The following is a 57,671-nucleotide window of genomic DNA, read 5'->3' on the forward strand; positions in this document are numbered from 1 at the left end:
GGACTTATCTTCTTTGGAATCGGTAACGGAGGGGAAGCCTTAGGATTATCGAATCTTTGGGAGCATGGCGGTTTATTTACAGGTGGCTGGAAGGGCTTCTTCTTTGCTCTTTCACTGGTGGTTGCCGCTTATCAAGGTGTAGAATTAATTGGGATTACAGCTGGTGAAGCAAAAGATCCTCAAGAAACGATAACGAAAGCGATTCAAAGTACCATTTGGCGTATTTTAATCTTCTATATCGGTGCGATTTTCATTATTGTAACCGTTTACCCTTGGGATCAATTAAGCGCGATTGGCAGTCCATTTGTTGCGACTTTTGCGAAGGTTGGTATCACGGCAGCAGCTGGAATCATTAACTTTGTTGTAATCACGGCTGCTATGTCTGGCTGCAACAGTGGTATTTACAGTGCTGGACGCATGCTTTACACATTAGGGATGAATGGACAAGCACCAAAATTCTTTGCTAAAGTATCTAATAGCGGTGTTCCTTTATTCGGTACGTTCGGAGTGATAGTCGGGTTAGCAATTGGGGTTGTTTTAAGTTATATTGCACCAGAAAATTTATTTGTGCATGTATACAGTGCGAGTGTACTTCCTGGAATGATTCCATGGTTTGTCATTCTGATCAGTCAAATTAAATTCAGGAAAATCAAAAAAGCTGAAATGCACAATCATCCATTCAAGATGCCTTTTGCACCTGTTACAAACTACCTGACCATCGCTTTCTTGGTCATGGTATTGATCGGTATGTGGTTTAATGATGACACACGTATATCACTTATGGTTGGAATAGGTTTTCTTGCTATCGTTGTAATTAGTTATTTCGCTTTTGGAATAGACAAGCGTGTACAAGCCAATGCTCAGGCAGAGGCTCAGGAAGATAAAGTGGGTTAATCTATCATTCACTTTGGGTTTTACAAAGGGTTGCTGCGGCAGCCCTTTTCCAATGAAACCAAAAGGGCAGTTCAGTTTTAACAAGAGATGATAAAATGGAATAAAATGATTGCTTACTTGTGAAGGGTGAACTTTTTATGTTCGGACTTAAAAATCATAAGAAAAGGGGAAGTTGACAATGACAACTTCAAAGAAGAATTTGAGGACTTGCGAAAAGGGACACAAATACTATAAATCCAGCGACTGTCCGACCTGCCCTGTATGTGAGCAGGAACGAAAACCTGACACCGGATTTCTTTCAGTGCTCTCGGCACCAGCCAGACGTGCATTGGAATACAATGGGGTAACCTCTTTACAACAGCTCTCAACATATAGTGAAAAAGAGATTTTGAAATTTCACGGTATGGGACCAGCTTCTTTACCTAAACTTAGGGCTGCTTTGGAGACAGGCGGGTTATCATTCAAAGATTAATCACTTTACGTGGATAAGGGATCAGGAACATCTTTTTTATGGTCATCATCCTTGTTAAACTGATAGTAACTCTAAAAAGTGAGGTAACGAAAAATCATGAGTTCCTATACTCCCTATTTTGAATTCAATCGAGAAAAGTGGGCATCTCTGCGAAACCATACTCCTCTTCCTTTAACAGAAGAAGAATTGGATAACTTAAAAGGAATAAATGAAGAAATATCCATTGTGGAAGTAGAAGAGGTTTATTTGCCCTTGACTCGTTTGATCAATTTACATGTTGAAGCATCTCAGCAGCTTAATACAGCCACCACTTCATTTCTAAAAACTGATGCTAAAAAAGTACCATATATCATTGGAATTGCAGGAAGTGTTGCTGTAGGAAAGAGTACGACAGCAAGGTTGCTTCAGACTTTATTATCTAGATGGGATAATCACAGAAACGTAGGTCTTGTCACTACCGACGGTTTTTTGTACCCAAATGATCTTTTAGAAGAAAAAGGACTCATGAAAAGAAAAGGGTTTCCTGAAAGTTATGATACTCAAAAATTAATTAATCTTATCGGAGATCTAAAAGCAGGAAAAAATAAAGTGGAAGTTCCAATCTACTCACATTTGAAGTATGACATTTTGCCAAATGAAGTGCAGACTATCTGTAATCCGGATATTTTAATCGTGGAAGGTGTTAATGTTCTTCAAGTTGACAAGGAAAACCAAGTATTCGTCAGTGACTTTTTTGATTTCTCACTCTATGTAGATGCAGACGTAAACGACATAGAACGATGGTATGTTGAAAGGTTCCTTTTACTTCAAAAGACCGCATTTCAAAGTCCGGAATCCTATTTTCACCGTTATATTAACTTGTCTAAGGAACAGGCCATTAAACAAGCGACTCAAATTTGGGAAGAAATTAATTTGAAAAATTTAAATGAAAATATACTGCCGACTAAAGGACGGGCAAAACTCGTCTTGAAAAAAGGATCAGAACACAAAGTTGAAAATATCTTTTTGCGAAAATAATAAAATGAATGCAAGGATTGTGTATTAGAATAATATTTTTTTGTAATAGCAATAAAGTAAGGAATTTTATTTATAAGGGACTATGCAATAAGTCTTAAAATTAGCAATATTATCAATGGTCTTACCTTATATTGGTTTAATTATCAGTAATTATTGGTATTGTTATAATATCTAATAATTGGGTGAAATTTATGATACAAGTTAAAAAGGTAGGAGTTTAACATTTTCAGGAAGGTCCTTATTTTTTAGGGAAATGGTTACAGATCCTTCTAATTTCACTTCTGATTTTGTCAATAAATGTGTATTTTCTTCGCTTTTTCCGATGTGTCAATATTATTTCACTAACAGATTTTTCCTTCGATGAGGAGAAGTTGCTGAAAAAATCTTTTAATGCGACTATCGGGGCGGTTAAGTTTAAGCTAATTTCTTCACAAAATCAATATTTTAGCAAAAAAAGTAATAGTAGAATATTTTAATCTATGAAATAATAATAATAGACTATGATATAGTTATAAGGAGACAGAAAAGGTGTGTTCCTTGTTCGTGCCTGGCTTTTTGTGACACCTAAGCAGGAGCGCCTACATCTTTTTTGAAAATATAGGGGATAAGGAAGGTTATAATGAGCAACATACAGAAACAAACAGACGTTATCTTAATTGGCGGCGGAGTCATGAGCGCGACTTTGGGATCATTACTGAAAGAGTTAGCACCGGAATGGGAAATCAAAGTATTTGAGAAGCTTGCAAACGCAGGAGAAGAAAGCTCTAACGAATGGAATAATGCGGGTACGGGTCATTCTGCACTGTGCGAGCTTAACTATACATCCGAAAAATCTGACGGATCTATAGATATAAGCAAAGCAATTAAAATTAATGAACAGTTCCAAGTTTCATTGCAGTTTTGGTCGTATCTTGTAAACTGTAAGTTGATTGATAATCCGCAAGACTTTATCATGCCATTGCCTCATATGAGTATGGTACAAGGGGATAAAAATGTAGCGTTCTTAAAGAAACGTTTTGAAGCGCTGTCAAAAAATCCTCTGTTCCAAGGTATGGAGTTTTCCGATGACCCAGCAAAACTGATGGAATGGATTCCACTTATTATGCAAGACCGTCCATCAAATGATTCTATAGCGGCAACAAAAATTGATTACGGTACAGACGTTAACTTTGGTGCTTTGACACGCATGTTGTTTGACCACTTAAAGACTAAAAACGTCGATATCAAATATAAACATAGTGTTGATAATGTTAAACGGGCTAGCGATGGCACATGGGAATTAAAAGTGCGTAATGTCGATACTGGCAGCGTAGAACGCCATAATGCTAAATTCGTCTTTATCGGAGGCGGGGGCGGAAGCTTGCATCTGCTGCAAAAATCCGGTATTCCTGAAGGGAAGCATATCGGCGGATTCCCAGTTAGCGGATACTTCATGGTATGTAATAATCCGGAAGTTGTTGCGCAGCATCATGGAAAAGTATACGGAAAAGCTAAAGTTGGTGCTCCACCAATGTCTGTTCCGCATCTTGATACACGTTTTATCGACAATAAAAAATCGTTGCTATTTGGACCATTTGCGGGCTTCTCTCCGAAGTTCTTAAAAACAGGTTCAATGTTCGATTTAATAACTTCCGTAAAACCGAATAATGTTTTAACTATGTTGGCCGCAGGCGCAAAAGAGATGCCATTGACAAAATACCTGATCCAGCAAGTTATGTTATCGAAGGAACAGCGCATGGAAGAGTTACGAGAGTTCATCCCGAACGCTAAGAGCGAGGATTGGGAATTAGTAGTAGCTGGCCAACGTGTACAAGTCATCAAGGATACTGCTGAAGGCGGCAAAGGTACACTTCAATTTGGTACGGAAGTTGTCAGTGCATCCGATGGCTCGATTGCAGCATTGCTAGGTGCTTCTCCAGGGGCTTCTACTGCTGTTCATGTTATGCTTGAGGTAATTAATAAATGCTTCCCGCAACGTATGAAAGAGTGGGAACCGAAAATTAAAGAAATGATTCCTTCTTATGGAGAGTCACTAATGGAAAATACAGAGCTTCTGCACGAAGTTCAAACTTCAACATCAGAGACGCTTGGTCTAAGCAAAAAAAAAGAGTTAGTTTATAGTTAATTTTTGGATACTGAAGCAATATTGAAATTAAAAACAACAGAACCTTTAATCTATCATTGATTGAAGGTTCTTTTTTTGTTTTAAAGCCTATTCAATTAAGAATGCTTATTTTTAGGCAAACTCGAAGAAAATTGAGATTATTGCTTGTACAATTTGGACGTTGATTGGAACGTAGGGCAGGCGGTCCGGGAGCCTCCTCGGCTTTTTGCGCCTGCGGGGTCTCCCCTAGACGCGCTTTACACCCGCTCCAATCGACTTATTTTTAACTTTTAGATATAACCCTTTTGTCTACAAACTGAGGGATGCTATTATAGCATCCCTAAAGATTTCTGCTTCTAATGTGTGCATTTGAATTTATTTGGGAAATGGTCTCTTTATCGCAAATAATGAAAAGCTGTGCATCATCAGGAATTCGTGCATCTAATTTTTGGTTTATGTTCAGATCACCACGATCCGCTACCAGTGTGGCTCCTTTGTTAAGAAGATCTATAAACGCATCACGATAGGTTAGCCATTCATCTTGTTTAGGAATCTCATACATAGTTTCCTCATATTTCGTGCTCATAAGTTCTGAATACATGTGGGTGACTCCATGAGAAAATAATGATCGTACTGCTGCGTGGGAAATCATTTCTTGCGTAGGAATAAACTCATCCACCTTTACACGCTCGAATAAACGAATATGCTTTTGATTGATCACCTCGGCTGTGACATGGATGGACGTATTTGTTTTTTCTTCAATGGCCGTTATGGCAGTGGCAACTAATAATGTCTTTCCATCGACAAGTAACGGATCCTTTGTAGCATAATTATCTTGTGTTATTTGGTCAGCAAAAATGATAACGCCTTTTGCTTTAGGCAGATTTGCACGGAGTAATGTTTCTTCATCGGTGGCATCCCCTCGTACATAAAACAGACGCTCCTCCATCATAGGAGCTTTTTCCAAGTTATCAATGATTACAATATCAATGGTTTCATCAGATTTTAAAATTTCTTGGAGTGCTGATTTTGACTTATCACTCCAACCAATCAAAATGATATGATTTTTACCTGTATATTTCATTTTTCCACCAACTTTACGTTTTTCGATAAGATATACAGATTTAATGATTTTTCCAATAAAAAGACTAACAAGCCCAATACCCGTGATGTAAAGACCAATGGTAAATGCTTTTCCAAGATCGGTGACCGGTGCATAGTCCCCAAAACCAACCGTAGCAAGCGTTGTAAGAACCCAGTAAACTGAGGTTAAATATGATTCGAACGTCTGTGGCTCAATAGAAAAAGCAACATACGCAGCAACTAATATGTATAAAATGGCAAATGGTATAAAGATTCTACCTCTTAATTTAATCAGGTAATATATTATTTTTTTTACCTTAATTCTCATCATATCCATCCTAGTTTTCAAGTCATCATCGATTAAATTTATATTTCCCCAATTAAACAATTAAATAAACGTAAGTGTAAAAAAACTATTTTTTACAAGTAGGGAGTAAGAAGCAAAAGAGAACTGTTTAAAATAACGTTCAGGGCTCTTTTTCTTATGCAAAAAAAGGGGCGGATCGTTGAGAATTCCATTGAGTTTCATCTGCCCAAGTTTAATAGACCATACAATCAGTTTAAGTTTCAAAACCAAGCATTTTGCTATTAAATTTCGCTCTAATTTAATATAGATTATAAAATGAACAATAGAAGATGAATTTTTGTAAATAAATTATAAAATAATCATCAAAAAATAAAATTATTATTAGAATTTTCAGTATACAATGAATGTTAAATAACGAGGAGGTCTATCAAAATGAAAGCGGATACAATAAATGGAATAACGACTTTATGAAGGAACAGGATTGCATACAAAAGACAGTACTTCCCATATTAATGAACGACCGGAATATAGCTGAGCACCCAGATGGCGGTGTAAGGCGGGATTGGAAAGCGGCACAAAACTGGAAGTGTTTTGCTTCGAATCCTCAATAAGAGCTGGAAGAGGGTGAAACTCTGGGGAATCCTAACAATGCACGAGGATCGGATATGGGTATTATATAATAGGGGGAATAATTATGGGATCACCAAATGTGGCGACAAATACGAAACAAGAGAAGCCGCAAATTCAATCAACTACTAATATACTGAAGTTTATAGTATATAGTTTAATAGGAAGTTTTATGTTTTTTATTCCTATTACCATAAATGGTGTTTCAAGCATACCAATTGATCATATAGTAACATGGATCAAAGTAACCTTGCCGTCAGCCGTTCCTATTTATGCTCTTATTGTCATTCTATTAGGAGCTGTTTATCCATTTATTTCAAAAAGTTGGAGCAAGGATAAGGTATCAATAGTTTTTTCCTTTTTAAAAGTAATAGGAGCTGTTGTTGCGATCTTAATATATTTCAAGATTGGGCCCGAATGGTTAATGGCCCCAAGTATGGGTCCTTTCCTTTTCGAAAAACTTGTCATACCTGTAGGGCTTGTCGTTCCTTTTGGTGCTCTATTTTTGGCGCTTCTCATTGGATACGGGCTTCTCGAATTTTTGGGTGTACTGATGCAGCCAATCATGAGGCCGATATTTAAAACGCCGGGGCGTTCAGCAGTTGATATGGTCGCCGATTTAGCAGGAAGCTACTCCATTGGTATGCTTATTACGAATCGACTATATAAAGAAGGAAAATACACGCTTAAAGAAGCCGCTATTATTGCAACTGGTTTTTCAACCGTTTCAGCAACGTTCATGATCGTTGTAGCAAAAACTCTCGGGCTTATGGACATATGGTCTCTTTTCTTTTGGGTTTCTTTAGGGATAACATACCTTGTCACTGCCATTACCGTACGTATTTGGCCATTAAATAAAATGAGTGACGATTATTATTCGGATAATGCCGATCCAGAAGAGGTTATCAAAGAAGGACTTCTCAAAAATGCCTGGTATAGTGCGATGGTTGGAGCAAACAATTCCGTAAGTCTTGGCAGAAATTTATGGGATAACTTAAAGGACGGTTTTCTTATGACAATGAGCATTCTGCCGTCCATTTTATCGGTTGGTCTCATTAGCCTTGTATTAGCGGAGTATACTCCAGTATTTAATTTACTTGGCTATCTTTTTTACCCATTTACTTGGGCATTGCAAATACCTGAACCATTTTTGGCTGCAAAAGCTTCAGCTATAGGAATTGCAGAAATGTTCCTGCCGGCGCTTCTCGTAGTAGAAGCACCTCTGGTAACTAAGTTCATTATTGCCGTGGTATCTGTATCATCCATATTGTTCTTTTCAGCGACGATCCCTTGTATCCTATCAACCGAAATCCCAATCAGCATTACGAAGTTGATTGTAATCTGGTTTGAACGGACGCTCATCACGTTAATTATTACTGCACCTATCGCAATATTGCTGCTTTAGTACAAATCAACGAATCTTAATTCGATCACAAATCGAACGGGGAGTTCGTATTAGAAGGTCAACCAGTAAAAATTACTGGTTGACCTTCTTTAATAGAATCTTTTATAGTCAGGAGGCATGGTAGGACGTACGGGTGCGTGGGGCATTTGAAGGCTTGTTGGGACGTAGTATAAATTATTTGGAGCAGCATCACCACAGAAAAGGATTTTGAGTTTATATGTTTCTAACAAAACATATTTATATCTTTCAAGAATTTCGACATTATATTGACAATAATATAGTTACTCATTAGAATTGAAAATGATTCTCAATATGGTACTGGAGGCACCAATGTTATGTCAAAAAGAAGAAAAAGCAAACAAGTGTTATTTATATCCGCAATCGTTTTAATTTTATCAACGCTTTTACTTGGATGTACAAATGAATCAAAAGAAAATTCAACTTCAAATAAAGACAGTAAAGACATGCTTACTTTGGCTTGGCCAAGGGATATAGGTGAAATGAATCCGCATGTTTATAATCCTTCTCAATTATTCGCTACATCAATGATATATGAACCTTTGGTTAGCTACCAAGATGGAGGAGAGCTGAAGCCGCATTTGGCTGAATCTTGGGAAATTTCCAAGGATGGGAAGGAATATACGTTCAACCTCCGTCAAGATGTGAAATTTTCTGACGGTACGAGCTTTAATGCTGAAATTGTGAAAAAGAACTTTGATACTATATTGAAAAATGTTGATTTACATAGTTGGTTGGGCTTTATTCCGAAAGTGGATCAAACGGAAGTAATTGACCAAAACACGTTTAAACTAACATTAAAGGAGCCATATTATCCTACTATTCAAGAGTTAGCCGTTGTTCGTCCAGTCCGTTTCTTAGGTGATGCTGGGTTCCCTAAAGATGGTGACACTTCTAAAGGTGTTACAAAACCAATCGGTACAGGCCCGTGGATTTTGGAAGAATATAAAGCAGATGAATATGCTATTTTCAAACGCAATGAAAATTATTGGGGTGAACTCCCTAAAGTAAAGAAAATCAAAGTCAAGATCATTCCTGATGCTGAAACCCGAGTTCTTGCTTTTGAAAAAGGTGACCTAGACCTTATTTATGGTGAAGGCGTTATCAGTCTAGATGCTTTCAAACAATTAGAAACAACAGGAACCTATGAGACTAGTATTTCTGATCCGGTTGCGACAAGACAACTAGTTATGAATACGAAGAAAGAACAACTTTCAGATTTACGTGTTCGTCAAGCGTTACAATATGGATTTAATAAAAAAGCAATGGTTGACGGAGTTACTTCTGGGTTGGAAGAGAAGGCAGATTTCATTTTACCGACAAACTTCCCGTATACTTCAGACATTGATGTAACAGCGATTGATTATAATGTCGAAAAAGCAAAAGCTTTATTAGATGAAGCGGGATGGAAGCTTCCAAAAGGAAAAAACGTTCGTGAGAAGGACGGAAAACCGCTTGAAATCGAGTTAATGTACGACTCTGCAGAATCGATTCAAAAAGCAATGGCCGAAACATTACAATCTGAGTGGGCGGCACTAGGTGTTAAATTAAATATCGTTGGAGTTGAGCTTACGGTACAAATTGAAAGATTTAAAGCTAATGATTTTGAATTGAATTTCTTTAGTAACTATGGCGCTCCATATGATCCACATACTTTCGTAAACATCGTTGGTTCAGAAGGATTTGGTTTTAACGAAGCCATTTCATCTTATCCGAACAGAGATAAGTTGTTAAAACAAATTGCAGATGTTCCTGGAACAACAGATGAAAAAGAACGCAAAGAACTTTACTCAACTATTTTGGAATCACTGCAAGACCAAGGAGCGATTGTGCCTATTTCTTATATTAAGAAAATAGCTGTTTACCAAAAAGATGTATCTAATTTTACATTCCCTGCTAACCGGGATGAACATCCATTCACAGGAATTAGCATCGAGAAGTAAGTTACAGGAGGGTTTTCATGGGCACTTATATCTTGAAACGAATTATGGCCATTATTCCCATCTTTCTTTTGGCCACTCTTCTAACGTTTGGAATGATTCACCTTTCACCCGTGGACCCAGCTGAGGCATATTTATCTGCAGCACATATCCAATCTACAGATGAGATATTGGCTCAGAAAAGACATGAGTTTGGCTTAGATCAACCCCTCCATGTTCAATATGTAAACTCTATTATTAAGATATGCCAATTTGATTTTGGCATATCTTATCTTTCGAATAAACCTGTTTGGGACGAGGTTACATATCGAATGCCAGCGACCATTCAGTTAGCATTAGGTAGCATCATATTAGCTATCCTGGTCAGTGTCCCTCTTGGATTTTTGGCAGGCATAAAGAAAAACAGTGTTATTGACCATTTTAGTCGCCTTCTCTCTTTTTTCGGGGCATCCATCCCCTCTTTTTGGCTTGGTTATTTATTGATTTTTTTCTTTTCTGTTAAACTCGACCTGTTCCCTGTTGAAGGAATCGGGACTTGGCAACATCTGGTTCTCCCTTCCGTTACTTTAGCTTTGCCATTAATAGCCTTGTATACTCGATTGTTACGTGCTAGCGTTCTTGAAAATTTACAGGAACCTTATATCCTTTTTGCTCGCACAAGAGGGATTCATGAAAAAGTCATTATGGGAAAACATGTATTGAGAATAGCCATATCTCCTATGATTACTGGTCTAGGGATGAATTTAGGAAAGCTGCTGACTGGAACCATTATCGTCGAAGCGGTCTTTTCCTGGCCAGGATTTGGTCGTTATTTTATCGAAGCTATTTTTAATCGGGATGTTCCGGTCATTCAATGCTATGTGCTTTTAGCAGCGGGACTATTCATTTTTAGCAACTTGATTGTTGACCTTATTCAAATGTGTATCGACCCACGCATCTCCAAAAAAGGAGGGCAACGTCAATGATAACAAGTCTTCGTATTATGATGAAAAGTCAGAAAGTGATTGTCCTTTGTTCGATAATATTGAGCTTTCTATTTATCATTACCATCTTGGCTCCTTGGATTGCACCTAATGATCCTATTGCTGTCAATTTAGCTAATAAACTACAGCCCTCTTCCTTTGAGTATCCATTGGGAACCGATCATTTAGGAAGATGTACGTTATCACGCATCTTATATGGAGCTCGCATTTCGTTAGGATTTGCCACATTAATCTTTATCTCATCTTTAGGCATCGGCTTGATTGTTGGAACCATTGCTGGTTATAAAGGTGGATGGGTGGACCAGGTGCTAATGAGACTTTGTGATGGTGTTATGGCATTTCCGAATCTTTTGCTCATCCTTGGACTTGTTGGTATTTTGGGACCTGGCCTTAAACAGGTCATCTTAGCATTGATGTTTGTGCAATGGGTGTATTATGCGAGAATTTTCCGAGGAATGGTACTTAGTCTGAAAGAACAAAACTATATAACGGCAGCTAAAATAAGCGGTTCTTCTCAATGGAAGATAATAAAGAAACATATCGTTCCAAATGTTCTTCCGCCGCTCGCTGTTATGGGTACATTAGAAATGGGTTGGGCCATCATGGATATATCGGCCATGTCGTTTCTAGGTTTAGGTGTGCAACCCCCTACACCAGAATGGGGAGCAATGATTCATGAAGGGAAATCGTATATTCGGACGAATCCAGAATTAATGCTATATCCAGGTTTGATGATTATGCTCGTTGTCGTCACCTTCAATTTATTAGGCGAAGCGCTATCAGAACGTTTTGGAGTCAAACGTCGTTAATAAAAAGGAATGAGAAGATTGGGAACAGAACGGTCGAATGTATTAAAAGTGAGCGATCTACATGTACAAGTAAAAACAAAAGATGGTGCTTCCACCCTCGTTCAGGATATTAATTTTGAACTGGAAAAAGGGAAGGTACTGGGGCTTGTTGGGGAAAGTGGGAGTGGTAAAACCGTTACGAGTATGTCCATTCTACAGCTTCTTGATCGGAGAACAACGACCATTGAAGGTAGCATTACCCTCCAAGGACGAGAATTGAATGGTTTAGACGATAAAGAAATACGTGAAATTCGCGGCAAGGATATTGCCTTTATTATGCAAAATCCGATGAATGCATTTACGCCTGTTTTTACAATTGGCAATCAATTTATCGAAACGATTAGGTCTCATACCTCATTGAATAAAAAACAAGCAAAAGAGCTTGCCATCGATGCGATGCAAAATGTAAACCTGCCAGATCCCGCGAAACTATTAAAAAGCTACCCTTTTCAATTGAGTGGAGGTATGCTTCAACGCGTGATGATTGCGATGGCTGCTTGTTTAAATCCTACCGTTATTATTGCTGATGAGCCGACAACTGCACTCGACGTTCATAACCAATTACAAGTACTTCGCCACTTGGATAAAATTCGTTCTGAATATGGAACATCCATTTTACTCATTTCTCATGATTTAGGAGTCATTTCTGAAATGGCAGATGATGTAGTCGTTATGCAACATGGCAGAATTGTAGAAACTGCAAATGTATTTGAATTATTTGATAATCCGCAGCATGAGTATACAAAGAAACTGCTAAATGCCCGCCTTATCTTAAACCATGAAGAACCTATCACCCATATGTTGTGATATATAGATTGCATTCTTTTGAGGGGTGAACAAATGAGTTTATTACAAGTAAAAGAAGTAACTCATAGCTATAATTCTCATGCGTTTTTTAAATGGAAAGAGCATTCTAAAAAAGTACTCACTGACATTTCCCTCTCTATAGACGAAGGAACATGTTTAGGACTACTTGGCACGAGTGGAGCTGGAAAAAGTACATTAGGAAAAGTGATCCTTGGCTTAGAACGTCCACAGCAAGGACAGGTTCTGTTTCAAGGGCATGATATCTATACGGCTGATAAGCTTACTCGACAAAAGATACGCCGAGATCTACAAGTCGTCTTTCAGGATTCGTATTCATCTGTCAATCCACGAATGACAGCCGAGAGTATTATAGGCGAGCCATTAGGAAACTATGAAAAACTAACCGTAGCCGAACAAAAAAGAACGGTTATTGAGTTATTGGAAAGAGTGGGCCTAAGTGAAAAGGATTTGAAAAAATACCCACACCAATTTAGCGGTGGACAATTGCAAAGAATTAATATTGCTAGAGCAATCTCTCTTAAGCCACTGCTAATCGTCTTAGACGAATCCGTAAGCAGTCTGGATATGGTTAATCAAACACTAATTTTAGAATTATTAAGTGAGTTGAAAAAAGACTTCGGCTTATCTTATCTTTTTATTACACATGATATTAAAGCGGCCTATTCAATCTCTGATACTTTGGGTGTACTGGAAAAAGGAGAAATAATCGAGCTTTACGATTCTAAGGATCAGTTTTTTTCGTCAGAACATCCTGTCATTAAACAAATGAGAGGCTCTATCCTTGCTGAGCATCCACGTTTTCGTTCTCTTCCGACGAGGACTAACTAGACCTAGTCTAGAATCTATATTTATTGATTAGAAGGCCTCGATTTCAGTTTGTTAATCGAGGCTCTTTTTTATATTTCTTCTGAAGAACATATTGGAGGGCCTAAAATCGATAATCAAGCTTCCAATGATCTTAAAGGGTTGTCTCCTAATGGGGGTTTCAAAACTGAATCTGGTAAAAAACAACTTTAAAGGCATGATCGGCTGTTTTTATAGTGAAGGATTCCATATCCTTTTTATTTTCCATCACTGAAACAATATTAGGAAAAACATCCATAAAAATTATTTGGAGAAAATAATATTTATTCTAAAAATTCATATTATAATACTTTGTTCTTATGCTATATTATAGGGAGAATTATTTATTATCACGTATAATTTAAGAATTGGAGTGATTTGAATGAAGAAACTTGGTTTACTTAGTATGTTTTTGATTCTAACTATCTTTATCTCGGCTTGTGGCACCAATGAAGAAAAAAATGCAGGTGAGGAAAAGAAACCTGAAAAGGTATATAAAGTTGGTGTGGATACGACTTATCCTCCTTTTGAATTTAAAGAGGGGAACGAATATAAAGGCATTGATATTGAATTGATCAATGCAATCGCAAAAGACCAGGATTTTAAAATCAAATTGTCTCCAATGGATTTCGGCGGAATCATCCCGGCTATGCAAGCCAATCAGCTTGATGTGGCCATTGCGGGAATGAGCATTACAGAGGAAAGAAAAAAGGTAGTGGATTTCTCAACACCGTATTTTGATGCAGGATTAACGATAGTTGTTAAAAAAGAGAATACAAGTACTAAAACTGTTAAAGATCTTAAAGGAAAAACCATAGCAGTGAAAAAAGGGACAACCGGTGCTAAATATGCACAGGATAATGCTACGAAACTAGGAATTAAAGTTGTTCAATTCAATGATAGTCCAGCGATGTTCCAGGAAGTGGCCAACGGCAACGCCGATGCCCTTATAGAAGATTACCCGGTTATCTCCTATGCGATCGCCCAAAAAGATCTTGGGTTGAAAATCGTAGGTGACCGTTTGAATGGTGACCAATATGGAATTGCTGTATTGAAAGGGCAAAACGGGGATTTATTGAAGAAAATAAATGATGGTCTTGCCAATCTTAAAAAAGACGGCACGTATGATGAAATTATAAAAACGTATCTTGGTGAATAAACAATAGATTAAAGCTCAATAAGCGCGCTTATGGCGCGCTTTCTTTTTCAAAGGGGTGAAAGAAATGGATATAATTGTTGCGGCATTGCCTATTTTATTAAAAGGACTTCAGGTGACACTTTATATCTTTGTGATTGCCATTATCCTAGGTTTTTTGATTGGTTTACTTGTCGCATTGCTGCGACTTGCCCCCATCAAAATCTTGAACTGGATTGCAAAGGTTTATGTGGACGCGATACGAGGGACACCGTTCATCGTTCAGTTATTTTTTATCTATTTTGGTGTGAATTCACTGAATTTGATTTCTTTGGACAGTACAACAGCTGGTATAATTACCGTTGCAATCAATGCAGGGGCATATTTTGCTGAAATAATAAGGGCAGGGATACAATCCATTGATAAAGGACAAACGGAAGCGGCAAGATCCATCGGGTTCACTGGAACTCAAACAATGAGATATGTCGTGCTTCCGCAAGCCTTCAGGAGGATGCTCCCTACCATTACGAACCAATCGATCATCAGCTTGAAAGACACTTCTCTATTATCGGTCATTGGTATAGCCGATTTAACCCAGCAAGGTCAGATTCAGGCTTCGGCAACCTTTGAAGCATTCAAGATTTGGCTGGCAGTTGGTGTGATCTACTTTATCATCATCTATTTGTTAACCCTAATTGCTAATTTCATAGAAAGGAGGGTACAAGTTCGATGAGCATCATTACTGTAAAAAACCTGAGAAAATCATTTGGAACTGTCGAGGTTTTAAAAGATATCAACGCAGAAGTCCAGGAAAAGGAAGTAATTTGCGTAATAGGCCCTTCTGGATCTGGAAAGAGTACCTTCCTTCGTTGCCTGAATCTCCTTGAGGAAGTTACGGGCGGTGAGGTGGTCATTAACGGACATGATATAACCGATCCTAAAAGGAAAATCAATATAAACAAAGTCCGGCAAGAAGTTGGAATGGTTTTTCAACATTTCAATCTATTTCCTCATAAAACCGTTTTGGAGAACATAACCTTGGGTCCTATTAAAATTCGTGCCACCGATAAAGCAGAAGCGAGAAGGTTAGCGCTTGAGTTATTGGATAAGGTTGGTCTAAAGGAAAAAGCAAATAGCTATCCAGGGGAACTTTCCGGCGGACAAAAACAGCGGGTCGCAATCGCAAGGGCATTGGCGATGAATCCGAAGATCATGCTATTTGATGAACCGACTTCGGCCCTTGACCCTGAAATGGTCGGCGATGTTTTGGAGGTAATGAAACAACTTGCAAAAGAAGGCATGACAATGGTCGTTGTTACGCATGAAATGGGCTTTGCCCGGGAAGTCGGGGACCGGGTGATATTCATGGATGGAGGGTATATCGTGGAAGAAAATGAGCCGAATGAATTATTCGGTAACCCTCAGCACGAAAGAACGAAAGCATTCTTGAGCAAAGTGCTTTAACTGGATGTCTATAAAAGATCATGGTTAATCATGAATGAAGTTGTGCATAAAGTGTGGACAAAGGAATGCGGGAAATGAGGGGAAACCCAAACGCATGAGCCTTTCCCTCGACTTTGTGCATAACTTTTTTGGTTTTTAGAGCAGGAATCGGTCAGGCGATGGCTTCAATTGGCAAACATCAAAAAAAGAAGAAACCTATGCATTCTACACATGCATAGGTTTCTTCTTTATTTACTTGGTACCGTAACTAATCAAGTTCGTCATGATTCGATATCCGCCTGGAACCTGTCCTTGAATTTGCCTGTATAGCACAAGGTTAGTGTAGAGGTAGGTGCCATTACCGTATTTGGACATGAGGATTCCGCCATCAAATGGTTCTTCATTTGGATCAGCCATGGAAATGAATGTCTCATACCGTTCATCCCATTCCATTGGGAAATACAATCCTCTTTCTTGGACCCAATTGCTCCAGTCATTGCTTGTTATTTTATTTGGATAGTTAAAAAGCGCTGATTCTGGTTTCGACACGTTTACCGTGGCTTTTTCATCGGTTACCCGCCAGCGAATGGAAGGATTCCCGAGGGTAAGAGGATATGGAGCAGTCTTCATGGCATCCCAACCATCACCCGGTTTATGGTATTGCACGACGAGATGACCGCCGTTTTCCACATATTCAAGTAAGCGCGCGTTATTTGCCTTTAAATCTTCCCTTGATAGATAGGCACGGATGCCTGTAACGATCGTATCATATTGACTTAAATCACCTTCAGCTAAATCAGCTGCAGTTAACTTCGTAATGTTCAGCCCTGCATTGCTTAAGTAATCTGCCACTTTATCGAATCCGCTTTCAATGTACCCCACTTTTAATGAAGCTGGCTTCAAAAGCTCGAATGCAACGGTATTGATAGCTGCTGGGTATTGGTAATAGAATGTTCCGATATGGTCATAGGAAATTTCCTGAATGGTCGAATCAAAGGTTTTCCCATTGACAGTAGCAGCTGCCTTCACCTGATATTCACCATTTTGTATTGTCTTCGGTGGTCTGAGGGTGAACTTCACTTGTTTTTCTTCTGATTTTTCTTTAAATGATACAGTGGCATTTTGGGGATGAACTCCCCAATTTTCAGGGACTTTTAAAGCGACCTTTGCCGATGCTTTTCCTTCTGTATAGTTTTTCAAGGTTACCGTCACTGGGACTTCCTCTTTTACATCTGCTGTATTTACGACGATATCTTCAGGAGATAGGGTAAGGCCAACGTCGGGAAGGACAGCGATCGTTCCATCCACTTCCTCCTTGATGGAAGTTTTTGTGCTGCCGTATTTATAAGAAATGCTGGTCGTAATGGTTGATTGATCATAGGCATGGTAATAGGCTGCATCTTCAGGGACTTCAACCAGATAGGTCATTGTCGCTGATTTATTTGGTGCCAGATTGACATCTTTAGCTTTTGTTTTGGTCTTCCATCCTTTAGGCACGTTCAATGCTGCAGAGACTTTTTTCAAGGTTTGTTTCCCGTTATTCTTCACGGTTACGGTTACGTGCGTTTTTTGACCTTTCGTCAGGATCTTTGAAGCTGCTTTAGCTTGAACTTCGAGTCCTGAGGAGACATAACTGACGTTTTGCAATTGCTCTTCTTTTAATGAGAGCTTATGAAGCAAGTCGTTCTTAATGGCAGGGCTTAGCTTTGCCTTTTTGACTTGCGCAGTAATTGAACGAACATTGGAGAGAGCATTTTGGGATATTGAAAAAACACGTTTTTCATTTGGATAAGCCGCAATAACAGCGTCCAAATTCCGTTGCAGGTATTTAAATTCACCTTTTAATTTTGAAGCTGAGCGGGGGAGTTTTTCAGCCCATTCAGTAAAATTGTAAGGTACACCTGCAAAAAGGTCCGACTGGTTTTTTGTATCAACGGCGCTTTGCTTCAAATCCAGATGAATCTGGCGGGGTGCTGCCGGGATATCAGAACCCATGCCTTGGCTTTTATGCAGATAGCGGGATTGTTCTCCAAGCTGTGGGTAAGTCATATTGTATATTGGGTCATATTCACCGATTTCAATCGAAGTGGTTGCTTGATCTGCCGAGGAAACGGGCAAATATAACTTTTTCACTTGCCATACCGATAGCCCTTGTTTCAATTGTTGCGGAAACACAGTTGGGTCGGCCGCATCCTTAAAGGCACGTTCACTTAAGATTGTCATTGTTCGATGATGTCCATGCTGGGTAGCATCATTTTGAAAGGATGGCATCAATATATCCGGCTGATACGTCCGAATAAAGCGGATAAGCCGTTCATAGGTGAGTTCTTCGCCCCATTTTTCTAATGTTTCCTCTGGTGTTTTAGAGAAGCCGAAATCATAAATGGGATCTGAGGTAGTTTCACTTAGATGATAGGCCTTAACCCCTGTGATTTTCGCAGCTTCAATCATTTCCCTCGAACGGATGATTCCAAGAGCATTGTCCAGTTCATCCCCAATTTCATTTTGTCCGCCTTCACCTCGGTTTGCAATCAGGCTGGATGTCTTCACCCCTAACCCTCTCGATAGATAAGCGAGAAAGTCACTGCGTTCATCATCTGGATGGGCACCGCTGTTCAAGAATGTCACGGTCGTCTCGAGCGGCTTGACCGCATTCCATAACTCAACGTTGGCTTCCTCAGGATTTGCAGCGCTACCTCCAAGCGGCAATAATGCAAGAACCAACAAAAGGGAAAGCAGCGATAACAGAGCTTTTTTCATTAATTTTTTAACCCCCTTCAACTTTATAAGACACCTAAAAAAATGTAGGTTAGTAATATTTTCTAACTAACCAGACGAAAAAACTTATCTAATAAATAGCATTAATGGTTATAAATGTAAATGATTCGAAGTAACTATTAAAAATTGAACATTTTAAATGTTTCGAAAAATATCTTGTGCGTTGAAAATATTTAAGTTATATTTTTACTTAATTAGTAAGATTTACTAACTAAATGATGTAAGGCCGTGATGTGATGAGTTTTAAAAGAACACCCAGTCATCAAAAATATGTCAATAAAAAAAGAATCATTCAATGCATCCAGGAATGTTCGCCCATTTCAAGAGCTGAAATCGCCGTTAAGCTTCAGCTAAGTAAACCAACTGTTTCTCTGGCTGTGGATGAACTTATAAGGGAGAAATGGGTATTTGAAAAAGGAATAGGAGAATCCTCCTCTCAAGGCGGGAGAAGGCCCATCCAGCTCTTTTTTAATGAAAAGGCTGCCTATATCATTGGGGTCGATATAGGCGGGACGAAAGTGAAAATCATTTTAAGTGATTTAAGCGGCAACATTCTTGCCGACACTAGTTTTTCAACAAACACTTATTTACATTCAGGACTTCTTAAACAAATGGCGATTGAAACGGAACGGTTAATTGCAAAGAACCAGATTGCGAAAGGCAGGATATTGGGAATGGGAGTCGGGATTCCTGGTATAACGCAAACGGCAAGCGGATTAGTAATAGAGGCACCGAGTTTAGGCTGGGTACAATATCCGTTCATAGCCGAAGCGAAGCGGTATTTTGATTTCCCGATTTTTCTGGACAATGATGTAAACGCGGCTGCATTAGGTGAACAGTGGCTGGGTAATGCACAAAATAAGCGGAATTTGCTGTTCATTGCGGTTGGCACGGGGATAGGAAGCGGTATTATCTTGAATAACCAGTTATACAGAGGGGCTTCCAGTGCAGCTGGGGAAATGGGATATATGGTAACGGACAAAGAGGATATGAAGCGTGAATTCAAGCCGATTTTCAATAGATACGGTTATTTGGAAAGTGTCGCAGGAGGAAAGTCGATAGGCAGTCATTTTACAAGGGAGGTTCTCAAGGATCCTCTTCATCTTTTATTCGAACGGGCCAAATCTTCCGAACTATCGGGGGAGGATGCCTTTTTGTCAGCAAAAAAAGGAGACACGACTGCAATGGCCGTCATAAATGAAGCCATCGAACATTTAGCTTGCGGAATTGTCAATGCGGCTAGTTTGCTAAATCCAGAAGTGATCATTTTAGGAGGTGGTGTATTAAATTCATCTGAATACATTTTACCTAGAATTCAGGAGGTCGTTGATCGATATCTTCCAAGTTTAGTAGAATTGAAAACTTCACAACTTGGAGAAAACGCAGGAGTACTAGGAGCGGTTTCCTTATTCTTAAGGGAGCATGATGGCATTTTGAATTTTCGGGATGAGGGGGAGTATTAATGAAAAATAGGAAAAAGTCGCTTGTTTCAGTAATGGCCTTATCGGCAGCACTATTGATTTCGGGATGTAACGGTACAGATACGAAAACGAATTCGGATGCTGGCGGTGCCAAGGGAAAAAAGGGTGATCTGGAAGATAAAATCGTTGTTTATTCACCGCATGGCAAAGATATTTTATCTAAATTCGAAAAGCAGTTCGAAGATGAGTATGGTATTGATGTTGAGTGGCTTGATATGGGGTCCCAGGAAATCCTTGACCGCGTTCGATCAGAGAAAAGTAATCCGCAGGCAGACGTTTGGTGGGGGGCACCTTCCACGAACTTCAATCAAGCAAAGGGTGATGGGCTGCTGGCTTCTTATAAGCCTAGCTATTCCGATAGTCTCGATGAAGGATTCCACGATCCGGAATGGTATTGGACGGGAACGAGCCAGACACCGGAAGTCATCATGTATAACAGCAAAGAACTATCAAAAGACGAGGTACCGAAAGATTGGGATGAGCTGCTTGATCCGAAGTGGAAAGATGAAATCATCATCCGCTATCCGCTAGCCTCCGGAACGATGAGGACAATTTTTTCTGCTATGATCTATCGGACGTATAAGGATACAAATGATCCAAAAGAAGGGTATGACTGGTTAAAGAAGCTCGACCAAAACACAAAGGAATATTCAGCAAACCCGGAAATGATGTATAACAAGGTAGCCAAAGGAGAGGGCTCACTTTCCGTTTGGGCAATGCCGGATGTTGTCATGCTGAAGGAAAATAAAAATTATCCGTTTGAGTTTGTCATTCCGGAAAGCGGAACACCTGTATTGACAGAAGGTATCGCCATCGTTGAAGGAGCCAAGCATCCAAAAGCGGCTGAAGCCTTTTATGAGTTCGTGAATTCACCAGAAGCCGCAAAAACATTGGCAGAAGAATTTTACAGAATTCCGACCAGAAGTGATGTGAAGGATTTACCTGAATGGATCACGGAAACGGAAATTAAAGCGATGAATATTGATTGGAATGCATTCGAGGAAAAAGGTGACGAGTGGATGAAATACTGGGACGAAAATATTAAAAGTGGAGATAAAGAAATTAAAGAATAAGGAAGTGTCGTTGGGATGGCGTCAATAAAAATAGAGAATGTCCAAAAAGCCTTCGGGAAAACGATAGCTGTTGACCATTTAAATCTGGACATCAAAGAAGGGGAGTTTTTTACCTTTCTTGGTCCAAGCGGCTGCGGTAAAACGACAACGCTTCGGATGATTGCCGGTTTTTATTATCCAACAAAAGGTGTCGTCCGATTTGGCGACAAAGATATGACGCGTGTACCTCCGGAGAAAAGAAATACAGGCATGGTTTTTCAAAACTATGCCCTCTTTCCCCACATGACTGTTTTTGAAAATGTAGCGTTTGGCTTGCGTGTGAGAAAGGTTTCTTCTGCTGACTTAAAGAGGAGAGTGCTGGATGCCCTCCAAAAGGTCAGGCTGGAGAGCTACTCGAATCGTCAAGTGAGCCAGTTAAGCGGAGGGCAGCAGCAGCGGGTGGCCCTTGCGAGAGCACTGGTCATTGAACCGGAAATATTACTGCTGGATGAACCATTAAGTAATCTGGATGCCAAGCTTCGTGATGAAATGAGAGTGGAAATCTTAAGGCTGCAGCGTGATTATAAGATTACCACCATTTATGTCACGCATGATCAAGCTGAGGCATTATCCATGAGTGATAGGATAGCTGTGTTCAATTATGGTGTTTGTCACCAGGTCGGGACACCGGCAGAAATTTATAATCGGCCGGCCAATGATTTTGTGGCGAGTTTTATAGGCGAGATTAATCTATTGCCCGTTCAAGTCGAAAAAGTCCAACAAGATAATATAGAGGTTGCCCTTAAAAATAGTGAACAACCGATTAAATTGCATGTACCAAATCAAGCTAGAGAAGGAATTTCGATCTTACAGACTGATGATGACTTTGCTGTTTCGATTCGTCCTGAAGCAATCAGATTTCTGGATGTGACCGAGGAAGGAAAGAATATCTTTAAAGGTAAAATAAATTCCGTCCAATTCTTTGGATCTGTTGTGAATGTCATGGTGGATGTTCAAGACGTGTTACTAAGGGTCGACGTATTTAACACTTATGATTTTGGATACTTTTATCAAGGAAAGGAAGTGTATGTCCAGCTTCCTGAGAAACAGCTGCGTCTTATCCCTGTCATAAGCGGTGATGCGCCATGATTAAAAATCGTGATACGAGATTGACGGTTTGGCTCCTTATACCAGTTGCATTGGTGCTCATAGCTTATGTACTCTACCCATCGTTGAGGACCTTTATAGAAAGTCTGCAAAAAGAAGGAACGATATCCCTTGGAAATTATCAGGACTTCTTCGTACAGGAATCGAAAACGAACTTAGAGGCTCTATGGAATTCTGTTTATATATCCTTATTGAGTGTATTGGTCAGTGCCTTGATTGGCATTCCGCTCGCATTCATTTTTAACCGTTACGATTTTCCCGGCAGAAGCTTCTTTTCATCAGCAGCGATTTTGCCGATTGTCCTTCCATCATTGGTAGGGGTCATGGCCTTTATGTTTTTATATGGAGAATCGGGATTGATTCCAAATGCCATCAAGGACCTGTTTGGTCTCGAGAAGGTTCCATTCAAGATTGGCGGGGTATCGGGAATCCTTATCGTGCATGCCTATACGATGTATGTTTATTTTTATATGACCGTATCCGCTGCAATCAATAAAATAGATCCGTCCCTTGAAGAAGCGGCTTATAACTTAGGTGCAAATAAATTAAAGGTTTTTTGGAAGGTTACATTTCCATTATTGACACCTGCCATCGTTGCCGCTTCTCTACTTGTTTTCATGATATCGATGGCTTCTTTCAGTGCCCCGTTTTTATTAGCTGGCGGATACAGGGTGTTGAGCCTGCAAATTTATTTTTCAAAAATCAATGGTGATATGGAAATTGCCGCTACTCAATCCGTCATTCTATCCATCGTTTCGATTTCATTTCTAGTATTCATGCGTTGGTATCAGAATAGGAAGGATTATCGCATGGCTTCGAAAGGAATTGGCGCACACAGGAGTGAAGTGAAGAACCCGTTTATGAAATGGGTGATGGTCTTAACGGGTATCATCGGCGTAATTATTTTGCTTTTACCGCACTTTACGATTCTATTGCTTTCACTAGTGCCGGATGGAACCTGGACATTTCAAACATATCCAACAGTATTTAATATGGAAAATTACCGGCTTTTGTTTGAAGACCCTAATATCTTCAAACCGTTACGAAATAGTTTACTGATGGCGGTTATTGCTACGTTGGCAAATCTGGTGTTTGGGGTCATAGCGTCCTATGTACTTGTTAAACGGAAATTCGTCGGGAAAAGCTTTGTCGATATTCTAGTCATGATTCCTTGGGCGTTGCCTGCAACGGTCATAGGGATGAACTTGATATTCGCATTCAATGAACCTAGCATTTTTTCCTTTGGTCAAATATTGGTAGGAACATTTTGGATTTTGCCGCTTGCCTATTTCATCAGGCATATTCCGCTCGTTGTCCGTTCGACTAACGCCGTTCTGGAGCAGCTGGATGACTCGATTGAAGAAGCAGCAAGAAACTTGGGGGCAAAGTGGTTTTATACCTTCAGAAAAGTCATATTCCCGATTATTATGCCTGGTGTTTTATCAGGGACATTATTGGCATTTATCGAATCTGTGGGGGAATTCCCGACCTCGGTCCTGTTGTACACAATTTCAAACAGGCCCATATCCATTGAAATCATGAATCAGCTTCGGATGTTCAATATGGGGCAGGCAGCTGCCTATGGGATGATTCAAATCACGCTGATTGTAATCGTTCTCTTTATTTCGAACAAGTTTTTTGGAATCAAAGCGGAAAAAGCTTTATAAATCGGAGGTTCAAAGATGAGCAGGCTTGAAGAATTTATCAAAAATGAAGGTAGTGCCTTTCCCGGAAAAACCTATGCTAGAGAGCTTCTGATGCCTGTTTTTAATGATCAAAGAGATTACTTATTTCATGCAATGTTCGATATTCATCGGGCACATGTCATCATGCTTTCGGAACAAAAGATCATTAAAGAAGAAGAGGCGAAAACCATGCTTGATGGGATTCGGAAAGTGGCTCAAACAGATCTCGCGCAATTGACCTATCAGCCCCAATTCGAGGACTTATTTTTCATGATGGAGGCAAAGGTCGGTGAGGAAATCGGTCATGAGCTTGCAGGAAAGATTCATATCGGCCGCAGTCGTAATGATATGGGCGTTGCGATGTACCGGCTTGTTTTGAGAGGTCATCTGCTTCAATTGATTGGCTATGCAAACCAATTGAGTGAAGCATTCTTGGTGCAGGCTGAAAAACATACAGAAACCTATATTACAGGTTACACGCATACCCAACCGGCTCAGCCGACTACAATGGGACATTACTTTTTAGCCATTTATGATGTGCTTCAAAGGGATATTGGCCGATTATGGGCAGCCTATGAAACGGTTAACCAATCCCCTTTGGGCGCGGCCGCATTAACGACCACCGGTTTTCCAATCAGCCGGAACCGTACTGCTGAACTGCTTGGATTTGATTCGGTGATTGAGAATTCCTATGACTCGATTGGCGGGGCGGATTATTTATTGGAAACCGCAACTGCCATCATGACGTGCATGGTCAATACCGGAAGATGGATTCAAGATTTCCTGCAGCATGTGACAAGGGAGTTTGGAACCTTTCATGTGGCGGACCCTTATGTTCAAGTGAGCAGCATCATGCCGCAAAAAAGAAATCCAGTCTCCATTGAACATTCCCGTTCGATTGCAAGCAGTGCTTATGGTGATGCACTTGCTGCAATGAATATGATCCACAATACACCATTTGGTGATATCGTCGATACGGAAGATGATTTACAGCCGCATTTATATCGGGCTTTTTCGAATGCAGGACGTGTCATGAAACTAATGTATGCCGTCATGTCGACTTTGAAAGTAAATGAAGAACACACAAAGAAAATGGCCGCAAAATCCTGTATAACGGTTACTGAATTAGCGGATACCCTATCAAGAGATTACGACATATCCTTTAGAAAAGCCCACTCCATAGCAAGTACAATTGCAAAACGGTCAATTAGTGAAGGGAAAGAGCTATATGATTGGGACACACAAGAAATCAACAAGATCATCAATGAATTCGTTTCAGTGAACATAGCAGAAGATGAATGGAAAAAAATAATCTCCCCCGAGTATTTTGTGGAAATTAGAAGCATTCAAGGCGGGCCCTCCCCTAAAGAGGTTACGAGAATGATTGTAAATAGAAAACAAAAACTGGAACAAGATTTGCAGGAATACAAGGAAATGGTCAAAGCATTGAATGATGGCAGGAAGGCTTTAGTGGATTATTAAAGGTACGGGGCATAAAGGAAATGAGTCTTAACGCGCATGAAACTCCCGAGTAAAAGCGTGAAATTCGAGTATTTGGCTCGTAAGCATTAGCATTTTACTGAGAAAGCTTCATATTTCATGATATATAGTCATTCTTTATTAGGGTGGCTATTTATTTTGGATTTTTATTGCAACTGAGATATCCCCATTGACAATAAATGTAGATTATTCCCAATAAAAATGCTATTATTTGTAAAATATATAATATGAGGCGGAATGTAAATGTCAAATAGATCTCAGTTCGGTGTTATCCTGATTTTAATAGCTTTCGTAATATCGATTACCTTTTGCTTTAATCCGGAAGCCTTATTAAGAGGTGGATATGACTTAGCTATTGATGGCCTGGTAGTATCCAGAACCTTGATGATTATTTTTTCATTGTATTTATTAGTTAAAATAGGGGATTTGTTTATAAACAGAAAAGATTAATAGTCTAAAATGAGACTTCCTATAATCAATCTTGAGAAAAAGGACATTATGCTTTGGATGTCGATAATAAGGAAGGCTCAGTCTTTTGACTGAGCCTTCCGATGTTTATTATCCAAAATAACCTTCATATATCGTTAACAGATTTAGGTTCCAACTGAACCGCGTGCTTTCTGAAAGCAAGACTTACCGTCATCATCACAATGAAATTGACTGCCAATGCGATGATTCCCACATTCAAATCTTTCGCTGCTTGTGGCAAGGATGGAAACAAGGTCCCTATTGTCGATTGACTGAGTGTAATGCAGATTACGATGGCCAATCCGGTAATGATGCCGGCGATTGCGCCAAATTTATTGATCGGATTGTTCCTTTTCAGACTAAAGAGAAGGGACGGGAAAAGCTGTGTGATGAGACTGTATCCCATAAGAATTAATGCCGACATCGTTTCGCCGCCGTTTAAGGTGAAGTAGACGGCTATAAGGGCAATGACTGGAACAAGGAACTTTGCCAATCGTACAACATGGCGATCGGATACTGCAGGTGCAAATTCCTTATAGACGTTTTTCGCGAGCAGTGTAGCGACGCTCATCAAAAGCATGGATCCCGGCACCAATGCGGTCAACAATCCAGCTCCGCCGATTATGCCTATAAACCATGGATCAAAGGTCTCGATCGAAAGGCGCAGCAATGAGAGGTCTGCATCTGCCCCAACGAGTCCGGGCACTTTCAATATAGCTGTAAACCCAACGAAAAAGACGAATAACAGCATGAGTGTATATAATGGGCTGATAATGGCATTTTTTCGAAATACCTTGCCGCTGCGTGCTGAATAAACAGCGCTGAAAACCTGGGGCCACATATAGAAACCGAATACGAGCAATATTACCGTGGAGATGAACCATGATACGCTAAGTCCCTGATCTGGGAACTTTAGAAAACCAGGCTTGGCCGCATCAATCGCTTCAAACATCGGCTGAAATCCGCCAAAGTAATGAATCGGCAGATAAATCCCCAAAAATCCTATTATGGCGACCATCATGATATCTTTAATGACCGCTGTCCAAACTGATCCGTGTATACCGGAGATCATCACATAAATGGTAAGGCTGATCGCCCCCATCCAAACTGCCTCAGACATAGAGATGGCACCATAAGATGCTTCTGAGACAATGATCCCCAATCCTTTCAGCTGCACGACGATCACTGGAATCATCGACACCACACCGACAAGCGCAGCCAAAATTCCTAAACCGGGACTCTTATATTTGCTTACAAAGAAATCGGATTGAGACATCAGTTTATTTTCCTTGGCATATCTCCAAATTTCCGGCAGGAGCCAATAGGATAATACGTAAGACAAAGTAATGTAAATTAGAACATATAGAGCGGGTGCGCCCTTGCCATAAGCCCAGCCGCTGCCGCCAAGGAAGGAGAAGGTCGTATAGATTTCCCCGGCCATCAGCAGAAAGACGAATATCGCACCAAAACCGCGTCCGCCCACCGTCCATTGTTCCAAGTCCATATCTTTTCCTTTTGAAGAGCGTATGCCTAAAAATATCGATAGAAGTAAAAATGCTAAAATGATTAAGAGAGCAATATTCATTCCTGGTCACCTTCCCGATTCCTGGGATCCAGCTTATACATGATGCCGAGTATGGCAGAGGTAAGGACCACCCACATAGCCATCCAGAACATATTGAAAGGCATCCCTAATACATATGGTTCTATTTTATTAACAAAAGGCAGAAATCCTAGTATGCCTATAAAAGGAACTAGAGTAAGAATATATATAATCTTCATTAAACAACCCCCTCTGTTTTAAATAAAGTGAAACGCCCACCAATGGTGGTTTATTCTTTAATGCCACTGATGGATGGGTGAACCAAACCGGGATGAAAAATTCATACATGACGGAAAAGGTCCGATAATATATATTAGCTTACACTATTTTGATATAAAATTTAATGCAGTTGCCTGATATATTTGAGCAACTGTGCGCAGACAGCCGAACCCTGATATGTTCATAAGACAGATAAAGCCTTGAATTCATATTGAGTTCAAGGCTTTTTTCCTTTAGCTATCTTTTTTTCCGATAGTTATATAGTATCACCAAGAGGATGAACCAGATTGGGGTCAAGAGCAGTGATAGTCGTGTAGCTTCAGCGAATAGCATAACAATAAGGATGAACAGGAATAATCCTAAAATGACGTAATTGACAAAAGGTGTAAAAGGAGCCTTGAAAGTCGATTCGGCTCTTAGGTCAGGCCTTGTTTTCGAATATTTGATATGGGAGATCAAGATAATGCTCCATACCCATATGAAACAGATGGCACTGATGGTCGTCACGACAGTAAATGCCTGTTCCGGTATCAGCTTGCTTAATAATGCCCCTATTGATACAACGATTGTGGATGTTAATAAGGCATTGCCCGGAACAGCCTGTTTATTTAATTTTTCCAGTTTAGCAGGGGCTTCGCCATTCCTGCTTAACGTATAAAGTATTCGGCTCGTTGAAAATAAACCGCTGTTGCATGCAGAAGCAGCGGAAGTCAAAACGACGAAGTTGATGATCCCTGCAGCGACAGGAATGCCGATTAACGCAAAGACCTCTACAAATGGGCTGCTCGTGGCATCCAGTTGTGTCCATGGGTTGACGCAGAGAATGACGAATAGTGCACCAACATAGAAAAGTAAAATCCGGACAGGGATTTTATTGATGGCAGATGGAATGTTCTTTCTCGGGTTTGCCGTTTCTGCTGCGGAAACCCCGACCAATTCGACACCGACAAATGAGAAGACGACCAGTTGTAAAGATAACAGGAATCCGGAAATGCCATTGGGGAACATGCCCCCATGATTCCATAGGTTCGTTAGGGAAACCGTTCCGGTATTGGTATTGAAGCCGATGATCAAAAGGATGATTCCCACGATGATCAAGGCGATGATCGTGATTACTTTAATGATGGCAAACCAGAATTCCAATTCACCAAATAATTTAACGGTCAATAGGTTCAATCCTAAAAGAATGACCAGGCATATTAGAGCCGGAATCCATTGAGGGATATCGAACCAATATTGTATATAGACGCCGACAGCTATGATATCGGCCATTGCGGTCATGATCCAACAGAACCAATATGTCCAACCTGTCACGAAGCCTGCCCATGGACCGACATATTCGGTTGCAAATTCAGTGAATGATGCATACCCTGCATTGGATAAGAGCAATTCACCTAGTGCCCTCATCACAAAAAACAAGGCAATCCCTATTATCAGATAGGAAAATAAAATAGAAGGACCTGCCAATTGTATGGCTTTTCCGGAACCTAAAAATAATCCGGTGCCAATGGTTCCTCCTATTGCAATCAGTTGTACATGTCTATTTTTTAAATCTCTTTTTAATTCTTGTTTAGCCAATTCCTACGCCCCCGTTTTTTTATAGTCTTAGTAGTGAATGAGTTTACCTGCATGGTCTTGGAGAGAGGGACGTGATTTTTTCGTCCAGCTTGCCTTTCCCATTGGTTTTAAAGCTGTTGTTTTTAGTCCAACCACAAAATGGACAATAAAAAAAAGAGATTGGATAATACCAATCTCTTAAAGGGTTCAGAATAACAATTTTATCATTCGTTACTCTTCTGTCCTTTTGCCTGAGATTGTGAATCCTTCGGCGCTGCATCTTGTACAGTCTCTCCAGAAGCTGCTCCTGCTATAGTGTCATCCATAGCATTCATCGCTTGCTTGTATGCGGTTGTGAATAAATGTCGTCAGTGATAATCTACCACTGCTGAATCATTCATTATGCTTATAAAATAATATTGGAATTCTATCATCTATTTTTCGGTAGGTCAACAAGTTTTTTTGAAGTGAAAAAGGCAATATCTGCAGTTTTATAGTGATCTTAATTTTTATTAAGGTACTTGAAAAATTTATTTTTTGGATGATCACTATTATGAAATATTGATCATCATTTTTTTGAAATGATATTTTTAGATTAGGGAAATTGCCAAGATATATTTGGCAACTGTTTATTTCAAAAATACAATTGTATTTTTACAGAATATTTACTATTATAAGATAAGAAAACATAATTGAAGTGTTATTGATATTTTTTCTTCGATAGAGCATTTCTAATCGCAATAATTAATAGAGAGTCGTTCGTGGTAAGGATAGAAAAGCATTACCGATATTGCATCTGGGGGAGTTAAACATGTCGAACAAGGAATTAAAGAGAGGGCTGGAAGCACGTCACATTCAAATGATAGCTTTGGGCGGAACCATCGGTGTCGGGTTATTCATGGGATCGGCGAGCACGATCAAATGGACCGGGCCCTCTGTAATGCTTGCTTATGCCATCGCAGGTATTTTTATATTTTTCATCATGCGTTCCATGGGTGAGATGCTATATTTAGAACCGACTACAGGTTCATTTGCAACCTTTGCGAGCAGCTATATACATCCTTTGGCAGGTTATATGACTGCTTGGAGCAATTGGTTTCAATGGGTAATCGTCGGAATGTCCGAAATCATCGCGGTTGGGTTGTATATGCAATATTGGTTCCCGGAGTTACCGGCCTGGATACCAGGTGTGGTCGCCATGATCATCTTGGGGGCGGCCAACCTCATTTCCGTCAAATCCTTCGGGGAATTTGAATTCTGGTTTGCGCTTATAAAAATCATAACGATTGTATTGATGATCGTTGCCGGCGTTGGCCTTATCTTCTTTGGAATAGGGAATGGCGGGGATGCGATTGGATTATCGAATCTTTGGGAAAATGGCGGCTTCTTTACGGGAGGCTGGACAGGATTCTTCTTTGCGCTTTCCCTTGTCGTGGCATCCTATCAAGGCGTTGAGCTTATCGGCATCACAGCCGGAGAAGCGAAAGATCCAACGAAGACCGTAACAAAAGCGATCCAGTCGATCATATGGCGCATTTTAATTTTCTATATTGGCGCCATATTCGTCATCGTGACAGTCTTCCCTTGGGATCAACTGGATGACTTAGGAAGCCCATTCGTTTCAACCTTTGCAAAAATAGGTATCACAGCAGCAGCAGGAATCATCAATTTTGTCGTAATCACTGCGGCAATGTCTGGATGCAACAGTGGTATTTTCAGTGCAGGGCGTATGCTTTACACACTTGCATTGAATGGCCAAGCTCCGAAAATCTTTGCTAAAGTATCTAAAAATGGAGTGCCGGCATATTGCACGATCGCTGTACTTTTAGGATTGGGCATCGGGGTTATCCTGAATTACCTTGCACCGCCGCAATTATTCCTTTATGTGTACAGTGCGAGTGTATTGCCTGGGATGATTCCATGGTTTGTCTTACTTATCAGTGAGCTTAAATTCAGAAAAGTAAATGCCGCTGAAATGGAGAAGCATCCGTTCAAGATGCCGTTGGCCCCTTTCAGTAACTATTCGACAATAGCCTTTTTACTGATGGTGCTGGTCGGTATGTGGATCAATCCTAGTACAAGGATTTCCTTGGTTGTCGGAATCGTTTTCCTAGGTTTGGTCGTGGCAAGTTATTACATCCTGAAAATGGATAAACGAACACCATTGGATGTTAAATCCGATGATGAAATTTCGGGATAAGCAACTCTATTGGAAAGCCCTTCTCTTAATTCGAGAAGGGCTTTTTTGTCTTTGGTGATCAATTGTTGGAATTCACGAGTAAATCAGCGGAATTCACGAGTAAACCAGCGAAATTCACGAGTAAACCAGCGAAATTCACGAGTAAAACGGCAAAACTCACGAGTAAACAAGTGAAACTCACGAGTAAAACGGCGAAACTCATGAGTAAACCAGCGAAACTCGAGTAAATCAATGGAATTCACGAGTAAATCGTCGAAACTCACGAGTAAAGCTACGAAACTAGAGTAAACCAGCGAAATTCATGAGTAAAGCTAATTAGACCCCGTAACAAGGGATGCCAGCGGTGGGTCGCTTATGGAATGTGTCTTCCTGACAGATTTTTTCATAGGATGTAACATCATCTTACCCGAGGAAGGGGTTATATTTTGGAAAGAACAAAGCTTACCGGGCGGGTCGTTACACCTAATGATGCTGAGTATGAGCATGCCAGGATAAATAATAACTTAAGTTTTTCTAAATTCCCAAAGGTCATTGTGTTTTGTCAAAATTCCAATGATGTGTTGAATTCATTGAAGTGGGCCCGGGAAAATCATACACCTTTCCGGGTTAGGAGCGGCAGGCATAGTTATGAGAATTTTTCATTAGTGAATGGCGGTCTAATCATTGATATAAGTGAAATGTACAATATCAAGGTCAACCGTGAAAAAATGATTGCAAAAATCGAAGCAGGAGCTGATTTAGGTCAAGTATATAATATGCTATGGAAGTATGGCACGACGATTCCGGCTGGGACCGAAAGCGGTGTTGGTCTTGTAGGCCTTACGCTTGGCGGTGGAATAGGTATGTTATCGAGACGCTTTGGACTTACTTGTGACAATTTGCTTGAAATAGAAATGGTAAGGGCGTGCGGAAAGAGAAGCGCCAAACTCATTAAAGCAAATAGGAAAATTAATAGTGATTTATTTTGGGCATGCTGCGGGGGAGGAGGGGGAAACTTTGGCATAGTCACTTCTCTTACCTTCAGGGTACACCCCGTATCAAGGGTATCGATTTTCTCCGTCACATGGGGATGGGAAGATTTTGAAGCGGTGTTTGAAGCCTGGCAGGATTGGGCCCCTCAAGTTGAAGAGTGTTTAACTTCAGAAATCGAATTCAAGTCAAAGGAAGTAAACCAAATTATCGCTCAAGGTGAATTTGTTGGGCCATCATATAGGTTGCAGCAGCTTCTAAAGCCTTTGACGAGAGCAGGTTCTCCAGCAAATATCATGATAAAGGAAGTTCCGTACATTGATGCTGTGCAATTCTTTAATGATCCAAGTGGAAATCGACCGGCCCATCGCAAGCGGTCGGGGTCTTTCATAGAAAAACCTTTTCAACGGCAAGCAATCTTGACGATGAAGCATTTTTTGGAAAACGTTCCAAATGAAAATGCAGCCATTTGGCACCAATCCTTAGGAGGGGCCGCTGGCCGTGTGGCCCCAAATGAAACGGCTTTTTATTATCGGGATGCCATCATCGCCCAGGAGTATCTGGCTACATGGACGAATCCAGAAGAAGAGCGGCAAAACATCCATTGGATTAAAGAACTTAAATGCGCTTTGTCACCATATACTACAGGTGACTACGTGAATTGGCCGGATATCCTCATCGAAGATTGGCCAACTGCGTACTATGGAGAAAATTTTAAGCGGCTTCGGGAAGTGAAAACGAGATATGATCCGTACAATACGTTTAAATTCCCTCAAAGTATACCGCCTTTAAAGAAGTGGGTCTGAAAAAGCTTGGATGCACCAAAAACATTCGTTATTAAAAGGCCTATTCCTCAATTGGGATAGGCCAGTTTTATTTTCATTTTCCCAAAATCATTCCGCTTGCTGAGCTTGTACTGCACTGTAAACCTGATTTACGGAAGACTGGGCTTGCGCGATTTCTTGAGCAGCTTGTTTAATGGCTTCTTGTGCCAAGGTTGGATCAGAGGAAGATTTTTCAATTGCTTGTGAAAGTAAGGTTTGTGTTAGGGTAACGTTTGCTTTTGCTTGGTTTAATTGATTGATATCAATTTGTTGTTGAGGCATGTAGCTTCTCTCCTTATGTCATTATTGGAATTACTCCATTAGGATGACCTTTCTTTTCTTTTTTATAAGGAGAAAAATATATGATGCAGACAGGATGGGTAAATTGGAAAAAATATGAAACGAGCAAAAAAGTCCATTTAAATACGATGCAAAATTTATGGACAATCCAAATTCGTGTAAAAGGTACACCCTTAAGATTGAAAAACGGGCAGAAAAAGAAAGGAATCATTAGGGTTATTTACTTTAGAATCCTTAAATTTTATCTGCATAAATAGTATTACGTTCCTTGAATACCATGTAATGTCTGTGATCTTCCTTCACGAAGTCCCTACAAAGTATAGAAGGAACCGGATGAGCTCTGCTCTTCCGGTTCCTTGTGTATCAGTTAGCTGCTGGAATCAATCCTTTATGAATGGAGACTTCCTTAATGGCACGGTAGACGGTTTCGACCATGAAATCGAGTTCCTTTTCTGACATGGATAGGATCGGCATCATCGTGATGACTGGACCAAGTTCCCGAATGATCAGGCCATTTTCCCGTGCTGTATGGATGATTCCGGAAACGACATTCTCTTGGAGGGTGAACGTTTCTTTTGTTTGGCGGTCTTTGACGATTTCCACTCCAATCATGAAGCCGCGCTGCCGGATATCACCGACTATCGGGAGTTCGTATAGCGCTTGCAGTCTTTGTGATAGATATTTAGATTTTTTCTGGATGTCTTTAATTAAATTGCGGCTTTCCATCAGCTCGATATTCTTCAGTGCCAGTGCACAGGCAAGCTGATTTCCTGTATAGGTGTGACCGTGATAGAAGGTTTTATGTTCTTCCCGTTCCCCCAGGAAGGATTGAAAGATCTGCTCGTTCATGATAGTGGCGGCGAGTGGCATATATCCCCCAGTGATCCCTTTGCCCATACACATGATATCGGGTACGACATTTTCCTGTTCGCAGGCAAACATTGTACCGGTTCGACCGAATCCTACAGCCACTTCGTCACAAATTAAGAGGATATTGTACTTTTTGCATAATTGCTCGACCTCTTTCAAAAAGCCATGGGGATGGGTTATGATGCCTGCTGCTCCCTGCACAAGCGGCTCGATGATCAATCCTGCAATTTCCTCTGATTGTTTCTGCAGTAACTTCTCCAGTTCCTTCAAGCAATGGTTTTTCACGGCTTCATGATCTCCATACTCAGTCATGTGATAGGCATATGGTGAAGGGGCGGAAATCCGTTGAAATAAGAGGGGCTTAAAGATTCTATGGTATAGATCCATTCCGCCCACACTCACAGCTCCGACAGTATCGCCGTGATATGCCTCGTCAAGTGAGACAAATTTGTTTTTATTCTGATGCTTGACGGGATCGATATTCTGCCAATATTGATAAGCAACTTTAAGTGCGATTTCCACAGCGGCTGATCCCGTGTCGGAGTAGAAGACTTTCGATAAAGAACCAGGAGTAATCTCGGCTAGTTTTTTTGCCAGTAAGATCGATGGTACATTCGCAGATCCCAGCAGTGTGGAGTGTGCGACTTTATTCACTTGTTCAATTAGGGCGCCGTTTAATTCCGGCTCGTTATGTCCGTGCACGTTCACCCATAATGAAGCATAGCCGTCGAGGTAGCGTTTACCCTCCACATCAATCAGGTAGCTGCCTTCGCCGCGTTCGATGATCAGCGGTTTGCTTTCCCGATACGTTTTCATTTGTGTGAACGGATGCCATACATATTCCTTATCCCATTGTTCTAAATCCTGACTGTTCATGCCTTGAACACCTCTTTCAGTTGTTGGGTATAATCTTGATCACTAAGTAAATCAAGGATGCAGATTCTCAAGTCTTTTCTAACATCGGCCAGTGTTGGGATGCAGGCGAGGCCATTCAGCCCAGTCAGCTTTTCAATGGTTTCGATATTGTCTTGATGAATCCGATCTTCCGGCCGGTAATGATTATACAAAATGGTTTTCACGTTTATATCGTGGACTTGGGCATAAGAATGGGTCGTCACGACATCATGAATCGCCCCTAAACCGCTTGTGGATACGAAGAGGACAGGCATGCCGCAATCCTTTATGAAATCCGCCGTCATATAGAAACCTTCCGTTCGTTCAATAAGCGGCACAGCCAATCCGCCAGCTCCCTCGACTAATACGATGTCATACATTTCCTCAAGTTCATGAACCCTTTCCACGACTTTCTTCTCATCGATAAGACTGCCGGTTAATTTAATCGCCAAATGTGGGGAGGTTTCCGGTTTCAGTGTGTAAAACCCTGATTCCTTTACACCGAGTTCCTGTTCAAACCAAGATATATCCGGGTATGTATGATTTTCCTCATTGATTCCAGTTTGAAATGGCTTGAATATCGTGACGCTTTTTCCCAATGTTTGAAGAGACAGATAGAGTGCACTCGTGACGATGGTCTTTCCAATATCCGTGCCAGTTCCGGTTATAAAGTAGGCTTGGCCCATGGATGATTCAACTCCTTTACGTTTATATATTTTGCAATGCGCGGACGTACTTGTTGAATGATGACAGCACATAGAATGCATAGCATTAAATCACCGGGTACAGGTAACAAGAAGCCGTAAAGAATCGTTTGGCTGATGGAAAGCGGTGTTTCCACAATCCACTTCATCGCACCATACAGCCAGATGCAGCCGAAAAGGTAAACTGTCAGCAAAGAGGCGGCATTAGCAAAGAATATGGAACGAATCGTGGAGAGGGAAAACCGGTTGATAAGCCATCCATTTACATAGGCTCCCAGTATATATCCGAGCAAATAGCCGAAAGTAGGTTTGAATATATAGCCGAATCCCCCGCCTTCAGCAAACACGGGCACCCCGATAAGTCCGATCAAGACGTAGCATAACTGACTGAGCATCCCAAGCCGGGGCCCCAATAATGCGCCTGCCAAATAGACTGCCAGAATTTGCAGTGTGAATGGTATGTAAGGGATAGGTATCTTAATAAAGGCGCCAATGGCAGTTAACGCGGTAAAAAGGGCCACATAGGAAATCGTCCTTGCTTTCAAGTTTTTAACCTCCTTTTTCAAAAGTGCTGGCAAAATGCCCACTATTAGTTTGCCTGATTCTTATTTTATATGTCAACTAATTTATTATTTAGTTAACATATAAAAGTCCAGCTTTATCGGGATTTAAAGGACAGACTAGGAAAATATTGAAAAAAGACCATTGAATAATATTTTGTTAGTATGTTATTATTCTATCGATATGTTAACTTAAAATATTATAGGTTAACAAATTTATTTACATTGCAGGCAGTATTGATACTGCTAAATGTTAAGTGCTCCCCAATGTGGTTGATGGTGCACATGCGACCACTTGGTTGGAAGGGAAAGTGGATTGGAGATGGAGACACTCGCGGTTGGAGCGTCAGGTGGATATATTGCAGACAACTGGTCTTTATTTACCAGACCGGGTTATGCTCCTTTTCTAGGAATTGCATAGTCAAGGAATCCATAAACCAGCGATTCGGCACACAATAAAGAAAAGAGGGATAGTTTTGGAAACATTGGTAATGGATTGGAAGATGTTAGCGGAGAACGTTATCAAAGGATATAAAGTGACGGAGGAAGAGGCATTATCCATCGTACAAGCCCCAGACGAAGAGGTTTTGGAAATTTTGAATGCAGCCTACTTGATACGCAAGCATCATTATGGGAACAAAGTTAAATTGAATATGATCATCAATACGAAATCAGGATTATGTCCCGAAGATTGCGGCTACTGCTCGCAGTCGATCGTGTCGGAAGCCCCGATCGATAAATATGCTTGGCTGACGAAAGAAAAGATTGTCGAGGGAGCGCAGGAATCAATTCGTCGCAAAGCGGGTACTTATTGCATCGTTGCGTCTGGCCGTCGTCCGACCAACAGAGAAATAGATCATGTCATTGAAGCGGTAAAAGAAATCCGCGAAACGACGGATCTTAAAATCTGCTGCTGTTTAGGTTTCCTGAATGAGGAACATGCGGGCAAGCTAGCGGAAGCAGGCGTTCATCGCTACAACCACAATTTGAATACATCACAGGAAAACTACAGTAAAATTACATCGACGCATACATATGAAGACCGGGTAGATACAGTCGAAGCTGTGAAAGATGCCGGAATGTCCCCATGTTCTGGTGCCATTTTCGGTATGGGGGAATCTGAGGCGGAAGCGGTGGAAATCGCCCTATCCTTACGCAGCCTTGATGCAGATTCCATTCCTTGTAATTTTCTCAATGCAATTGACGGAACGCCGCTTGAGGGAACTTCCGAGTTGACCCCCACTAAATGCCTGAAATTGATATCGATGATGAGGTTCGTTAATCCGAGTAAAGAAATCCGTCTGGCCGGCGGTCGTGAGGTCAATCTCCGTTCCATGCAGCCCATGGCACTTTATGCAGCCAATTCCATCTTCGTCGGCGATTATTTAACGACAGCTGGTCAAGAACCCACAGCGGATTGGGGAATCATCGAAGACCTGGGATTCGAAATTGAAGAGTGTGCCCTTTGATAAAGAAGATAATGGAAAACAATATGAATTTTTAAAAAACACCCTTAGGGTGTTTTTTTTCAGTTTGTCGAAAAAAGTGCATGGAGGGTTGAAAAAAGTGCGTTTTAGGTCGAATAAAGAGTATGGAAGGTCAACATCATGTTTTTTTACAGTAACCCTTATTGGATTGAAGAAATTGGCGACACTCCTGCCGAATAACTGGCTAGCCAAGACCCCACAGCCGCTTGCGGTGAGGAGGCTTGGCAGACAGTCGGCGGAAAGGGAGCGGATTTCTGAAATCAACTCAAACGGTTTTAAAAGAAAAAAACTTCAGGCAAACTCGATTTTTCTTGGAATTTGTCTAAAAACAAGACTAAAGTACCCTTCATGTTTTTTTACAGTAATCCATATTGGATTGAAGAAATTGGCGACACTCCTGCCGAATAACTGGCTAGCCAAGACCCCGCAGCCGCTTGCGGTGAGGAGGCTTGGCAGACAGTCGGCGGAAAGGGAGCGGATTTCTGAAATCAACTCAAACGGTTTTAAAAGAAAAAAACTGCAGGCAAACTCGATTCTTCTTGGAATTTGTCTAAAAACAAGACTAGAGTACCCTTCATGTTTTTTTACAGTAACCCTTATTGGATTGAAGAAATTGGCGACACTCCTGCCGAATAACTGGCTAGTCAAGACCCCACAGCCGCTTGCGGTGAGGAGGCTTGGCAGACAGTCGGCGGAAAGGGAGCGGATTTCTGAAATCAACTTAAACGGTTTTTTTTAAAAAAACTGCAGGCAAACTCGATTTTTCTTGGAATTTGTCTAAAAACAAGACTAAAGGACCCTTCATGTTTTTTTACAGTAATCCATATTGGATTGAAGAAATTGGCGACACTCCTGCCGAATAACTGGCTAGCTAAGACCCCGCAGCCGCTTGCGGTGAGGAGGCTTGGCAGACAGTCGGCGGAAAGGGAGTGGATTTCTGAAATCAACTCAAACGGTTTTTTTAAAAAAACCTGCAGGCAAACCGCTCTAATTCAAATATGTCTTCTGGGTGTTTTATTAATTTGCTGTAATAGAACTAATGTCCTTCAACCTTTACAAAAATAAAAAAATGATAGATAAGTGAAAATAATGAAAAAAAAATGCTAAATTGTAAGAAGAGGTTTTATAATGAATTACCTGAATACAATAAAATTTGCTGCATTGTGGTAAATGAATATGATATAGGGAAAGAATCAGTATTGGTAATATCAATAATGAGAGGATAGTTTTGTGTGATGCATATATGGCTGATTAGTTTTATTATTTTATTATTGCTATTAATATTTTATACTATTATCCCAACGGTGCTTATTCGTGTATGCAGTCTGGGAATAACCAAAAAAATCAATTCGAATAATGGGATAGCGCTAACTTTCGATGATGGCCCAAACCCTGAATATACAATAAAATTGCTTGATCTTTTAAAAGAGTATGAGATAAAGGCCACATTTTTTGTTGTTGGCAGTAAAGTGAAAAGTAATCCTGAGATTATTAAAAGAATGCATGAAGAGGGACATACTATAGGGATCCACCATTATCATCATGTTTCAAGCTGGGTCCTATCACCCATCCATCTACGGAAACAGTTGGAAATGACTGAAAAGGCGATAAATGAAGTTACGAATGTAAAGGTTGTTTTTTATAGACCGCCATGGGGCCATTTCAATATGTTCACCCCACTTTTCAGTAAGAAATATAGAGTGGTGATGTGGTCAGGCATCTTCGGGGATTGGAAAGTTGAAAATTGCAAAAATACTTTGCTTGATCAACTGCGAAGCACTTCGACAGAAGGTTCCATCCTGTTGCTTCATGACTGTGGTGAAACATGGGGAGCGGATAAAGAAGCACCAGGCTATATGATTGAAATGTTGAAAATTTACCTACAGGAAAGTAAGGAAAAAGGAATACACTTTATTACTTTAAAAGACTTATAACTAATTCTGGGGGTATTATGAATATAGATACGCTTTTACATTTTATTGATTCATATGGATACCTGATCATTTTTCTTTTTTTATTCTTCGGCATTGTGGGAGTGCCTGCTCCAGAAGAATCACTTCTATTTCTGATTGGGGTATTGGTAGCACAAGGTAAGCTCTCACTGGGTTTGGCCATGCTGTGTGCAATTCTCGGCGCCTTTATCGGAATGCTTGCAGCTTATGCATGCGGAAAATATGTAGGGTATCCATTTATAAATAAATTTGGAAGATTCATTGGGATTACGACTGAACGCTGGGAGAAAGCGAAGAAAAACTATACGGATAATGCACAAAAAACCTTAGTATTAGGATTTTATATTCCGGGAATAAGACAAATTAGTCCATATTTCGCAGGAATCTCATCTATACCCTTTCGGAAATACTTCCTATTTTCCCTAATAGGCACTATACTTTGGACCGTCCCTTTTATAGTGGCTGGTTATTATGTCGGGGATGCTTTTAATGTTAATCCCAAATATGTTCCATATTTAGGGCTTGTATTTTTAGTTATTTTTGTACTATATGTTACTATCAAATACATTAAAAAGAGAAAACAAATGTCCAAAAGTTGAGTCTGCTCCTTTTTATAAAAGTTGGAAATTTATTGTAAGAGGAAGATATCAGAACTATATATTTTGTATTTTCAGAATGATTTCTTAGGAGATGACACATATATGAAGAAGATTTTGTTTTTACCTCTCTTTCGAATGCAGTCGGGACATCATCAAGTTGCAGAGGCATTGATGGATATGTTAAAAAAGCATTCAAAAGGGATTACTTATAAAAAAATCGATCTAATCAGTTATACCAATACCTCTCTAGAAAAATTCATCGCAAATAGTTATCTGACATGGATCCGTTATGCGCCGGAAACCTATAATCTTGCCTATAAGAATCTGTTTTATGTTCACTCGCCAAAGGAAAGTGTATGTAAATGGTATCAGCAATTATTCATGAATAAGATGGAACGATTGATAGCAGAAGAAAAGCCTGATTTAATTGTGTGTACACACGGTTTCCCTTCATATCTTTTGAGTCAGTTAAAGATGAAAGGGAAGTGCAGCACACCGGTAATAAACGTGTACACGGACTTTTTTATTAATAATGTGTGGGGAAGCGAAGGGATAGATGCCCATTTTCTTCCTAGTCAAGAAGTGAAAGAAAAGCTGATGAGTAAGCGTCAAATACCAAAACAAACGATGATGGTCACTGGCATTCCTGTGCACGAGGAAATCACAAAAAATGCCCGTGTCCAAAGAAACACAGCACGGCCAAAAGTTTTGATATCCGGAGGAAATAGCGGTCTGGGAGGGATTTTGAACTTAGGTGATGAGTTAAAGAATTCAACCGACTTTGATTATTTAGTTCTTTGCGGAAATAACAACAAGCTTTATGAAGAAATCGATACATGGAACTTACCTCATATCAAACCATTGCCTTATATCTCATCAAGGTCTGAAATGAATAAGCTTTATGAAGAAGTTGACGCAATCGTTACGAAACCGGGCGGTGTCACGATCAGTGAATCATTACGAAAAAGGCTTCCGATTTTTGTTCATTCCAGGCTTCCGGGGCAGGAGGAAATTAATCTGCAGTATCTAAAACAACAAGGCCTTGTATTTAAACTTAATCAGAAAACGCCTTTTGAAAAACAATTGCTGAGTATATTGAAGGATCAGAAAAAAATGAAAAAATGGAACACATCCATAGAGTCTTATCATAAGGAAATAGAGTTGGAGAAACCTGAGGGAATAGTGGAGGTCATGAAATTGATCCTTAATCTTAATCAAAATGGTACACCTTCCTATCTAGCCCGACAGCCCAAACTTCTTTATAGCTGAGATGCATGGTGTTCTCACTGGTGAACCTAAATGAAAGAATGAATACGGAAGGCTGCTGAATTAGCAGCCATCCTAAAATGAAAGGTCGGAAGAAGAGTGACTTTGAAAAAAACATACCTTATGATTTTTTCGATTATGCTGCTTGCGGCAGCGGTCGCAGGGTGTTCGAGTGATGAAACGGAAAAAACGGAAATTAAGGCGCAAGCCGGAGGTAAAGTGGAATTGACGGTTTCCGCAGCTGTAAGTTTGCAAGATGCCTTAAATGATATAAAGAAGTCTTTTGAAAAAGAGAATGCAAATGTGGAAGTTCATTATAACTTTGGAGCCTCTGGAGCTCTTCAGCAGCAGATATCCCAAGGCGCACCTGTTGACCTGTTTTTCTCAGCTGCAGAAGATAAATTTGATAAATTAGTAGAGGAAGATCTTATTGAAGAGAAAAACGGAATTGATATAGTCGGCAATGACCTGGTGCTGGTGGTGCCAAAGGATTCCAAAAAGGAAATCGGATCGCTGGAAGACCTCACGAAGGCAGCTAAAATTTCGATTGGCACTCCAGAGTCTGTACCGGCAGGGCAATATGCGAAACAAACTTTAGAAAACATGAACCTCTTTAAAGAGCTTGAAGATCGATTGGTATATGCAAAGGATGTCCGGCAAGTGCTTACATATGTCGAAACGGGAAACGTGGACGCAGGCCTCGTCTATAAAACGGATGCGCTCAACTCATCGAAAGTTGAAATCATTGCAGCAGCCGAGGCAGATTTACACGATCCGATCATATATCCCGTCGGAATGATCAATGACCTGAATCATGCTAAGGAAGCCAAGCTATTCTATGACTATCTCCAAACGGAAGACTCCATGAAAATTTTTGAAAAATACGGATTTAAAAATTTGAAATAACCACCAATCTGGTGGTCTTTTTTTATACATCTACAGTAATATTAGGTATATTTTCCTTTATATTGAAACCTTATCTCACTTTTATACGTAAGAATAAGAACATGCATGTATTCATCTTTCAACATAAGTGGATAATTCGACCTAAAGCAAGAATAATTCGACCCACACACAAATAATTCGACCCACAAGCGAATAATTCGGCCGCTTGAGTAAAAAGAACCTTGTGACAAAGGAAGGACAGCAAATTACTGTCCTTTGGCTTGACTGTGAATGGTTCCATTCTTTTTGAAAACTGTGTAAAACAGCTTAATCGGCAGGTATCCTATAATCCCACCTAGAGTATTCAGGATCATATCATCGGTATCATAACTTCCTAATTCAAATAAAAGCTGAATAACCTCATAGGTGAAGCTAATACAGAATGTTGCAATCAAGATCGATCTGGGTAGGCAAACCTTGTTGATAATAATGGAAGCATGAAGCCAAATGGTACAAAACCGATGATATTCCCCACTATATTTTCGATCCGGATGGATGTATTTACATCCGCTAAGAAGAGGTAATGGAAAATGGTTTTAAAAGGGATGAAGTTATGGGAACCCCAATAGCGGTCATTGAAGGAAAAACTAATATGATCATTCATTTCGGTTATCGAGAAGGTCTTAAATAAAATGAGCTTTGTAAGGATTAATAGATAAAGAACCATAAATAACGATAATACAATTTTCACAAAAATTTTCATGATACAACACCAATATTAAAGTAGGAAATATTTATCATTTTATTATAAATGGTATATGATGAGTTTAATGTAATATTTTACAAGTTTTTAGGGCAAGGAGGGGTAAAAGTGGAGGAAGCAATAATTGATTTTCTCATTGCAGTCATGTTAATTATTGGTTTCACATACGGCCTCATTAGGCAATTTAGACATTGTGTCAGTATCAGGAACGGAAATAAGTCGGAGTATGTACATTACAAGAGGGTATTGATTGGAAACTACCTGATTTGCCTATCCTATTCGGGTTTTCTTTTTTCTTATATTTTGAATTCATTACTATCATCTCATATTATACCGGCTTCATTTATTACTAGTGATAATACTAGTTTTTGCTGTTTTGGTTTTCTTGCCATTCTATTAATCGCTAAATTTGGGATTATTCCAAAGGAAAATGAACAAGTTGAATTACAAGAATACATAGTTGAGAAAGAGGAAATATGAAAAAAATTTCGCTTACCTTATTAATCGTATGTATATCGATCACCTTTCTATTGAATTTTGCCATGCCTGAATTTGCTGGCAAAATGAAAGACAATATAAGTTCCATGAATATCCTGTATTCATACAGTGTCACAAAATCATTCTCGGAACAAGTCCAAGAAACGATCGAAATGGCATCCGTGCCTTCAGGGAAAACTGAGACCAGGAGCGCCGATTTCCGAAGTGATGTTAAGCTTGAGGGAACTCCGCTGAATATTAGAAGTGTAGTGAAAGAGAGCTTGAATAAGCCACAGGCGTATAAAACTAAAGAGAAATTAACCGGTCCTGAAAAAGGGTTTTCATACCGGAAATATTATCTTACCAAAAATTATGATAAAGGAAGATATACAGTCATCCGAACGAATAAAATAACCGGAAAAGAAAAGGTGTATGTCGGAACTTATTATGAGCCGAGTACGCAAGACCCGATCGTCAAATGGTCACGTGATGAGAAATGATGGCTGATAATATCTTCTACATGAAAAGTTGAGTGAATATATGGAAAAAATAGTGAAGATCGAGGGTTATAACCCTGATTGGGTTTATGAATTTCAACAGGAAAAAGCGAGGATAATGGGGGTTTTAAAGAACTATTCCCTTTGTGTTGAGCATATTGGAAGTACTTCCGTCATAGGGTTGGGGGCAAAGCCGATTTTGGACATAATGGCTGGCGTACAGCATTTAGATGAAGCTGACACGTTCATTGAACCATTGAAATCGATTGGGTATGAATTTGTCCTGCATAAGGAGTTTCCCGAAAGGCGTTTTTTTAGAAAAGGCCAATGGAGAGCGGGGACACATCATTTGCATATCTATAGATTCGGAAGTGAACAATGGAAGAATCAACTTTCATTCAGGGACTATCTAAGAAGCCATCCTGACGTACGGAAACAATATCAGGAATTAAAATTATCCTTAGCTCAAAAGCATCCTGGGGATATAGTGGAGTACACGAAAGCGAAAGCTCCATTTATATTAAATGTCATGAAGAAAGCGAAATGTCTAAAGGAACGTACATGAAAGGGATGCTTATATGAGAAAGGTCGAGGTCGTACCATATAAGAAAGAATGGTCCAAGCTATTCCATGATGAATGCCATAAATTAAGGGATATTTTCGGGCCTGAAATGATGAATTTATATCATATTGGCAGTACGGCCATCCCGGCCATCCATGCCAAGCCAGTAATAGATATTTTGGCAGTGGTTAAAGATCTGGAATGTGTCGCTGATTTTAATAAAGAGATGGAAGAGATAGGGTATGATGCCATGGGCGAGAACGGAATCGCCGGACGACGTTTTTTTCGTAAAGGCGGGGATGAGAGGACGCACCATATTCACATGTTTCAAAAAGGACATGAGGAAATAGCCAGACACATCGCTTTTCGGGATTATTTGCTATCACACCGTGATGAAGCACAAAAATATAGTAGGCTGAAGCAGCGCTTGGCAGCGGAATTCCCAGATGATATTAAAGGATATGTTAACGGGAAAAATGATTTTATCAAAAAGGTTGATGAAAAAGCGAAACATTGGGCGAAGCGTGGTGATCATCATGTTAATGAAGTGGATTAAATGCCAAGTGAATGAGGAAAACAAGCGTTCATTTTCAAAAGCACAAGAGGGATGGGGAGAATTGCGCAAGTGTGCTGGTTTCATGGGTCAAATCGGAGGGTGGAATAGATATGAACCCTTTGAAGCAGGCGTTCTCTCCGTTTGGAAAGATCTCCATGCCTATCAAAGTTTCATGCAGCATCCGCATGGTGAAATATTCGCCAAGAGTGACCAGGGAAGTACTTATACAAATATTTCTGTCGATATATTCGAGAGTATATTCAATATAGGAACAACAGACATTACAGCTTTTTTTTGCAAGGGGAAATTACTGCGAGTGGCTGACTGTTTTGTTGAAGAGGATAAACATGCCCGTTTTGAGCAGGTGCTAAAAGAAGCAGGGAGCAAGGGCATGCTGTCTGGCGCATTCGGTAGTAAAAGGCAAAACGGCAGATACCTTGTCGCCTCAATATGGGACAGTAAACATTTACATCAAAGGTATGCGGATAAGGAATTGCCTGCCCTGATAAACGAATCGGGAGTGAACGTTTCAACCCATCGCATTACAGGAAGTTTAATTGAATTGCATCCAAAGTGGGTGGTCATTTAGAATCGAACATTATCAATCTATCAATTGGAGCTATGGCGTCTTTGATTGGAATGTTAAGGACATATCAGAGCTTTAAATATATTCTACAGAAGGTGATTACAAATGAAACTAGATTATGATTCACAGTACATCAGGGGCATCTACCTGAATAGAGATCGAATATCTTCATATGATCATTTCCCTCTTGATCTGCCAGTTATCAGGCATCTTCAAGAAGTTGCTTTTCATCCCAGTGTTACCTATGTTATCGGGGAAAATGGAATGGGGAAGTCCACCTTGCTTGAAGGTATTGCGATTGCGTATGGCTTCAATCCGGAAGGAGGAACGTTGAATTTCAATTTTTCCAATTATGATTCACATTCCAATTTGGACGAATACCTCCGTTTGAAAAAAGGTGTGTACAAACCGACGGATAATTTTTTCTTTAGGGCGGAAACCTTTTATAATTTAGCTACGAATATAGAGGAATTGGACAGGGAGGCATCGTTTGGGTCGAAAATCATTGATTCCTTCGGTGGAAAATCACTTCACCAGCAATCTCATGGTGAATCGTTTTTTTCTGCTTTTGTAGAACGATTTCAAGGCAATGGATTGTATATCCTCGATGAGCCTGAAGCCGCTTTGTCGCCATTGAGACAAATATCGATGCTGGCCAGGATAAATGAGCTTGCCAAACAAGGTTCCCAATTCATCATTTCCACCCATTCCCCGATCATCATGGCCTACCCTGATGCTAAAATCCTCCAAATTTCAGATGAGGGAATGAGTGAGGTGACTTTAGAGGAGTCCAATCACTATTTGTTAATGAAACAGTTTTTTGAAGATAAAGATCGTCTGCTTCATCATCTATTTCAATGAGATTTTAGCATCTCCATTAAAAGCAACTAATGAAAACCCCGACTGCACCGCACATTCGGGGTTTTCATTTTTCTGGAATTCATTGTTGACAGCTAAGGTGTATTACGGGTATAGTACATCTATAAGGTGTATGAACCACTTAGTACATACACGCATATCAGACTTTTTTAAATAAATAGGGGGTGGTTTTAATGAACGTAAATACCCGGGAACCGGTATATCTGCAAGTCGTTAGGCATTTTAAAGAACAAATAGCCATAGGAAAATTCGTAGCTGGACAGGAAATTCCCTCGCGAAGGGAACTGGCGGCTTCACTCAATATAAATCCCAATACCGCTCAAAAAGCGTATAAAGAAATGGAGGAACAGGGCTTGATTCATACTGAACGAAATTTCCCAAGTCAAATCACGACGAATGAAACGATTTTACAGGCTGTAAGGCAGGAATTGATTCTGGCAGCCGTTGATTCGTTTGTCGATGCGATTCGTCCGATAAATGTACCAATTGATGAACTGCTTCGTGTGGTTAAAGAAAAATACTCGGAAGAAATAAGGGAGGAGGAAGAAAAATGATAGAAGTAAAACAGATTTCCAAGAAATACGGCCGGAAAAAGATCTTGGATAATGTTTCATTTACAGCTAATAAAGGGCAAGTCACGTGTCTGATCGGAATAAATGGTGTCGGTAAAACGACTACACTCAAAGCGATTATGGGATTGACGCCATATAAAGGTGAAATTCTGATCGATGATCAAAAAATGACAAAGGACAGTTATGAAAAAATCACCTTCATTCCGGACGCACCGACCATGCTTCCGCAAATGACCGTTAAACAGGCAATGGTTTTCATGTCGGATTTCTATACCTCCTGGAATCCGGAAAGAGCTAACCAACTAATGGGGTTTTTCAAGCTTAAAGAGGAGAATCGCATTTCGGAATTGTCAAAAGGGAATACAGCTAAGCTCAACCTGATGCTTGGTTTGTCCCTTGACGTGGATTATGTACTGATGGACGAACCATTTTCAGGCATCGATATTTTTAGCCGCGAGCAAATCGCCGATGTCTTTGCGAGCCACCTTATTGAAGATAGAGGAGTCATCATCACGACCCATGAAATCGGTGATATTGAACATATAATCGATAAGGTCATTTTATTGGATAACGGTACAGTGCTTAAAGAGTTCAATACCGAAGAAATGCGTGAAGAGGAAGGAAAATCGGTAGTCGATGTAATGAGAGAGGTGTATCAATCATGATGCGATATATAAAACTAGTGAACTTTGAAATCAACCGTTTCAGTAAAATCTATCTTAGCTTATTGTTGATAACCTTGGTTTCGCAATTTGCTGGAGTGATCATTGTAACGAAGAGTCTTCTTAATGATGCCAGGAAGATCATGTCGGATGAAAGACTATCCGAAGCTGCCTATATTGCGACTTATAATGGCATTGATTTTACCCGAATCGCCAATACCCTCTGGTTTCAAGGACCAATCGCGTTGAGTGCAGTTGCCCTGATTTTTTACATTTTCCTTATTTGGTACCGTGATTGGTTTGGAAAGAATACGTTCATTTATCGCCTATTGATGTTACCGACATCCAGATTATCGATCTACCTTTCCAAAGCCACGGCCATCTTCCTGATGGTGTTAGGATTGATTGCTTTCCAGATCATCATATTACCAATGGAAAATGCCCTATTTAATTCAAACGTACCGGAAGCGTTCTTGAACATGGAAATGTCTTTTTCAACTATCACGAAAACCAGTCCGATTTTGCCATTGGTCATCCCAAGCACGTTCACGGAATTCCTGCTTTCCTATGGCATCGGTCTTATGATCATGTCGATATTATTCACGGCGATCATGTTTGAAAGGAGTTTCCGCATAAAAGGAATCATTTTGGGCTTGATCTATTGCGGAATTGCTGCAGCGTTATTTTTAGCTCCCGTTTTCGTAATGGGGCTTGGTAATATCTATTTTTACCCAAATGAATTACTTGGTCTACAGCTCGCATTCGGAATCATCGTGACAGGACTATCGATTTGGCTTGGTTCTTGGTTATTGAAAAATCGTGTTACCGTATAACAACTATTAAAGGAGAGTGAACAAGGTGAAACGTTATTTATGCAGCATCATTATTGGAATGGTTGTCATCTTAAGCATCGGGACCTATTATGTCAAAGTAGCTTCCTCTGCCTCCAGCCTTCCAAAGTATACGTTCAAGACACTGGAAGGCAGTGATAAAGAGCTTGATCCGGTAATCATAAATGCTTCGCTTGATAATGGTCCTTATTATGAATCATTAACATTTGAATCCAATACAACAACATATGATATTGAAAAGTCTTACTTGGAGAGCTTTTCTGGAAGACAAGATTATCGAATTGAAAGATTAATAAAAGAACATCGTTCGTTTATGCGTGGCAAGGATTCCATCAGTTCTTTATATGAAGACGATGATTTTCTGGCTTACGCTTGGGTGAATAGCGAAATTAAGAATAACGGGAAAACGGAAGAATCGGAATTTGATATCGGTTTACTGGAGAAGAAGGACGAAGAGGAAACTTCATTCCAAATTGAACTTCCGAATCAAGAGAGAATCATGAATGCTGATGTCAGGGATGTGCAGTTGGTCCATTCAAAACTACAGGTTTTAACGATGAATGATGTGAAATCAAACAATGAGAAACAAACGAAAGAGGTTCATCTGTATACGATCGATTTAGCCAATAAAAAAGTTTTGAGCGATAAAACCCTTGTATCTGAAACCTTTACTTACCCTAATCAAGTTGATTTTGAGATGACGACGGATGTTGCTCCCATCCAGCCAAACAACATGGTTTTAATTTCGTTAATTAAAGGGGTAAATCATGAGGACGGTTCCTATAAGGAAAAGCCAAGCAAACTGATATCATATAATTATGAAACGGAAAAAATAGAAACGGTTAAATTGCCCAAAAATGAATCGCTTAGCCTGGGCATGGCAAGATCAGGATATACGGACGGAAAAACACTTTACCTAATTGATAAGAAATCCGATAATTATCGCATTAAAACGTTTGACCTAAGCAGTCGAACGTTAACGAATGACAAGGAACTGGATGTAGCTGTTAATAAAGAGGAACAATACTTCGCTGCAATTAAGAACGGGCGTGTGTACTTTCTGATAGGCAACGGAGTGGATCAAGTGGGCTCATTAACATACAAGCCTGCCCAACTTCTAATTGCTGATTTAAAGACTGGAAAGACTTTATATAAAGGTGAAACGGTCATGCAAGCAACAAATAAAAAGAACGGCAAAAAATCTGGCTTTATTATCGAAGAATTGGAAGTAAAATAAGGATCACTATAACTAGAAGCTGTTTCAAAAAGTATAAACTTTTTTGGCAGCTTCTTTTGGTGTAGGTTGAATTATCGGTTGCTAAGGTCGAATTATTTCTATGTAGGTCGAATTATCGGTTGCTAAGGTCGAATAATTACATTGTAGGTCGAATTATCGGTCGTTAAGGCCGAATTATTTGCATGAAAGCTGAATTATCCCCATCGACGGAAGAATTTCAGTAGGCAAGAGGGTTCTATCTAAATTAAAACATAGTTGATTGGAGCGGGTGTGCGAGACTCCTGCTTAGAAAAGCGAGTCCAGGGCGGACCGCCCGCGGAAATCGAGTGCCTGGATCGGAAATCAACGCTAAATTGTACTAGCAAAAAAAAACTGCAGGCAAACTTGATGAAAATCGAGTTTTCCTACAGTTTGGGGATATCCGCCAATGGGATATCCCTTTTTATTTAAATGGAAGCCAAGTTCGTTCTGGCTGTACGTTCCTTCTTGCCGTGCAAGAAGTAGTAAAGGACGGAGGTTGCGATGACCAAAACGCCCAAGATTACATAAAGTGTGCTGTAACCTGTTACCGGAATGATGAATCCCAGAATATAAGGGCCAAAGCCAAGTCCTGCATCAAGCATGATAAAGAAGGTGGACGTTGCCATCCCCATCCGGTGAGGCGGTGTCAGTTTAACGGCAATCGCCTGCGAGCTTGATTGCATATTACCGAATCCAAGGCCAATAAGGAAACCTGCTGCCAGTAAAGTGAAACTATTGGTTGTTAAACTTAGAAGGAGTAAGCCGATTCCGAAAATCATGAAAGCCGGATACATAATGAAGTTTGATCCTTTCCGGTCCATCAATGGTCCTGAGAAAGGACGTGATAACAATACGGCTACTGCGTAAACTACAAAGAAGAAGCTTGCCGTATTGACCAGATCGATTTCAATGGCATAGAAACTGATGAAAGAAAGGACACTGGAATAACAGAATGCCAATAACAGGGTGATGATTGAGATGGGCAGTGCCTTAGGTTCGATGAAATTGGAAAGCTTGAATCCTTTGCTTTCCATAACTTTGGCCGTCACTAACAATGCCGGGACATACAAGAAGAATGCGGTAATCAGGCTGATTACCCCTAAAGCCAGGCAGAAACTGAAAATGACTTGGAAGCTTGTATGTTGAGCCATATACAGACCGATAAAAGGACCGATTGCCGTCGCAAGTGTTGCGCTCATGCTGTAATAGCCGATGCCTTCTCCCTTTCGTGTTGGCGGGATGATCTGGGCGACGATCGTTCCTGTCGCAGTACTCGCCATCCCCATCGCCATCCCGTGGATCAGGCGGTTAACAAGCAGGAAGCCGATTCCAAGGTCCACAAAATATAGAAGAGTTGTCAAAGTGAAAAAGATCAAACCTATGAATAATGTTTTCTTACGGCCGATTGAATCAATGAAACGGCCAATGAACAGACGTCCGATCAACGTCCCGATAATAAAAATACCAGATATGAGTCCGGCTTCACTTGTAGAAGCATCCAATTCATTAACAGCATAGATGGCAAGTGTCACCATCAGTAAATAAAAGATTAATGTTATGAAAAAATTGATGGACGAAACGATGACAAAGTCCTTCGTCCACAGTCTGGTTCTGGATTGGTCCATGTTTATTATCTCCTTACTTTATAATGTTATTTCTTATTTCGCCCATGATGCGTATGGCTGCGAGTTGTTCCTCTTCAGTGATCCCTTTCAAGATCTCCTGTTCGTATTGATCGATTGTCACACGGACTTCACTGTAGATTTTTTTGCCAAGCTCCGTAAGCCGCATTCTTTTCTCGCGTCTATCTTTGCTTGGCACATGCTCGACATACCCCAGCTCTTCCAAGCGGGCAATGGTCCTCGTAATCGTTGGTTTTTCCACACTTTGATAATTGGCAAGCTCTACAAGCGTCGCCGAACCATAATTGATTAAGTAATACAAAATGGACCACTGCGCCCTGTGTAAATCATGCTTGTTCAGCTGGATATTAAGATTATTTTCAAACGGCCGGTACAGCAATAATAATTGCTGAAAGAACTTTTGGTAAGTCTCTATCAGAATCACCCCTTATATCAATATATAGTTACCGTGAGTAATTGTTACCCTGAGTAACTATAATAACAAAACAAATCCATTCTGTCTACTCGGATTTGTAGTATCTTTAGAGAGGACTTTCAATCAGGATTAACGGCTATCACCTTTTGGAAAGCCGTAAGTCGGCTTTTGAAAATCATTTTTCACTTTGGCTTTTGAGACAATTGACAAATCATCGTTAACATCAAGCTGAACAATAAAACGACAAAAAATGAGTCTGAAAGCGTTAACAAATGACATGTTTTTACTGATACACTAAGAACAAGCAAGGGGGAATAATACATGTATTTAGACGAAAGGAGCAATTTAATATTTAAAGAGGTTTTGAGTAATCCGGATATTTCAAATGTAAAGTTAGAAAATAAATATGCTTTGTCCCGAAGACAAGTCAGCTATAGTTTTAATAAAATCAACAACTGGTTAGAAGATAATAATTATCCAACCATTATACGGACAAATAGCGGAAAATTCATCATCAGTCCAATCCTAATTGATTTATTTGCTGAGAAAGTAGGCGAGTCTGCTTCGGCAAATTATATTCTATCTGAAAAAGAAAGAGCTCAACTGATTCTGCTGTTGTTACTGAGTAGCGAGGAAGAACTATCCTTAGCACATTTCTCTATTGAACTGGAAGTAAGCAAGAACACAGTACTTCGAGATATAAAGTACACTCAAATACTGGTCAGGACTTATCAGTTAGAGATTGTTTACTCCAGAATGTACGGTTACGACATAATAGGAAGTGAGTGGAATAAAAGAAAACTATTAGTGAAAGTTCTACAGGTTATAATGGGATTTTATAAGGGTGAACAGTATATTCAGCGGGTGATTCTAATCTCCAGCGAAGAGATCGAAAAGATAAAAATGCAAATGGAAGATGTTGAAAAACAGTTACACCTTCAATTTATCGATGAGAAAATGAAGCTTCTTCCCTATATCATTGCAATTCTATTAAAAAGGATTAAAAAAGGAAAATTAATTACTGATTCCTACCATATTGATTATGAAGAATTATCCGATACCAAGGAGTACGAAGCAGCGGAAATCTTAATCCAAGGTGTTGGAAAAATTCCGAAAGTGGAACGTTTATTCATTACTCTGCAGCTTCTTACGTCAAATGTATTATCAACCCAGTTTTTAACGGATAAAGAAATACCTCAATTAACAAGATCTCTTAGGGACAGCTTAGATCTTTTCGAAAAAAAAGCATGTATCACGCTAAAAGGAAAAGAAGAATTATTGAATAAGCTGGTGCTGCACATGAAGCCAGCATATTACAGAATTAAATATCATTTAACGACCGATTATACTTTGATCGAAAAGGTTAGCGAAGAATTTGAGGCCATTCATTATATTGTGAAAGATGCGATTAAACCATTTGAACAATATATCGGCTGTGAAATACCCGAAAGTGAAATAATGTTTATCACTATTTTTATAGGCGGTCATTTAATCAACAGCGGTGAACGAATTCAAGCCAAGAAAAAAGCTGTTGTTGTCTGTCCAAATGGTGTGTCCATCTCACACTTGATGGAACACACGTTACGGGATTTATTTCCTGAGTTCTACTTTTACCAAGCTTTATCCATTCGTGAATTTGAAAAACTGGAATTTGAATACGATCTTGTGTTTTCACCTGTACCGCTGCAAACAGATAAACATTTGTTTATCATTGACCAATTTATTTCGGACTTTGAAAAGTTACAATTGCGTCAACGTGTAATGAAGGGGATATTCGGCCTCGATTCTTCAGTTATAAATATTGAACAGCTTATCAATGTTATCGAAAAGCATGCAAAGGTAGAAGAGAAACAATTACTCGAAAAAGCCCTGCAAAATTACTTTTCATTTCAAGCAACAAATGAAATTTCGCAGAAATCAGATTATGTTCTATCCGATTTTATCACTCCAGAAACCATTGTTTTACAAGAAAGAGTAGAGGATTGGAAGGAAGCGATTGCACTGGCAGCTGGGCCCCTTCTGCAAAAAGGCGCAGTTACTAAATCTTATGTAGAGGTGATACAAAAACAATATCCAAAGATGTCACCTCATATCGTACTGCGATTAAATATCGCGATCCCTCATGCAAGTCCTGAGGATGGAGTCAATAGAGTTGGCATGAGCTTATTGAGGATAAGAGAGGGTCTTGAATTTGATGATAAACATAAAGTACACCTTGTCGTAGTTATTGCGGCATTGGATAAGAAAAAGCATCTTAATGCGTTGTTACAATTAATGAAACTAGCCGACAAAACTGAGGTCATAAATGAAATGGCTCAAATGGATCATCTAAGCGATATTTATAAAGTAATTCAAGACTATTCGGTATAAAAAAATCGGATTGGAGGATAGAACATGCCATTGGAGCAATTTGTTAGAGATGATTTAATTAAACTTCATATTGAATGTGAAAACCAAGATCAGCTTTTTGATGTGATGTATCAAGAAGCATTCAAACTAGGGTATGTTAGTGACTCTTTTCTAGGTAAGATCAAAGAAAGGGAAGCTTCCTTCCCAACGGGGCTAAATATGGACCATTACAACGTAGCCATACCTCATACGGATCCAGAATGTGTTTTCGAACAATTTATTGGTGTCGTCACACTTGAAAAACCTGTACGATTTCGTTTGATGGATGACAATACAAAAGAAGTTGATGTATATGTCGTATTAATGCTGGGGCTTAATCAACCGCACAGTCAGCTGAAGGTATTGCAACAGTTAATGGAAGTGATTCAAGATGAACGTAATTATAAGCAAATTTCACAGGCACAAACAAACGAAGAGATTCATTCTGTTTTTAAAAAAATTAATTTGAATGCAAAGGGAGAGTAATGATATGAAAAAGTATACAGTTCTAGTAGCGTGTGGTGCAGGGATTGCGACTTCAACGGTGGTATGTGACCGAGTGGAAAATTTATTGAAGGATAATCATGTAAATGCTGAGGTTGTGCAATGCAAAATATCTGAAGTATCTTCCCGTCAAGAAAGTGCGGATTTGATCGTTTCTACTACTATTTTACCAACAACATATAACATTCCAGCAGAAATTGCGACTGCATACATTACTGGAATTGGGATGGATAAATTAGATCAGAGAATCTTAGGTCATTTAAAAAGCTAAACCGCACATAATTTTTAATCCTAAAAAGAAAAGGAAAGCAGGGGGGTTAATTATGGATAAGCTTTTATCAGTGGTTCAGGAAGTATTGAATTTAGGGCCTACGGTGATCCTGCCAATTGCGATTTTAATTATTGGAATGATGTTTGGAACGGGATTTAAGAAAGCGTTTAAATCTGGTATCATCATCGGAATTGGATTTGTGGGGATCAATCTGGTTATTAATTTGCTCATTACAAACCTAGGTCCGGCCGCCCAACAAATGGTAGAACGTTTTGGTTCTTAACTTAACAGTGATTGATACAGGATGGCCGTCTGCTGCAGCCCTTTCATTTGCTTCCCCAGTGGCAGCTATACTGATTCCCATTTGTTTTTTTCTCAATATTGCGCTTATTTTATTGAAATTAACTAAAACACTGAATATTGACATTTGGAATTACTGGCATTTTATTGCTGCGGGGGCGACAGGGTATGTTGTAACGGGTAGCTGGTGGTTTGCCATTTTATGTACCATTCTTTATCAGTTGGCCGTTCTGTTCGTAGCAGACAAAACAGCACCGATGGTTCAAAAATTCTACGGGCTGGAAGGGATTTCGTTGCCAACTGGCTCTACGGCAGCATTTGCACCAATTGGTATTTTGGTAGGGATGTTTATCTCTAAAATTCCCGTAATCCGAAACCTGCATGCAGACCCGGATTCTATCCAAAAACGTTTTGGCATTTTTGGAGAACCGATGATGATGGGATTAATTCTTGGCTGTGTAATTGGTTTACTGGCCGGTTATGGACCAGGTGATATTTTTCAAACGGGTATCTCTTTAGGAGCGGTTATGCTACTGCTTCCGCGAATGGTGAAAATCTTGATGGAAGGACTTATCCCCATTTCTGAGGCCGCTCGCTCTTTCCTGCAAAAACGCTATGGCGACCGGGAGCTCTATATCGGCTTGGATGCAGCGTTAGCTGTAGGTCATCCCGCTGTTCTATCAACCGCATTGATTCTAGTTCCGATTACATTGTTTCTGGCCGTTATTTTACCAGGAAACAAGGTATTGCCTTTTGGTGACTTAGCAACGATTCCGTTTTATGTTGCGTTTGTGGTTGGATTTCTTAGAGGGAACATTGTCCATTCGGTCCTTGCAGGTACAGTGATGATTGCTTTTTCTCTATACATGGCGACAGACTTTGCCATCATTCATACACAGATGATGGAAGGGGCTAAATTTGACATGCCCGAAGGTGCCACACTCATTTCCAGCCTGGATATGGGCGGAAACTTGTTCAACTGGATCATTCTTAAATTCTCGCAATTATGGGCATCCATTTTCTAAGATTACTATAGTAAAAGAGGTAATGACTGATGAAAGCTGCCGTTTTATATTCAGAAAATCATATTATATGTGAAGAAATAGATATCAATCCATGTGAAGCGAATGAAGTCAAAATAAAAGTGATGGCCGCTGGAATTTGCGGCTCTGATACACACAAGATGACGAATAAATGGAAATATACACTGCCAGCTATTATGGGCCATGAGTTCTCAGGCTATGTTGTTGAAGCGGGTAAAGATGTTACTGATATAAATATTGGCGATCGTGTGGTCGCGATTCCTTTCATTCCTTGTCGTGAATGTGAGTATTGTAGGCGAGGGGAATATTCTGTATGCGAAAATCACGGAATGATTGGTTCTAAATCATTCGGTGCGTTTGCCCAGTATGTTAACATTCCATCCGTCAATGTGCTACCGATAGGGGAGATGGATTTTGAGGAAGCAGCCATGATCGAGCCATTGGCCGTTGCGCTTCACGGAGTATTAAATATTAAAC

56 protein-coding genes, 1 pseudogene and 1 riboswitch (2 of these 58 cut by a window edge) are annotated in these 57,671 nt (G+C 40.0%); of the genes and pseudogenes, 44 read left to right on the forward strand and 13 right to left on the reverse strand.

What is annotated here, in order from left to right; all coding sequences use genetic code 11:
* The 4 genes from ABC374_RS01185 to ABC374_RS01200 form a co-directional block, all read left to right on the forward strand.
* A protein-coding gene (locus ABC374_RS01185) for an amino acid permease (RefSeq protein WP_350301169.1) crosses the window boundary here: on the forward strand, positions 1 to 894 show its 3' portion. It extends 501 nt beyond the left edge of the window; 894 of the gene's 1,395 nt are visible here — the last part of the coding sequence; its start codon lies beyond the left edge, outside the window; the stop codon is at positions 892 to 894.
* A gap of 178 nt (positions 895 to 1,072) precedes the next feature.
* Entirely contained in the window at positions 1,073 to 1,366 is a 294-nt protein-coding gene (locus ABC374_RS01190) for an RNA polymerase alpha subunit C-terminal domain-containing protein (protein WP_137024044.1), read from the forward strand.
* A gap of 96 nt (positions 1,367 to 1,462) precedes the next feature.
* Positions 1,463 to 2,383, forward strand: a complete 921-nt coding sequence (gene coaA / locus ABC374_RS01195; protein WP_413015329.1) for a type I pantothenate kinase — start codon at positions 1,463 to 1,465, stop codon at positions 2,381 to 2,383.
* A gap of 619 nt (positions 2,384 to 3,002) precedes the next feature.
* Positions 3,003 to 4,508 (forward strand): malate:quinone oxidoreductase, encoded by a 1,506-nt coding sequence (locus tag ABC374_RS01200; protein ID WP_413015331.1) that lies wholly within the window; start codon positions 3,003 to 3,005, stop codon positions 4,506 to 4,508.
* Between the two features lie 319 nt (positions 4,509 to 4,827).
* On the opposite strand, the gene ABC374_RS01205 is transcribed toward ABC374_RS01200, so the two are convergent.
* Positions 4,828 to 5,901, reverse strand: coding sequence for a potassium channel family protein (locus tag ABC374_RS01205; protein WP_413015333.1), 1,074 nt, complete (start codon positions 5,899 to 5,901; stop codon positions 4,828 to 4,830).
* A gap of 380 nt (positions 5,902 to 6,281) precedes the next feature.
* Between ABC374_RS01205 and ABC374_RS01210 the strand changes: the two genes are divergently transcribed.
* The 10 genes from ABC374_RS01210 to ABC374_RS01255 all read left to right on the forward strand — a co-directional run bounded on the left by ABC374_RS01210 (position 6,282) and on the right by ABC374_RS01255 (position 15,968).
* Positions 6,282 to 6,488, forward strand: a complete 207-nt coding sequence (locus ABC374_RS01210; protein WP_413015335.1) for a hypothetical protein — start codon at positions 6,282 to 6,284, stop codon at positions 6,486 to 6,488.
* Between the two features lie 83 nt (positions 6,489 to 6,571).
* Positions 6,572 to 7,909, forward strand: coding sequence for a YjiH family protein (locus tag ABC374_RS01215; protein WP_413015337.1), 1,338 nt, complete (start codon positions 6,572 to 6,574; stop codon positions 7,907 to 7,909).
* Between the two features lie 335 nt (positions 7,910 to 8,244).
* The gene (gene nikA, locus ABC374_RS01220; protein WP_413015339.1) at positions 8,245 to 9,870 is read left to right on the forward strand and encodes a nickel ABC transporter substrate-binding protein; all 1,626 of its coding nucleotides are present in this window, start codon (positions 8,245 to 8,247) and stop codon (positions 9,868 to 9,870) included.
* Positions 9,871 to 9,887: 17 nt separating this feature from the next.
* Positions 9,888 to 10,832, forward strand: coding sequence for a nickel ABC transporter permease subunit NikB (nikB, locus tag ABC374_RS01225; RefSeq protein WP_413015341.1), 945 nt, complete (start codon positions 9,888 to 9,890; stop codon positions 10,830 to 10,832).
* Positions 10,829 to 11,659, forward strand: a complete 831-nt coding sequence (gene nikC, locus ABC374_RS01230; protein WP_413015343.1) for a nickel ABC transporter permease subunit NikC — start codon at positions 10,829 to 10,831, stop codon at positions 11,657 to 11,659. The genes nikB and nikC overlap by 4 nt, the downstream gene beginning before the upstream one ends.
* Positions 11,660 to 11,677: 18 nt before the next feature.
* Positions 11,678 to 12,505: a nickel import ATP-binding protein NikD gene (nikD, locus tag ABC374_RS01235; protein ID WP_350301177.1), complete on the forward strand. Its 828-nt coding sequence runs from the start codon at positions 11,678 to 11,680 to the stop codon at positions 12,503 to 12,505.
* 33 nt (positions 12,506 to 12,538) lie between these two features.
* Positions 12,539 to 13,354, forward strand: coding sequence for a nickel import ATP-binding protein NikE (gene nikE / locus ABC374_RS01240; RefSeq protein ID WP_413015345.1), 816 nt, complete (start codon positions 12,539 to 12,541; stop codon positions 13,352 to 13,354).
* A 397-nt stretch (positions 13,355 to 13,751) separates the two neighbouring features.
* On the forward strand, positions 13,752 to 14,528 hold the full coding sequence (locus tag ABC374_RS01245; RefSeq protein ID WP_352925014.1) for a transporter substrate-binding domain-containing protein: 777 nt from the start codon (positions 13,752 to 13,754) through the stop codon (positions 14,526 to 14,528).
* Positions 14,529 to 14,592: 64 nt separating this feature from the next.
* On the forward strand, positions 14,593 to 15,237 hold the full coding sequence (locus ABC374_RS01250; RefSeq protein ID WP_076370951.1) for an amino acid ABC transporter permease: 645 nt from the start codon (positions 14,593 to 14,595) through the stop codon (positions 15,235 to 15,237).
* Positions 15,234 to 15,968 carry an amino acid ABC transporter ATP-binding protein gene (locus ABC374_RS01255; protein ID WP_101224851.1) on the forward strand — a complete coding sequence of 245 codons (735 nt, stop codon included), beginning with the start codon at positions 15,234 to 15,236 and terminating at the stop codon, positions 15,966 to 15,968. The genes ABC374_RS01250 and ABC374_RS01255 overlap by 4 nt, the downstream gene beginning before the upstream one ends.
* Positions 15,969 to 16,199: 231 nt before the next feature.
* Here ABC374_RS01255 and ABC374_RS01260 read toward each other — a convergent pair whose 3' ends face one another.
* Entirely contained in the window at positions 16,200 to 18,707 is a 2,508-nt protein-coding gene (locus tag ABC374_RS01260; RefSeq protein WP_413015349.1) for an NEW3 domain-containing protein, read from the reverse strand.
* Between the two features lie 254 nt (positions 18,708 to 18,961).
* Here ABC374_RS01260 and ABC374_RS01265 point away from each other — a divergent pair, with 254 nt between their 5' ends.
* The 6 genes from ABC374_RS01265 (at position 18,962) to ABC374_RS01290 (ending at position 26,060) form a co-directional block, all read left to right on the forward strand.
* Positions 18,962 to 20,188, forward strand: coding sequence for an ROK family transcriptional regulator (locus ABC374_RS01265; RefSeq protein ID WP_413015351.1), 1,227 nt, complete (start codon positions 18,962 to 18,964; stop codon positions 20,186 to 20,188).
* Entirely contained in the window at positions 20,188 to 21,279 is a 1,092-nt protein-coding gene (locus tag ABC374_RS01270; protein WP_413015353.1) for an extracellular solute-binding protein, read from the forward strand. Before ABC374_RS01265 ends, ABC374_RS01270 begins: the two co-directional genes overlap by 1 nt.
* A gap of 15 nt (positions 21,280 to 21,294) precedes the next feature.
* A complete protein-coding gene (locus ABC374_RS01275) occupies positions 21,295 to 22,407 on the forward strand; it encodes an ABC transporter ATP-binding protein (protein WP_413015355.1) in 1,113 nt (370 codons plus the stop codon).
* Positions 22,404 to 24,092, forward strand: a complete 1,689-nt coding sequence (locus ABC374_RS01280; RefSeq protein WP_413015357.1) for an ABC transporter permease — start codon at positions 22,404 to 22,406, stop codon at positions 24,090 to 24,092. Before ABC374_RS01275 ends, ABC374_RS01280 begins: the two co-directional genes overlap by 4 nt.
* 15 nt (positions 24,093 to 24,107) lie before the next feature.
* Positions 24,108 to 25,592, forward strand: a complete 1,485-nt coding sequence (argH, locus tag ABC374_RS01285; RefSeq protein WP_413015359.1) for an argininosuccinate lyase — start codon at positions 24,108 to 24,110, stop codon at positions 25,590 to 25,592.
* Positions 25,593 to 25,853: 261 nt separating this feature from the next.
* The gene (locus tag ABC374_RS01290) at positions 25,854 to 26,060 is read left to right on the forward strand and encodes a hypothetical protein (RefSeq protein ID WP_413015361.1); all 207 of its coding nucleotides are present in this window, start codon (positions 25,854 to 25,856) and stop codon (positions 26,058 to 26,060) included.
* Between the two features lie 124 nt (positions 26,061 to 26,184).
* Here the strand turns inward: ABC374_RS01290 and ABC374_RS01295 are convergent, their stop codons facing one another.
* The 3 genes from ABC374_RS01295 to ABC374_RS01305 form a co-directional block, all read right to left on the reverse strand.
* The gene (locus ABC374_RS01295) at positions 26,185 to 27,663 is read right to left on the reverse strand and encodes a sodium:solute symporter family protein (protein WP_413015363.1); all 1,479 of its coding nucleotides are present in this window, start codon (positions 27,661 to 27,663) and stop codon (positions 26,185 to 26,187) included.
* Entirely contained in the window at positions 27,660 to 27,860 is a 201-nt protein-coding gene (locus tag ABC374_RS01300) for a DUF3311 domain-containing protein (RefSeq protein ID WP_048685209.1), read from the reverse strand. Before ABC374_RS01300 ends, ABC374_RS01295 begins: the two co-directional genes overlap by 4 nt.
* Positions 27,861 to 28,137: 277 nt before the next feature.
* A complete protein-coding gene (locus tag ABC374_RS01305) occupies positions 28,138 to 29,478 on the reverse strand; it encodes an amino acid permease (RefSeq protein WP_413015365.1) in 1,341 nt (446 codons plus the stop codon).
* A gap of 208 nt (positions 29,479 to 29,686) precedes the next feature.
* Positions 29,687 to 29,765, reverse strand: a riboswitch (glycine riboswitch).
* A 503-nt stretch (positions 29,766 to 30,268) separates the two neighbouring features.
* Here ABC374_RS01305 and ABC374_RS01310 point away from each other — a divergent pair.
* The 3 genes from ABC374_RS01310 to ABC374_RS01320 all read left to right on the forward strand — a co-directional run bounded on the left by ABC374_RS01310 (position 30,269) and on the right by ABC374_RS01320 (position 33,432).
* Positions 30,269 to 31,657 carry an amino acid permease gene (locus ABC374_RS01310; protein WP_413015367.1) on the forward strand — a complete coding sequence of 463 codons (1,389 nt, stop codon included), beginning with the start codon at positions 30,269 to 30,271 and terminating at the stop codon, positions 31,655 to 31,657.
* Between the two features lie 65 nt (positions 31,658 to 31,722).
* Positions 31,723 to 31,884, forward strand: a complete 162-nt coding sequence (locus tag ABC374_RS01315) for a hypothetical protein (protein WP_413015369.1) — start codon at positions 31,723 to 31,725, stop codon at positions 31,882 to 31,884.
* A gap of 198 nt (positions 31,885 to 32,082) precedes the next feature.
* Positions 32,083 to 33,432, forward strand: coding sequence for an FAD-binding oxidoreductase (locus ABC374_RS01320; RefSeq protein WP_413015371.1), 1,350 nt, complete (start codon positions 32,083 to 32,085; stop codon positions 33,430 to 33,432).
* An 87-nt stretch (positions 33,433 to 33,519) separates the two neighbouring features.
* Here ABC374_RS01320 and ABC374_RS01325 read toward each other — a convergent pair whose 3' ends face one another.
* From ABC374_RS01325 to ABC374_RS01340, 4 genes are all read right to left on the reverse strand, one after another.
* Positions 33,520 to 33,732, reverse strand: coding sequence for a hypothetical protein (locus ABC374_RS01325; RefSeq protein WP_101224840.1), 213 nt, complete (start codon positions 33,730 to 33,732; stop codon positions 33,520 to 33,522).
* A gap of 381 nt (positions 33,733 to 34,113) precedes the next feature.
* Positions 34,114 to 35,496: an adenosylmethionine--8-amino-7-oxononanoate transaminase gene (gene bioA, locus ABC374_RS01330; RefSeq protein ID WP_413015373.1), complete on the reverse strand. Its 1,383-nt coding sequence runs from the start codon at positions 35,494 to 35,496 to the stop codon at positions 34,114 to 34,116.
* Positions 35,493 to 36,200 carry a dethiobiotin synthase gene (gene bioD / locus ABC374_RS01335; RefSeq protein WP_413015375.1) on the reverse strand — a complete coding sequence of 236 codons (708 nt, stop codon included), beginning with the start codon at positions 36,198 to 36,200 and terminating at the stop codon, positions 35,493 to 35,495. Before bioD ends, bioA begins: the two co-directional genes overlap by 4 nt.
* The gene (locus ABC374_RS01340; protein WP_413015377.1) at positions 36,179 to 36,763 is read right to left on the reverse strand and encodes a biotin transporter BioY; all 585 of its coding nucleotides are present in this window, start codon (positions 36,761 to 36,763) and stop codon (positions 36,179 to 36,181) included. The genes bioD and ABC374_RS01340 overlap by 22 nt, the downstream gene beginning before the upstream one ends.
* Positions 36,764 to 37,269: 506 nt before the next feature.
* Here ABC374_RS01340 and bioB point away from each other — a divergent pair.
* The 6 genes from bioB (at position 37,270) to modA (ending at position 42,988) form a co-directional block, all read left to right on the forward strand.
* Complete coding sequence (bioB, locus tag ABC374_RS01345) at positions 37,270 to 38,247, forward strand: biotin synthase BioB (RefSeq protein WP_413020223.1); 978 nt, start codon at positions 37,270 to 37,272, stop codon at positions 38,245 to 38,247.
* A gap of 97 nt (positions 38,248 to 38,344) precedes the next feature.
* Entirely contained in the window at positions 38,345 to 39,004 is a 660-nt protein-coding gene (locus ABC374_RS01350) for a hypothetical protein (RefSeq protein WP_413015378.1), read from the forward strand.
* Between the two features lie 496 nt (positions 39,005 to 39,500).
* Positions 39,501 to 40,199, forward strand: coding sequence for a polysaccharide deacetylase family protein (locus tag ABC374_RS01355; protein WP_413020224.1), 699 nt, complete (start codon positions 39,501 to 39,503; stop codon positions 40,197 to 40,199).
* 17 nt (positions 40,200 to 40,216) lie between these two features.
* The gene (locus ABC374_RS01360) at positions 40,217 to 40,816 is read left to right on the forward strand and encodes a DedA family protein (RefSeq protein WP_350301196.1); all 600 of its coding nucleotides are present in this window, start codon (positions 40,217 to 40,219) and stop codon (positions 40,814 to 40,816) included.
* A gap of 102 nt (positions 40,817 to 40,918) precedes the next feature.
* On the forward strand, positions 40,919 to 42,085 hold the full coding sequence (locus ABC374_RS01365) for an MGDG synthase family glycosyltransferase (RefSeq protein ID WP_350301197.1): 1,167 nt from the start codon (positions 40,919 to 40,921) through the stop codon (positions 42,083 to 42,085).
* A gap of 102 nt (positions 42,086 to 42,187) precedes the next feature.
* A complete protein-coding gene (gene modA, locus ABC374_RS01370; protein ID WP_413015381.1) occupies positions 42,188 to 42,988 on the forward strand; it encodes a molybdate ABC transporter substrate-binding protein in 801 nt (266 codons plus the stop codon).
* A gap of 245 nt (positions 42,989 to 43,233) precedes the next feature.
* Here modA and ABC374_RS28780 read toward each other — a convergent pair whose 3' ends face one another.
* Both ABC374_RS28780 and ABC374_RS28785 read right to left on the reverse strand, forming a co-directional pair.
* Positions 43,234 to 43,422, reverse strand: a complete 189-nt coding sequence (locus tag ABC374_RS28780; protein WP_488199281.1) for a VanZ family protein — start codon at positions 43,420 to 43,422, stop codon at positions 43,234 to 43,236.
* Positions 43,419 to 43,730 (reverse strand): VanZ family protein, encoded by a 312-nt coding sequence (locus ABC374_RS28785; protein WP_488199282.1) that lies wholly within the window; start codon positions 43,728 to 43,730, stop codon positions 43,419 to 43,421. The genes ABC374_RS28780 and ABC374_RS28785 overlap by 4 nt, the downstream gene beginning before the upstream one ends.
* Before the next feature lie 108 nt (positions 43,731 to 43,838).
* Here ABC374_RS28785 and ABC374_RS01380 point away from each other — a divergent pair, with 108 nt between their 5' ends.
* From ABC374_RS01380 to ABC374_RS01425, 10 genes are all read left to right on the forward strand, one after another.
* The gene (locus ABC374_RS01380) at positions 43,839 to 44,210 is read left to right on the forward strand and encodes a hypothetical protein (RefSeq protein ID WP_413015383.1); all 372 of its coding nucleotides are present in this window, start codon (positions 43,839 to 43,841) and stop codon (positions 44,208 to 44,210) included.
* Positions 44,207 to 44,707: a hypothetical protein gene (locus ABC374_RS01385; protein ID WP_413015385.1), complete on the forward strand. Its 501-nt coding sequence runs from the start codon at positions 44,207 to 44,209 to the stop codon at positions 44,705 to 44,707. Before ABC374_RS01380 ends, ABC374_RS01385 begins: the two co-directional genes overlap by 4 nt.
* Before the next feature lie 40 nt (positions 44,708 to 44,747).
* Positions 44,748 to 45,269, forward strand: a complete 522-nt coding sequence (locus ABC374_RS01390; RefSeq protein WP_413015387.1) for a GrpB family protein — start codon at positions 44,748 to 44,750, stop codon at positions 45,267 to 45,269.
* A 13-nt stretch (positions 45,270 to 45,282) separates the two neighbouring features.
* Positions 45,283 to 45,822 (forward strand): GrpB family protein, encoded by a 540-nt coding sequence (locus ABC374_RS01395; protein ID WP_413015389.1) that lies wholly within the window; start codon positions 45,283 to 45,285, stop codon positions 45,820 to 45,822.
* Positions 45,809 to 46,411, forward strand: a complete 603-nt coding sequence (locus ABC374_RS01400) for a YdbC family protein (RefSeq protein ID WP_413015391.1) — start codon at positions 45,809 to 45,811, stop codon at positions 46,409 to 46,411. Before ABC374_RS01395 ends, ABC374_RS01400 begins: the two co-directional genes overlap by 14 nt.
* Positions 46,412 to 46,513: 102 nt before the next feature.
* The gene (locus ABC374_RS01405) at positions 46,514 to 47,269 is read left to right on the forward strand and encodes an AAA family ATPase (protein WP_413015393.1); all 756 of its coding nucleotides are present in this window, start codon (positions 46,514 to 46,516) and stop codon (positions 47,267 to 47,269) included.
* Between the two features lie 191 nt (positions 47,270 to 47,460).
* The gene (locus ABC374_RS01410) at positions 47,461 to 47,841 is read left to right on the forward strand and encodes a GntR family transcriptional regulator (RefSeq protein WP_413015395.1); all 381 of its coding nucleotides are present in this window, start codon (positions 47,461 to 47,463) and stop codon (positions 47,839 to 47,841) included.
* Positions 47,838 to 48,524 (forward strand): ABC transporter ATP-binding protein, encoded by a 687-nt coding sequence (locus tag ABC374_RS01415; protein WP_413015397.1) that lies wholly within the window; start codon positions 47,838 to 47,840, stop codon positions 48,522 to 48,524. Before ABC374_RS01410 ends, ABC374_RS01415 begins: the two co-directional genes overlap by 4 nt.
* Entirely contained in the window at positions 48,521 to 49,354 is an 834-nt protein-coding gene (locus tag ABC374_RS01420; protein ID WP_413015399.1) for a hypothetical protein, read from the forward strand. The genes ABC374_RS01415 and ABC374_RS01420 overlap by 4 nt, the downstream gene beginning before the upstream one ends.
* A gap of 25 nt (positions 49,355 to 49,379) precedes the next feature.
* Positions 49,380 to 50,609, forward strand: coding sequence for a hypothetical protein (locus tag ABC374_RS01425; protein WP_413015401.1), 1,230 nt, complete (start codon positions 49,380 to 49,382; stop codon positions 50,607 to 50,609).
* Between the two features lie 446 nt (positions 50,610 to 51,055).
* Here ABC374_RS01425 and ABC374_RS01430 read toward each other — a convergent pair whose 3' ends face one another.
* Together ABC374_RS01430 and ABC374_RS01435 are read right to left on the reverse strand one after the other, a co-directional pair.
* Positions 51,056 to 52,255, reverse strand: a complete 1,200-nt coding sequence (locus tag ABC374_RS01430; protein ID WP_413015403.1) for an MFS transporter — start codon at positions 52,253 to 52,255, stop codon at positions 51,056 to 51,058.
* Positions 52,256 to 52,268: 13 nt separating this feature from the next.
* A complete protein-coding gene (locus ABC374_RS01435; protein WP_350302778.1) occupies positions 52,269 to 52,688 on the reverse strand; it encodes a MarR family winged helix-turn-helix transcriptional regulator in 420 nt (139 codons plus the stop codon).
* 321 nt (positions 52,689 to 53,009) lie between these two features.
* On the opposite strand from ABC374_RS01435, the gene ABC374_RS01440 reads away from it, so the two are divergent.
* From ABC374_RS01440 to ABC374_RS01460, 5 genes and pseudogenes are all read left to right on the forward strand, one after another.
* Positions 53,010 to 55,058 carry a BglG family transcription antiterminator gene (locus ABC374_RS01440; RefSeq protein WP_413015405.1) on the forward strand — a complete coding sequence of 683 codons (2,049 nt, stop codon included), beginning with the start codon at positions 53,010 to 53,012 and terminating at the stop codon, positions 55,056 to 55,058.
* Between the two features lie 24 nt (positions 55,059 to 55,082).
* A complete protein-coding gene (locus ABC374_RS01445) occupies positions 55,083 to 55,562 on the forward strand; it encodes a PTS sugar transporter subunit IIA (RefSeq protein WP_413015407.1) in 480 nt (159 codons plus the stop codon).
* A 4-nt stretch (positions 55,563 to 55,566) separates the two neighbouring features.
* Positions 55,567 to 55,851: a PTS sugar transporter subunit IIB gene (locus ABC374_RS01450; RefSeq protein WP_413015409.1), complete on the forward strand. Its 285-nt coding sequence runs from the start codon at positions 55,567 to 55,569 to the stop codon at positions 55,849 to 55,851.
* Between the two features lie 52 nt (positions 55,852 to 55,903).
* Positions 55,904 to 57,176, forward strand: a pseudogene (locus ABC374_RS01455) (PTS galactitol transporter subunit IIC).
* Positions 57,177 to 57,205: 29 nt separating this feature from the next.
* Positions 57,206 to 57,671: the 5' end (the start) of a galactitol-1-phosphate 5-dehydrogenase gene (locus ABC374_RS01460; RefSeq protein WP_413015411.1), read on the forward strand. Its footprint extends 581 nt past the window's final position; 466 of the gene's 1,047 nt are visible here — the first part of the coding sequence; the start codon lies at positions 57,206 to 57,208; the stop codon falls past the right edge of the window.

The organism is Peribacillus phoenicis, from assembly GCF_047238085.1.
Classification (GTDB): domain Bacteria; phylum Bacillota; class Bacilli; order Bacillales; family DSM-1321; genus Peribacillus.

What these genes read in the sequence shown, in the direction of transcription:
- ABC374_RS01310 (WP_413015367.1), top strand. Translation starts at nt 30,269, where the DNA reads ATGTCGAACAAGGAATTAAAGAGAGGGCTGGAAGCACGTCACATTCAA.
- ABC374_RS01390 (WP_413015387.1), top strand. Translation starts at nt 44,748, where the DNA reads ATGGAAAAAATAGTGAAGATCGAGGGTTATAACCCTGATTGGGTTTAT.
- ABC374_RS01205 (WP_413015333.1), bottom strand. Translation starts at nt 5,901, where the DNA reads ATGATGAGAATTAAGGTAAAAAAAATAATATATTACCTGATTAAATTA.
- ABC374_RS01395 (WP_413015389.1), top strand. Translation starts at nt 45,283, where the DNA reads ATGAGAAAGGTCGAGGTCGTACCATATAAGAAAGAATGGTCCAAGCTA.
- ABC374_RS01325 (WP_101224840.1), bottom strand. Translation starts at nt 33,732, where the DNA reads ATGCCTCAACAACAAATTGATATCAATCAATTAAACCAAGCAAAAGCA.
- ABC374_RS01410 (WP_413015395.1), top strand. Translation starts at nt 47,461, where the DNA reads ATGAACGTAAATACCCGGGAACCGGTATATCTGCAAGTCGTTAGGCAT.
- coaA (WP_413015329.1), top strand. Translation starts at nt 1,463, where the DNA reads ATGAGTTCCTATACTCCCTATTTTGAATTCAATCGAGAAAAGTGGGCA.
- ABC374_RS01430 (WP_413015403.1), bottom strand. Translation starts at nt 52,255, where the DNA reads ATGGACCAATCCAGAACCAGACTGTGGACGAAGGACTTTGTCATCGTT.
- ABC374_RS01260 (WP_413015349.1), bottom strand. Translation starts at nt 18,707, where the DNA reads ATGAAAAAAGCTCTGTTATCGCTGCTTTCCCTTTTGTTGGTTCTTGCA.
- bioB (WP_413020223.1), top strand. Translation starts at nt 37,270, where the DNA reads ATGGATTGGAAGATGTTAGCGGAGAACGTTATCAAAGGATATAAAGTG.
- ABC374_RS01190 (WP_137024044.1), top strand. Translation starts at nt 1,073, where the DNA reads ATGACAACTTCAAAGAAGAATTTGAGGACTTGCGAAAAGGGACACAAA.
- ABC374_RS01255 (WP_101224851.1), top strand. Translation starts at nt 15,234, where the DNA reads ATGAGCATCATTACTGTAAAAAACCTGAGAAAATCATTTGGAACTGTC.
- ABC374_RS01450 (WP_413015409.1), top strand. Translation starts at nt 55,567, where the DNA reads ATGAAAAAGTATACAGTTCTAGTAGCGTGTGGTGCAGGGATTGCGACT.
- nikA (WP_413015339.1), top strand. Translation starts at nt 8,245, where the DNA reads ATGTCAAAAAGAAGAAAAAGCAAACAAGTGTTATTTATATCCGCAATC.
- bioD (WP_413015375.1), bottom strand. Translation starts at nt 36,200, where the DNA reads ATGGGCCAAGCCTACTTTATAACCGGAACTGGCACGGATATTGGAAAG.
- ABC374_RS01215 (WP_413015337.1), top strand. Translation starts at nt 6,572, where the DNA reads ATGGGATCACCAAATGTGGCGACAAATACGAAACAAGAGAAGCCGCAA.
- ABC374_RS01420 (WP_413015399.1), top strand. Translation starts at nt 48,521, where the DNA reads ATGATGCGATATATAAAACTAGTGAACTTTGAAATCAACCGTTTCAGT.
- ABC374_RS01290 (WP_413015361.1), top strand. Translation starts at nt 25,854, where the DNA reads ATGTCAAATAGATCTCAGTTCGGTGTTATCCTGATTTTAATAGCTTTC.
- nikE (WP_413015345.1), top strand. Translation starts at nt 12,539, where the DNA reads ATGAGTTTATTACAAGTAAAAGAAGTAACTCATAGCTATAATTCTCAT.
- ABC374_RS01210 (WP_413015335.1), top strand. Translation starts at nt 6,282, where the DNA reads ATGTTAAATAACGAGGAGGTCTATCAAAATGAAAGCGGATACAATAAA.
- nikC (WP_413015343.1), top strand. Translation starts at nt 10,829, where the DNA reads ATGATAACAAGTCTTCGTATTATGATGAAAAGTCAGAAAGTGATTGTC.
- ABC374_RS01440 (WP_413015405.1), top strand. Translation starts at nt 53,010, where the DNA reads ATGTATTTAGACGAAAGGAGCAATTTAATATTTAAAGAGGTTTTGAGT.
- ABC374_RS01360 (WP_350301196.1), top strand. Translation starts at nt 40,217, where the DNA reads ATGAATATAGATACGCTTTTACATTTTATTGATTCATATGGATACCTG.
- ABC374_RS28785 (WP_488199282.1), bottom strand. Translation starts at nt 43,730, where the DNA reads ATGAAAATTTTTGTGAAAATTGTATTATCGTTATTTATGGTTCTTTAT.
- ABC374_RS01295 (WP_413015363.1), bottom strand. Translation starts at nt 27,663, where the DNA reads ATGAATATTGCTCTCTTAATCATTTTAGCATTTTTACTTCTATCGATA.
- ABC374_RS01405 (WP_413015393.1), top strand. Translation starts at nt 46,514, where the DNA reads ATGAAACTAGATTATGATTCACAGTACATCAGGGGCATCTACCTGAAT.
- argH (WP_413015359.1), top strand. Translation starts at nt 24,108, where the DNA reads ATGAGCAGGCTTGAAGAATTTATCAAAAATGAAGGTAGTGCCTTTCCC.
- ABC374_RS01280 (WP_413015357.1), top strand. Translation starts at nt 22,404, where the DNA reads ATGATTAAAAATCGTGATACGAGATTGACGGTTTGGCTCCTTATACCA.
- ABC374_RS01300 (WP_048685209.1), bottom strand. Translation starts at nt 27,860, where the DNA reads ATGAAGATTATATATATTCTTACTCTAGTTCCTTTTATAGGCATACTA.
- ABC374_RS01365 (WP_350301197.1), top strand. Translation starts at nt 40,919, where the DNA reads ATGAAGAAGATTTTGTTTTTACCTCTCTTTCGAATGCAGTCGGGACAT.
- ABC374_RS01270 (WP_413015353.1), top strand. Translation starts at nt 20,188, where the DNA reads ATGAAAAATAGGAAAAAGTCGCTTGTTTCAGTAATGGCCTTATCGGCA.
- ABC374_RS01355 (WP_413020224.1), top strand. Translation starts at nt 39,501, where the DNA reads ATGCATATATGGCTGATTAGTTTTATTATTTTATTATTGCTATTAATA.
- ABC374_RS01385 (WP_413015385.1), top strand. Translation starts at nt 44,207, where the DNA reads ATGAAAAAAATTTCGCTTACCTTATTAATCGTATGTATATCGATCACC.
- ABC374_RS01445 (WP_413015407.1), top strand. Translation starts at nt 55,083, where the DNA reads ATGCCATTGGAGCAATTTGTTAGAGATGATTTAATTAAACTTCATATT.
- ABC374_RS01275 (WP_413015355.1), top strand. Translation starts at nt 21,295, where the DNA reads ATGGCGTCAATAAAAATAGAGAATGTCCAAAAAGCCTTCGGGAAAACG.
- ABC374_RS01265 (WP_413015351.1), top strand. Translation starts at nt 18,962, where the DNA reads ATGAGTTTTAAAAGAACACCCAGTCATCAAAAATATGTCAATAAAAAA.
- ABC374_RS01200 (WP_413015331.1), top strand. Translation starts at nt 3,003, where the DNA reads ATGAGCAACATACAGAAACAAACAGACGTTATCTTAATTGGCGGCGGA.
- nikB (WP_413015341.1), top strand. Translation starts at nt 9,888, where the DNA reads ATGGGCACTTATATCTTGAAACGAATTATGGCCATTATTCCCATCTTT.
- ABC374_RS01400 (WP_413015391.1), top strand. Translation starts at nt 45,809, where the DNA reads ATGAAGTGGATTAAATGCCAAGTGAATGAGGAAAACAAGCGTTCATTT.
- ABC374_RS01250 (WP_076370951.1), top strand. Translation starts at nt 14,593, where the DNA reads ATGGATATAATTGTTGCGGCATTGCCTATTTTATTAAAAGGACTTCAG.
- bioA (WP_413015373.1), bottom strand. Translation starts at nt 35,496, where the DNA reads ATGAACAGTCAGGATTTAGAACAATGGGATAAGGAATATGTATGGCAT.
- ABC374_RS01245 (WP_352925014.1), top strand. Translation starts at nt 13,752, where the DNA reads ATGAAGAAACTTGGTTTACTTAGTATGTTTTTGATTCTAACTATCTTT.
- ABC374_RS01415 (WP_413015397.1), top strand. Translation starts at nt 47,838, where the DNA reads ATGATAGAAGTAAAACAGATTTCCAAGAAATACGGCCGGAAAAAGATC.